At 72.0% G+C, this 51,834-nt stretch carries 46 protein-coding genes and 1 pseudogene (1 of these 47 only partly in view); 26 read left to right on the forward strand and 21 right to left on the reverse strand.

What is annotated here, in order from left to right; all coding sequences use genetic code 11:
* The 3 genes from IE252_RS27330 to IE252_RS27340 all read left to right on the forward strand — a co-directional run.
* On the forward strand, nt 1-1,384 hold the 3' portion of the coding sequence (locus IE252_RS27330; RefSeq protein ID WP_190092102.1) for a dihydrolipoamide acetyltransferase family protein. Its footprint begins 14 nt before the window's first position; the window shows 1,384 of its 1,398 coding nt (coding positions 15-1,398); the start codon falls outside the window, past its left edge; its stop codon occupies nt 1,382-1,384.
* 126 nt (nt 1,385-1,510) lie between these two features.
* The gene (locus tag IE252_RS27335) at nt 1,511-2,194 is read left to right on the forward strand and encodes a GntR family transcriptional regulator (protein ID WP_190092103.1); all 684 of its coding nucleotides are present in this window, start codon (nt 1,511-1,513) and stop codon (nt 2,192-2,194) included.
* Nucleotides 2,191-3,498: an MFS transporter gene (locus IE252_RS27340; RefSeq protein ID WP_190092104.1), complete on the forward strand. Its 1,308-nt coding sequence runs from the start codon at nt 2,191-2,193 to the stop codon at nt 3,496-3,498. The genes IE252_RS27335 and IE252_RS27340 overlap by 4 nt, the downstream gene beginning before the upstream one ends.
* Nucleotides 3,499-3,511: 13 nt before the next feature.
* Here the strand turns inward: IE252_RS27340 and IE252_RS27345 are convergent, their stop codons facing one another.
* A complete protein-coding gene (locus tag IE252_RS27345) occupies nt 3,512-4,336 on the reverse strand; it encodes a maleylpyruvate isomerase family mycothiol-dependent enzyme (protein ID WP_190092105.1) in 825 nt (274 codons plus the stop codon).
* 140 nt (nt 4,337-4,476) lie between these two features.
* Between IE252_RS27345 and IE252_RS27350 the strand changes: the two genes are divergently transcribed.
* Nucleotides 4,477-5,274 carry a carbon-nitrogen family hydrolase gene (locus IE252_RS27350; RefSeq protein WP_190092106.1) on the forward strand — a complete coding sequence of 266 codons (798 nt, stop codon included), beginning with the start codon at nt 4,477-4,479 and terminating at the stop codon, nt 5,272-5,274.
* Nucleotides 5,275-5,327: 53 nt separating this feature from the next.
* Here the strand turns inward: IE252_RS27350 and IE252_RS27355 are convergent, their stop codons facing one another.
* Entirely contained in the window at nt 5,328-5,834 is a 507-nt protein-coding gene (locus IE252_RS27355) for an LURP-one-related/scramblase family protein (protein ID WP_190092107.1), read from the reverse strand.
* Between the two features lie 40 nt (nt 5,835-5,874).
* Here IE252_RS27355 and IE252_RS27360 point away from each other — a divergent pair, with 40 nt between their 5' ends.
* Complete coding sequence (locus tag IE252_RS27360) at nt 5,875-7,683, forward strand: NHL domain-containing thioredoxin family protein (RefSeq protein ID WP_190092108.1); 1,809 nt, start codon at nt 5,875-5,877, stop codon at nt 7,681-7,683.
* Between the two features lie 352 nt (nt 7,684-8,035).
* Here the strand turns inward: IE252_RS27360 and IE252_RS27365 are convergent, their stop codons facing one another.
* Together IE252_RS27365 and IE252_RS27370 are read right to left on the reverse strand one after the other, a co-directional pair.
* Complete coding sequence (locus IE252_RS27365) at nt 8,036-9,322, reverse strand: M18 family aminopeptidase (RefSeq protein ID WP_190092109.1); 1,287 nt, start codon at nt 9,320-9,322, stop codon at nt 8,036-8,038.
* Between the two features lie 99 nt (nt 9,323-9,421).
* Nucleotides 9,422-11,251, reverse strand: coding sequence for an acyl-CoA dehydrogenase (locus IE252_RS27370; protein WP_190092110.1), 1,830 nt, complete (start codon nt 11,249-11,251; stop codon nt 9,422-9,424).
* A gap of 122 nt (nt 11,252-11,373) precedes the next feature.
* Between IE252_RS27370 and IE252_RS27375 the strand changes: the two genes are divergently transcribed.
* The 3 genes and pseudogenes from IE252_RS27375 (at nt 11,374) to IE252_RS27385 (ending at nt 14,105) form a co-directional block, all read left to right on the forward strand.
* Nucleotides 11,374-11,826, forward strand: a complete 453-nt coding sequence (locus tag IE252_RS27375; protein ID WP_067162054.1) for an SseB family protein — start codon at nt 11,374-11,376, stop codon at nt 11,824-11,826.
* A gap of 179 nt (nt 11,827-12,005) precedes the next feature.
* Nucleotides 12,006-12,801 (forward strand): annotated as a pseudogene (locus IE252_RS27380) (pirin family protein).
* A 236-nt stretch (nt 12,802-13,037) separates the two neighbouring features.
* The gene (locus tag IE252_RS27385; protein ID WP_190092111.1) at nt 13,038-14,105 is read left to right on the forward strand and encodes an AI-2E family transporter; all 1,068 of its coding nucleotides are present in this window, start codon (nt 13,038-13,040) and stop codon (nt 14,103-14,105) included.
* On the opposite strand, the gene IE252_RS27390 is transcribed toward IE252_RS27385, so the two are convergent.
* The gene (locus tag IE252_RS27390) at nt 14,069-16,207 is read right to left on the reverse strand and encodes a SpoIIE family protein phosphatase (protein ID WP_190092112.1); all 2,139 of its coding nucleotides are present in this window, start codon (nt 16,205-16,207) and stop codon (nt 14,069-14,071) included. The genes IE252_RS27385 and IE252_RS27390 overlap by 37 nt on opposite strands.
* A 107-nt stretch (nt 16,208-16,314) precedes the next feature.
* On the opposite strand from IE252_RS27390, the gene aspS reads away from it, so the two are divergent.
* The 4 genes from aspS to IE252_RS27410 all read left to right on the forward strand — a co-directional run bounded on the left by aspS (nt 16,315) and on the right by IE252_RS27410 (nt 20,482).
* Nucleotides 16,315-18,093: an aspartate--tRNA ligase gene (gene aspS / locus IE252_RS27395; protein ID WP_190092113.1), complete on the forward strand. Its 1,779-nt coding sequence runs from the start codon at nt 16,315-16,317 to the stop codon at nt 18,091-18,093.
* 229 nt (nt 18,094-18,322) lie between these two features.
* Entirely contained in the window at nt 18,323-18,829 is a 507-nt protein-coding gene (locus tag IE252_RS27400; protein ID WP_190092114.1) for a SigE family RNA polymerase sigma factor, read from the forward strand.
* Nucleotides 18,822-19,637, forward strand: a complete 816-nt coding sequence (locus IE252_RS27405) for a hypothetical protein (protein WP_190092115.1) — start codon at nt 18,822-18,824, stop codon at nt 19,635-19,637. Before IE252_RS27400 ends, IE252_RS27405 begins: the two co-directional genes overlap by 8 nt.
* Nucleotides 19,638-19,678: 41 nt before the next feature.
* Complete coding sequence (locus tag IE252_RS27410; RefSeq protein ID WP_190092116.1) at nt 19,679-20,482, forward strand: L,D-transpeptidase family protein; 804 nt, start codon at nt 19,679-19,681, stop codon at nt 20,480-20,482.
* Nucleotides 20,483-20,778: 296 nt separating this feature from the next.
* Here the strand turns inward: IE252_RS27410 and metG are convergent, their stop codons facing one another.
* Complete coding sequence (metG, locus tag IE252_RS27415; RefSeq protein ID WP_190092117.1) at nt 20,779-22,386, reverse strand: methionine--tRNA ligase; 1,608 nt, start codon at nt 22,384-22,386, stop codon at nt 20,779-20,781.
* A gap of 157 nt (nt 22,387-22,543) precedes the next feature.
* On the opposite strand from metG, the gene IE252_RS27420 reads away from it, so the two are divergent.
* Both IE252_RS27420 and IE252_RS27425 read left to right on the forward strand, forming a co-directional pair.
* Complete coding sequence (locus IE252_RS27420; RefSeq protein ID WP_190092118.1) at nt 22,544-23,197, forward strand: response regulator transcription factor; 654 nt, start codon at nt 22,544-22,546, stop codon at nt 23,195-23,197.
* Nucleotides 23,194-24,306 carry a sensor histidine kinase gene (locus tag IE252_RS27425; RefSeq protein ID WP_229848814.1) on the forward strand — a complete coding sequence of 371 codons (1,113 nt, stop codon included), beginning with the start codon at nt 23,194-23,196 and terminating at the stop codon, nt 24,304-24,306. The genes IE252_RS27420 and IE252_RS27425 overlap by 4 nt, the downstream gene beginning before the upstream one ends.
* 256 nt (nt 24,307-24,562) lie before the next feature.
* On the opposite strand, the gene IE252_RS27430 is transcribed toward IE252_RS27425, so the two are convergent.
* From IE252_RS27430 to IE252_RS27445, 4 genes are all read right to left on the reverse strand, one after another.
* The gene (locus IE252_RS27430; protein ID WP_373298621.1) at nt 24,563-25,720 is read right to left on the reverse strand and encodes a VWA domain-containing protein; all 1,158 of its coding nucleotides are present in this window, start codon (nt 25,718-25,720) and stop codon (nt 24,563-24,565) included.
* Nucleotides 25,721-25,895: 175 nt separating this feature from the next.
* A complete protein-coding gene (locus IE252_RS27435; protein WP_190092120.1) occupies nt 25,896-26,855 on the reverse strand; it encodes a hypothetical protein in 960 nt (319 codons plus the stop codon).
* Between the two features lie 46 nt (nt 26,856-26,901).
* Entirely contained in the window at nt 26,902-28,383 is a 1,482-nt protein-coding gene (locus tag IE252_RS27440; RefSeq protein WP_190092121.1) for an APC family permease, read from the reverse strand.
* A gap of 292 nt (nt 28,384-28,675) precedes the next feature.
* On the reverse strand, nt 28,676-29,638 hold the full coding sequence (locus tag IE252_RS27445) for a LysR family transcriptional regulator (RefSeq protein ID WP_190092122.1): 963 nt from the start codon (nt 29,636-29,638) through the stop codon (nt 28,676-28,678).
* A 172-nt stretch (nt 29,639-29,810) separates the two neighbouring features.
* Between IE252_RS27445 and snpA the strand changes: the two genes are divergently transcribed.
* A complete protein-coding gene (gene snpA, locus IE252_RS27450; RefSeq protein ID WP_190092123.1) occupies nt 29,811-30,476 on the forward strand; it encodes a snapalysin in 666 nt (221 codons plus the stop codon).
* Nucleotides 30,477-30,549: 73 nt separating this feature from the next.
* A complete protein-coding gene (locus IE252_RS27455) occupies nt 30,550-30,771 on the forward strand; it encodes a hypothetical protein (RefSeq protein WP_190092124.1) in 222 nt (73 codons plus the stop codon).
* Between the two features lie 481 nt (nt 30,772-31,252).
* Here the strand turns inward: IE252_RS27455 and IE252_RS27460 are convergent, their stop codons facing one another.
* The 4 genes from IE252_RS27460 to IE252_RS27475 all read right to left on the reverse strand — a co-directional run bounded on the left by IE252_RS27460 (nt 31,253) and on the right by IE252_RS27475 (nt 36,285).
* Nucleotides 31,253-33,223, reverse strand: coding sequence for an FUSC family protein (locus IE252_RS27460; protein ID WP_190092125.1), 1,971 nt, complete (start codon nt 33,221-33,223; stop codon nt 31,253-31,255).
* Nucleotides 33,224-33,397: 174 nt separating this feature from the next.
* Nucleotides 33,398-34,327 (reverse strand): NADP-dependent oxidoreductase, encoded by a 930-nt coding sequence (locus IE252_RS27465; protein ID WP_190092126.1) that lies wholly within the window; start codon nt 34,325-34,327, stop codon nt 33,398-33,400.
* Between the two features lie 103 nt (nt 34,328-34,430).
* Nucleotides 34,431-35,459 (reverse strand): endonuclease/exonuclease/phosphatase family protein, encoded by a 1,029-nt coding sequence (locus IE252_RS27470; protein WP_190092127.1) that lies wholly within the window; start codon nt 35,457-35,459, stop codon nt 34,431-34,433.
* A 70-nt stretch (nt 35,460-35,529) separates the two neighbouring features.
* Entirely contained in the window at nt 35,530-36,285 is a 756-nt protein-coding gene (locus tag IE252_RS27475) for an alpha/beta fold hydrolase (RefSeq protein ID WP_190092128.1), read from the reverse strand.
* Between the two features lie 76 nt (nt 36,286-36,361).
* Here IE252_RS27475 and IE252_RS27480 point away from each other — a divergent pair, with 76 nt between their 5' ends.
* Nucleotides 36,362-37,690, forward strand: a complete 1,329-nt coding sequence (locus tag IE252_RS27480) for an aminotransferase-like domain-containing protein (RefSeq protein ID WP_190092129.1) — start codon at nt 36,362-36,364, stop codon at nt 37,688-37,690.
* Nucleotides 37,691-37,797: 107 nt separating this feature from the next.
* Here the strand turns inward: IE252_RS27480 and IE252_RS27485 are convergent, their stop codons facing one another.
* Nucleotides 37,798-38,103, reverse strand: coding sequence for a hypothetical protein (locus IE252_RS27485; RefSeq protein WP_190092130.1), 306 nt, complete (start codon nt 38,101-38,103; stop codon nt 37,798-37,800).
* A 76-nt stretch (nt 38,104-38,179) separates the two neighbouring features.
* Between IE252_RS27485 and IE252_RS27490 the strand changes: the two genes are divergently transcribed.
* The 3 genes from IE252_RS27490 to trpS all read left to right on the forward strand — a co-directional run bounded on the left by IE252_RS27490 (nt 38,180) and on the right by trpS (nt 40,168).
* The gene (locus tag IE252_RS27490; RefSeq protein WP_190092131.1) at nt 38,180-38,584 is read left to right on the forward strand and encodes a hypothetical protein; all 405 of its coding nucleotides are present in this window, start codon (nt 38,180-38,182) and stop codon (nt 38,582-38,584) included.
* Between the two features lie 252 nt (nt 38,585-38,836).
* A complete protein-coding gene (locus IE252_RS43430) occupies nt 38,837-38,968 on the forward strand; it encodes a DUF6126 family protein (RefSeq protein WP_229848815.1) in 132 nt (43 codons plus the stop codon).
* A 159-nt stretch (nt 38,969-39,127) separates the two neighbouring features.
* Nucleotides 39,128-40,168 (forward strand): tryptophan--tRNA ligase, encoded by a 1,041-nt coding sequence (gene trpS / locus IE252_RS27495; RefSeq protein WP_190092132.1) that lies wholly within the window; start codon nt 39,128-39,130, stop codon nt 40,166-40,168.
* Here trpS and IE252_RS27500 read toward each other — a convergent pair.
* On the reverse strand, nt 40,165-40,551 hold the full coding sequence (locus tag IE252_RS27500) for an ATP-binding protein (RefSeq protein ID WP_190092133.1): 387 nt from the start codon (nt 40,549-40,551) through the stop codon (nt 40,165-40,167). The genes trpS and IE252_RS27500 overlap by 4 nt on opposite strands.
* A gap of 135 nt (nt 40,552-40,686) precedes the next feature.
* Between IE252_RS27500 and IE252_RS27505 the strand changes: the two genes are divergently transcribed.
* Complete coding sequence (locus tag IE252_RS27505; RefSeq protein ID WP_190092134.1) at nt 40,687-41,538, forward strand: helix-turn-helix domain-containing protein; 852 nt, start codon at nt 40,687-40,689, stop codon at nt 41,536-41,538.
* Nucleotides 41,498-41,758 carry a DUF397 domain-containing protein gene (locus IE252_RS27510; RefSeq protein WP_190092135.1) on the forward strand — a complete coding sequence of 87 codons (261 nt, stop codon included), beginning with the start codon at nt 41,498-41,500 and terminating at the stop codon, nt 41,756-41,758. Before IE252_RS27505 ends, IE252_RS27510 begins: the two co-directional genes overlap by 41 nt.
* Before the next feature lie 3 nt (nt 41,759-41,761).
* On the opposite strand, the gene IE252_RS27515 is transcribed toward IE252_RS27510, so the two are convergent.
* Nucleotides 41,762-42,703 carry an esterase/lipase family protein gene (locus IE252_RS27515; RefSeq protein ID WP_229848817.1) on the reverse strand — a complete coding sequence of 314 codons (942 nt, stop codon included), beginning with the start codon at nt 42,701-42,703 and terminating at the stop codon, nt 41,762-41,764.
* A gap of 272 nt (nt 42,704-42,975) precedes the next feature.
* On the opposite strand from IE252_RS27515, the gene IE252_RS27520 reads away from it, so the two are divergent.
* Nucleotides 42,976-44,184 (forward strand): PucR family transcriptional regulator, encoded by a 1,209-nt coding sequence (locus tag IE252_RS27520; RefSeq protein WP_190092137.1) that lies wholly within the window; start codon nt 42,976-42,978, stop codon nt 44,182-44,184.
* Nucleotides 44,185-44,337: 153 nt separating this feature from the next.
* Complete coding sequence (locus IE252_RS27525; RefSeq protein WP_229848819.1) at nt 44,338-45,963, forward strand: DHA2 family efflux MFS transporter permease subunit; 1,626 nt, start codon at nt 44,338-44,340, stop codon at nt 45,961-45,963.
* A gap of 198 nt (nt 45,964-46,161) precedes the next feature.
* On the opposite strand, the gene IE252_RS27530 is transcribed toward IE252_RS27525, so the two are convergent.
* From IE252_RS27530 to IE252_RS27545, 4 genes are all read right to left on the reverse strand, one after another.
* Nucleotides 46,162-46,779: a hypothetical protein gene (locus IE252_RS27530; protein ID WP_373298622.1), complete on the reverse strand. Its 618-nt coding sequence runs from the start codon at nt 46,777-46,779 to the stop codon at nt 46,162-46,164.
* Complete coding sequence (locus IE252_RS27535; RefSeq protein ID WP_190092138.1) at nt 46,776-48,017, reverse strand: MAB_1171c family putative transporter; 1,242 nt, start codon at nt 48,015-48,017, stop codon at nt 46,776-46,778. The genes IE252_RS27530 and IE252_RS27535 overlap by 4 nt, the downstream gene beginning before the upstream one ends.
* 81 nt (nt 48,018-48,098) lie before the next feature.
* The gene (locus tag IE252_RS27540; protein ID WP_190092139.1) at nt 48,099-48,650 is read right to left on the reverse strand and encodes a toxin; all 552 of its coding nucleotides are present in this window, start codon (nt 48,648-48,650) and stop codon (nt 48,099-48,101) included.
* A 123-nt stretch (nt 48,651-48,773) separates the two neighbouring features.
* A complete protein-coding gene (locus IE252_RS27545; protein WP_190092140.1) occupies nt 48,774-49,196 on the reverse strand; it encodes a hypothetical protein in 423 nt (140 codons plus the stop codon).
* A gap of 406 nt (nt 49,197-49,602) precedes the next feature.
* Between IE252_RS27545 and IE252_RS27550 the strand changes: the two genes are divergently transcribed.
* Both IE252_RS27550 and IE252_RS27555 read left to right on the forward strand, forming a co-directional pair.
* Nucleotides 49,603-50,049: a pyrophosphohydrolase domain-containing protein gene (locus IE252_RS27550; RefSeq protein ID WP_190092141.1), complete on the forward strand. Its 447-nt coding sequence runs from the start codon at nt 49,603-49,605 to the stop codon at nt 50,047-50,049.
* A 54-nt stretch (nt 50,050-50,103) separates the two neighbouring features.
* Nucleotides 50,104-51,456, forward strand: a complete 1,353-nt coding sequence (locus tag IE252_RS27555; RefSeq protein ID WP_190092142.1) for a cryptochrome/photolyase family protein — start codon at nt 50,104-50,106, stop codon at nt 51,454-51,456.
* The last annotated feature ends 378 nt before the right edge of the window (nt 51,457-51,834 follow it).

Here is a 51,834-nt window from a genome sequence, read left to right on the forward strand (position 1 = left end):
TGCCCGCTTCCGCGAGTTCAAGATGCCGGATGTCGGCGAGGGGCTCACCGAGGCCGAGATCCTCAAGTGGTACGTCCAGCCCGGTGACACGGTCACCGACGGCCAGGTCGTCTGCGAGGTGGAGACGGCGAAGGCGGCCGTCGAGCTGCCGATCCCGTTCGACGGGGTGGTGCACGAGCTGCGCTTCCCCGAGGGCACGACGGTCGACGTCGGCGAGGTGATCATCTCGGTGGACGTGGCCCCGGGCTCCGGTGAGCCGGCCGCCGAGGCCGCCGCCCCCGCGCAGGCCCCGGTCGCCCAGGCCCCGGTCGCCGAGGCGCCCGCCGAGCCCGAGGAGCCCAAGGGCCGCCAGCCGGTCCTCGTGGGCTACGGCGTCGCGGAGTCCTCCACCAAGCGCCGCCCGCGCAAGGGGGTCTCGGTCCCCGAGCAGGCCGCGGCCGCCGCCGTGCAGGCCGAGCTGAACGGCCACGGCGCCCCGGCGGTGGCCAAGCCGCTGGCGAAGCCGCCGGTCCGCAAGCTGGCCAAGGACCTGGGCATCGACCTGGCGACCGTGGTCCCGACCGGCCCGGACGGCGTCATCACCCGCGAGGACGTCCACGCGGCGGCCGCGCCGGTGGCCGAACCGGCCCCCGTTTCACGTGAAACAACTCCCGCGCCCGTCGCGGCCGTTGTCTCCTCGGACGCGCGCGAGACCCGTATCCCGATCAAGGGCGTACGGAAGGCGACCGCGCAGGCGATGATCGGCTCGGCGTTCACCGCGCCGCACGTCACCGAGTTCGTGACGGTCGACGTCACGCGCACGATGAAGCTGGTCGAGGAGCTCAAGGGCGACAAGGAGATGGCCGGGCTGCGGGTCAACCCGCTCCTGCTCATCGCCAAGGCCCTGCTGGTCGCCATCAAGCGCAACCCCGACGTCAACGCGTCGTGGGACGAGGCGGCGCAGGAGATCGTCCTCAAGCACTATGTGAACCTGGGCATCGCGGCCGCCACCCCGCGCGGTCTGATCGTCCCGAACATCAAGGACGCCCACGACAAGACGCTGCCGCAACTGGCCGCGTCCCTGGGCGACCTGGTGTCGACGGCCCGCGAGGGCAAGACGTCCCCGGCGGCGATGCAGGGCGGCACGGTCACCATCACCAATGTGGGCGTGTTCGGCGTGGACACGGGCACCCCGATCCTGAACCCGGGCGAGTCCGCGATCCTCGCGGTCGGTGCGATCAAGCTCCAGCCGTGGGTCCACAAGGGCAAGGTGAAGCCCCGCCAGGTCACCACGCTGGCGCTCTCCTTCGACCACCGCCTGGTCGACGGCGAGCTGGGCTCCAAGGTGCTGGCCGATGTGGCGGCGATCCTGGAGCAGCCCAAGCGGCTGATCACCTGGGCGTAAGCGCGTGTGAGTGCCCCCGGACGCCGGTGCGTCCGGGGGCACTGCCGTGCGGCGGAACGGGCAAGGGGCGTTCCGGCATCCGGACGCCCCTTTCTGACGTACACCCGTTGTATCTATCCTGTGCGCATGCCCTCCGCTCCCGCCTCCGCCGTCACACCAGCCCCGGCCCCGATCAAGCAGCCGCCCGCCGCCGACCGCGTCTACATGCACGTCAAGCAGGCCGTACTCGACCGGCGGTACGAGGGCGGGACGCTCCTCACCGAGGGCGAGCTGGCCGAGGCCGTCGGGGTGTCGCGCACGCCCGTGCGCGAGGCGCTGCTGAAGCTCGAAGTGGAAGGGCTCATCCGGCTCTACCCCAAGAAGGGCGCCCTCGTCCTGGCCGTCTCCGCGCAGGAGACCGCCGACGTGGTCGAAACCCGGCTCCTGGTCGAGGAGTTCGCCGCCCGCAAGGCGGTCCTCGCGCCGGGGCGGCTGATCGCCCGGCTCGAAGAGCTCCTGGAGGAGCAGAAGGCGAACGCGGCCGCCGGCGACCTCGCCGCCGTCGCCGTCACCGACCGCTGCTTCCACGCCGAGATCGTCCGCAACGCCGGGAACGAGATCCTCTCCCGGCTCTACGACCAGATGCGCGACCGGCAGCTGCGGATGGGCGTCGCCGTGATGCACGCCCAGCCCGACCGGATCGCCAAGAACATCGCCGAGCACGAGGAGATGCTGGAGGCCATCAGGGCCGGGGACGCCGAGCGGGCCGCGCACTGCGTGCGTCAGCACCTGAGCTGGGTCAAGGTCCTGGTCCGGGGTGAGGAACGATGAGTTCCAGCACATCCGGGGCCTCCCTGCCCGGTGATCCTCCGGGAGGGCGCCGCGCCGCCCTCGTCTGGGGCATCGGCGTCGGCGTCTACTTCGTCGCCGTCATCTTCCGCACCAGCCTCGGCGTCGCCGGGCTGGACGCCGCCGACCGCTTCGACGTCAACGCCTCGGCGCTGTCCACCTTCTCCATACTCCAACTGCTCGTCTACGCGGGCATGCAGATACCCGTCGGCCTCATGGTCGACCGCCTCGGCACCAAGAAGGTCCTCACCCTGGGCGTCGTGCTCTTCACGGCCGGGCAGCTCGGCTTCGCCCTCTCGCCCTCGTACGGCACCGCCCTCGCCTCGCGCGCGCTGCTCGGCTGCGGCGACGCGATGACGTTCATCAGCGTCCTGCGGCTCGGCTCGCGCTGGTTCCCCGCCCGGCGCGGCCCGCTGATAGCCCAGGTCGCGGCGCTCTTCGGGATGGCGGGCAACCTCGTCTCCACCGTCGTCATCTCCCGCTCGCTGCACGGCATCGGCTGGACGCGGACGTTCGCGGGCAGCGCGCTCGCCGGAGTGGTCGTCCTGGTCCTGCTGCTCCTGTTCCTGCGCGACCACCCCGAGGGCCACGAGCCCGCGCCCGTCACCCACGCCGGAGCGGCCTACGTACGCCGCCAGATCGCCGAGTCCTGGCGCGAGCCGGGGACCCGGATGGGAATGTGGGTGCACTTCACCACGCAGTTCCCGGCCATGGTGTTCCTGCTGCTGTGGGGGATGCCGTACCTGGTCGAGGCGCAGGGGCACTCGCGGGGGACGGCCGGCGAGCTGCTGACCCTGGTCGTGCTCTCCAACATGGTGGTGGGGTTGGTGTACGGGCAGGTCATCGCCCGCCACCACGCGGCCCGCGCGCCGCTCGCCCTCGGCACGGTCGGGGCGACCGCCGCGCTGTGGGCCGCCGTCGTCGCCTACCCGGCGCCGCACACCCCGATGTGGCTGCTGATCGTCCTGTGCGTGGTGCTGGGCGCCTGCGGCCCGGCCTCGATGATCGGCTTCGACTTCGCCCGCCCGGCCAACCCGCCCCAGCGTCAGGGTACGGCCTCCGGAATCGTCAACATGGGTGGTTTCACGGCCTCGATGACGACGCTGCTCGCGGTGGGCGTGCTGCTCGACGCGACCGGCGACAACTACCGGATCGCGTTCGCCTCGGTGTTCGTCCTCCAGGCGCTGGGCATCACCCAGATCCTGCGGCTGCGCGGTCGCGCGGCGCACCGCGAGCGCGAACGCCTGGTGGCGAGCCGGGTGGAGGCGGTGCACGTACCGGCGTGACAGCGGTACCGGTTTACGGCGTGACCGCGAAGTCCCGCAGGATCGCCGCCGCCAGCTCCTGGTCGCCCTCGGTCTTCACCCGGTCCGCGACGGCGTGCGGGCGCACCCGGCCGCAGGACAGACGGACGAACGTCTCCCAGTCCATGGCGATCGTGGCGAGTGGGCCGAGCGAGGGGGCGCCGTCGACGGTGCCGTGCCCGTCGGCGTCGACCCGTACCGTACGCAGGAACTCGACCGGGCCGTGGATGTCGAAGACGACCGCCGAGTTCGGCGGGGCGCCCGCGTCCTTGGCGACGACTCTCGGCAGGGTGTGCAGCAGGATGTCGCGGGCCACGTACGCGCCCGGCGAGTCGAGGTTGCCCGGCTTGCCCAGCGCCCACCGCAGGTCCTGCTCGTGCACCCACACGTCGAACGCCCGCATCCGCAGCGCCAGTTCCAGGGTCTGCTCGGCGCCGAGCGGGGCGCGGACCATGGTGTCGGGCGCCCGGCTCTCGTTGCGCAGCTGCCGCGCCCGGCGGATGACCGTGTACTCCAGCTCCGAGGTCATCTCCGGCGCGGTGTGGTGCCGGCGCACATCGACCTGCATCTCCATATAGCGCGCGAACTCACTTTGTACGTGGTAGAGATCGCGCGGCAGCGTGTGGATCGGGCGCGGGTCGCCGAGCTGTTCGCACTCCATCCCGATGATGTGCGACACGATGTCGCGCACCGACCAGGCCGGGCACGGTGTGGCGCGGTTCCACTCCCCCTCGACGAGCGGCATCACCAGCTCGGTTATCGCCTCGATGGAGTGGGTCCAGGCGTCGGCGTAGGTCTGGAGGCTGGGATGGACGGTCACGGGACCCCTCGGCGGTTCTGTACGTACGCGGGCTGGGCGCTGTGGCAGTTAAGTTACGCTGCCGAAAGGCACCCCGGCAGTGCTTTCGTGTGACGATCGTAGGCCCGTGTTGACAACTCGAATGCCAGGACGGTGGTAGTGTGCGCGCCTCCCTCATCCAATTCGGTGTAGATCCCCAGGAATCGGTGGATTCCCGCAGACAGCGGGCGGCTTCGCTGGTACGCGAGCAGTCGGGCGCCGACCTCGTGGTGCTGCCGGAGCTGTGGACCGTGGGCGCCTTCGCCTACGAGAGCTTCGCGGCCGAGGCGGAGCGGGCGGCTGACGGACCGACGCATGAGGCCATGTCAAAGGCCGCGCGGGACGCGGGCGTCTGGCTGCACGCGGGCTCGATCCCGGAGTGCGGCGCGGACGGCGGGCTCTACAACACCTCCCTGGTCTTCACGCCCGAGGGCGAACTGGCCGCCACCTACCGGAAGATCCACCGCTTCGGCTTCGACCAGGGCGAGGCGGTGCTGATGAGCGCGGGCGCCGACCTGGTCACGGTGGCGCTGCCGGGGACCACGCTGGGCCTGGCGACCTGTTACGACCTGCGCTTCCCCGAGCTGTTCCGGGGCCTGGTCGACGCGGGCGCCCAGACCCTGGTGATCCCGGCGGGCTGGCCCGCCAGGCGCCTGGCGCACTGGACGCTGCTCGCGAAGGCCCGCGCGGTCGAGAACCAGGCGTACGTCCTGGCCTGCGGCACCGGCGGCAGCCACGCGGGCGTCCCGCAGGCGGGCCACAGCATCGTGGTCGACCCGTGGGGAGAGGTCCTGGCGGAGGCGGGCGAGGACGAGGAGGTCCTCACGGTCGAGCTGGACGAGGAGAAGGTGGCGGCGGTCCGGGAGCAGTTCCCGGCGCTGAAGGACCGGCGGCTGGGGCTGCGGACGCCGGGGGCGTGAGGCTCGCCGGGGGCGGGACCTGAGCTCGGGGAGGTAAGGCGGGGGCCTTTGGGTCAGTCGTCCTCCCCGTCGTGGTCGCGGTCCCGCTCGTCCATCCGGATCACGCACACCACCACCGCGATCAGCAGCGCCGCGTCCGCGTCCTCGCGGACGATGTTCACCGCGTACGTCTCGCGGACGCGGAACCAGCGGCGCGAGACGTGCGCGAGCAGCTCCCCGTCGTACTCGACGGTGAACTCGCGGTCGAGGATCTTGCCGGAGACGTCGAGCTCGGTGCCCTCGACCAGGGCGACGCGGTAGTGGTTGCGCAGCAGCGAGAGCCGTTTGCGGCGGATGGTGGCCAGCGGCCGCTCGTCCCGCTCGATGGTCATCGCGTCCCTGATGCTGAACATCTTCTTGCGCAAAGTGATCAGGACCCGTCCGGTCGGGTCCTTCAGCTCCAGGGTGTCCCGCAGCCGCAGCGCCTTGCCGTCTACGAGGAAGGCGTGGCGGCCGTCCTCGGTCTCGATCCAGTAGTCGTCGCCGATCGCGAAGATCTTGTCGCGCACCAGATATTTCATGGCGGAATGCGTACCCCTGCTTTTGCGGTTGGATGGGGGTATGGCTACACGTGCACGCGTTCGGGCCCCCGAGCTGATCGGCAAGGGCGGCTGGCTGAACACCGGTGATCAGCAGTACACCCTCGCCGACCTGCGGGGGAGGATCGTCATCCTCGATTTCTGGACGTTCTGCTGCATCAACTGTCTGCACGTCCTGGACGAGCTGCGGGAGCTGGAGGAGAAGCACCGCGACACCGTGGTGATCATCGGGGTGCACTCGCCGAAGTTCGTGCACGAGGCCGAGCACCAGGCCGTCGTCGACGCCGTGGAGCGCTACCAGGTGCACCACCCGGTCCTGGACGACCCGGAGCTGGCGACCTGGAAGCAGTACGCGGTACGGGCCTGGCCCACGCTCGTCGTGATCGACCCCGAGGGGTACATCGTCGCCCAGCACGCGGGCGAGGGGCACGCCCACGCCATCGCGAAGCTGGTGGAGGAGCTGGAGGCCGAGCACGAGGCGAAGGGGACGCTGCGGCGCGGCGACGGACCGTACGTGCCGCCGGAGCCGGAGGCGACCGACCTGCGCTTCCCCGGCAAGGCGCTCGTCCTGCCGGGCTCGGGCACCTTCCTGGTCTCCGACTCGACGCGGCACCAGCTGGTGGAGCTGGAGCCGGACGGCGAGACGGTGGTGCGGCGGATCGGCGACGGCGGGTCCGGCGGGTCCGGCGGGTCCGGCGGGTTCAAGGAGCCGCAGGGACTGGCGCTGCTCCCGGACGGCCGGGTGATCGTCGCGGACACGGTCAACCACGCGCTGCGGGTCTTCGACCCGGAGACGGGGGCCGTGGAGCGGGTCGCGGGCACCGGCAAGCAGTGGTGGCAGGGCTCGCCCACCTCCGGCCCCGCCCTTGAGGTGGACCTGTCCTCTCCCTGGGACGTCGCCTGGTGGCAGGGCAAGGTGTGGATCGCCATGGCCGGGGTGCACCAGCTGTGGACGTACGACCCGGAGGCGGGCACGGTCGAGGTCGCGGCCGGGACGACGCAGGAGGGCCTGGTCGACGGCCCGGCCGCCGAGGCGTGGTTCGCGCAGCCGTCGGGCCTCGCGGCCGACGGGGACCGGCTGTGGGTGGCCGACTCGGAGAACTCGGCGCTGCGGTACGTCGCGCGCGACGGTTCGGATTACGTGGTGGGCACGGCGGTCGGGACCGGCCTCTTCGACTTCGGTCACCGGGACGGGGAGGCGGGGCAGGCGCTGCTCCAGCACCCGCTGGGCGTGACGGCCCTGCCGGACGGCTCGGTGGCGGTGTCCGACACGTACAACCACGCGCTGCGCCGCTACGACCCGGCGTCCGGGGAGGTCACCACGCTCGCCACGGACCTGCGCGAGCCGAGCGACGCGGTGCTCGTCGGGGACGACATCGTGGTGGTCGAGTCGGCCCGGCACCGGCTGACGCGGCTGCGGCTGCCGGAGTCGGCGGTACGGGTGGACGCGGTGGCGCACCGTACGCAGCGGGCGGCGACGGAGGTCGCCCCCGGCGCGCTCCGCCTCGACGTGGTCTTCCAGGCCCCGTCCGGGCAGAAGCTGGACACCCGCTACGGGCCGTCGACGCGGCTGATCGTGTCCTCGACGCCGGTGGAGCTGCTGGTGTCCGGGGAGGGTACGGGGACGGACCTGTCCCGCGAGCTCACCTTGAACCCCGAGGTGGCGGAGGGCGTCCTCCACGTCTCGGCGATGGCCGCGTCCTGCGACGACGACCCGGCGAACGAGTACCCGGCGTGCCACGTGCACCAGCAGGACTGGGGGGTCCCGGTCCGCCTGACGCCGGAGGGGGCGACCCGCCTGCCCCTGGTCCTGGCGGGCCTGGACGGTTAGCCCCCACCCCGCCCCTTCCCTAAACCCTCCGGGGGTGGGAGGGGGCGGAGGTGTGTTCCCGGGGGCTGGGCCCCCGGACCCCGGGCGGGGGCTGCGCCCCCTGCACCCCGCTTTCGGGGCTGCGCCCCGGACCCCGCCAGGGGCGGGTGGGCAAGCGCGTTCGTCTGCGGACCGTGCTGGGTTGCTCGCGCAGTTCCCCGCGCCCCTTAAATGCCGCTGCGCGGCAATCCCCTGGAGCGCCCCGAAGGGGCGCATCTAGGGGCGCGGGGAACTGCGCGACCAGCCATCCACGGTCCGCAGCCGAAGCACCCGGCCGCCCGCCCAGGGCTTTGGGGAAGGGGCGGGGTGGGGGCTACCCCTGCAAGAACGACAGCAGCGCGTTCGCCAGCAAGTACGGGTCGTCCGCCCCGCACAGCTCTCGCGCACTGTGCATCGACAGGATCGCCACCCCGATGTCCACCGTCTGGATGCCGTGGCGCGCCGCCGTGATGGGGCCGATCGTCGTCCCGCACGGCATCGCGTTGTTGGACACGAAGTGCTGCCACGGCACCCCCGCCCGCTCGCACGCGGCGGCGAACACCGCCCGCCCCGAACCGTCCGTCGCGTACCGCTGGTTGACGTTCACCTTCAGGATCGGGCCGCCGTTGGCGCGCGGGTGGTGCGTCGGGTCGTGGCGCTCCGCGTAGTTGGGGTGGATGGCGTGGCCGGTGTCCGAGGACAGGCACACCGTGCCCGCGAAGGCGCGCGCCTTGTCCTCGTACGTACCGCCCCGCGCGAACACCGACCGCTCCAGGACCGTGCCGAGCAGCGGCCCGTCCGCCCCCGTGTCCGCCTGCGAGCCGTTCTCCTCGTGGTCGAAGGCGGCGAGGACCGGGATGTACGACAACTCCGAGGACGCCGACGCCGCCAGCGCCGCCGCGCCCGCGTGGACCGAGATCAGGTTGTCCATCCGGGGGCCCGCGAGCAGCTCCTTGTCCCGGCCCAGGTACGACGGCGGCTCGATCGAGTGCACCATCAGGTCCCACCCGGTGACCTCGCCCTCGGCGAGCCCCGCCTCCTGCTCCAGGAAGCGGATGAGGTCGCCCTCCGCGACGTCCCCGAGGCCCCAGATCGGCTGGAGGTGCTTCTGGCGGTCCAGCTTGAGGCCGTCGTTGGCCGAGCGGTCGAGGTGGATCGCCAGCTGGGGGACGCGCAGCAGTGCGCGGTCCACGTTGACCAGGACGTGCGAGCCGTCGCGCAGCGTCAGGCGGCCCGCCAGGCCCAGGTCGCGGTCCAGCCAGGTGTTCAGGAGCGTCCCGCCGTAGACCTCCACGGCGATCTGGCGCCAGCCGTAGGCCCCCGTGTCCGGCAGGGGCTTGACCCGCAGGTTGGGCGAGTCGGTGTGCGCGCCCACGATCCGGAACGGGGTGTGCGCCGCCGCGCCCTCCGGCACGTACCACGCGATGATCGCGCCGCCCCGCAGCACGTACTTCCCGCCCGTGGAGGCGTCCCACGCGTCCGTCTCCCGCACCTGCTGGAAGCCGGCCTTCTCCAGCCGCGCGGCCGCGTTCGCCACCGCGTGGTACGGCGACGGGCTCGCCGCGAGGAAGGACATCAGGTCGTCGGTGTGTCCGCGGTCGAAGCGGGAGGGTGTGCTCATGCGTTCACCTTAACCAGGGGCACCGACAGACAAGGGCCCGCTTCCCCAGAGGGAAGCGGGCCCTACGTCCTGCGGCCTGGAAGGAGGCCGGGGGACGGTCTAGAAGGCCGCCTCGTCCAGCTCCATCAGGGAGTTGTCGACGGTCTCGGCCAGCGCGCGGGCGGTGCCCACGCCCGGCAGGACGTTCGCGGCGAAGAACTTCGCGGCGGCGATCTTGCCGGTGTAGAAGGGGACGTCCTTGGCGGAGGCCGTCGGCAGCTTCTCGGCGGCGACGGCCGCGCTCTTGAGGAGCAGGTAGCCGACGACGACGTCACCGGACGCCATCAGCAGGCGGGTGGTGTTGAGGCCCACCTTGTAGATGTTCTTGACGTCCTCGCCGGTGGCGGTCAGGTCGGTGATCATCGTGCCGACGATCGCCTCCAGGTCCACCGCGGCCTTGGCCAGCGAGTCCAGCGCGCCGCCCAGCTCCTCGTGGCCCGACTGCTCGGCGAGGAACTTCTTGATCTCCTCGGAGAGGAGGTTGAGCGAGGCGCCCTGGTCGCGGACGATCTTCCGGAAGAAGAAGTCCTGGCCCTGGATCGCCGTGGTGCCCTCGTAGAGGGTGTCGATCTTGGCGTCGCGGATGTACTGCTCGATCGGGTACTCCTGCAGGTACCCGGACCCGCCGAAGGTCTGCAGCGACTCGTGCGACAGCTTCTCGTACGACTTCTCCGAGCCGTAGCCCTTCACGATCGGCAGCAGCAGGTCGTTCAGGCCGACGAGGGACTTGGCGTCCTCGCCCGCGGCCTCCTTGACCTGGATCGCGTCCTGGACGGCGGCGGTGTAGAGCACGAGGGAGCGCATGCCCTCGGCGTACGCCTTCTGCGTCATCAGGGAGCGGCGCACGTCGGGGTGGTGGGTGATCGTCACCTTGGGCGCGGTCTTGTCCATGAACTGGGAGAGGTCGCTGCCCTGGACGCGCTCCTTGGCGTACTCGAGGGCGTTGAGGTAACCCGTCGAGAGCGTCGCGATGGCCTTCGTGCCGACCATCATGCGGGCGAACTCGATGATCATGAACATCTGGCGGATGCCGTCGTGCTTGTCGCCGATCAGCCAGCCCTTGGCGGGGTGCTGGTCGCCGAAGGTCATCTCGCACGTGTTGGAGGCCTTGAGGCCCATCTTGTGCTCGACGTTCGTCGCGTACACGCCGTTGCGCTCGCCCAGCTCGCCGGTCTCCCAGTCGAAGTGGAACTTCGGGACCAGGAAGAGCGAGAGGCCCTTGGTGCCGGGGCCGTGGCCCTCGGGGCGGGCGAGGACGTAGTGGAGGATGTTCTCCTCCATGTCGTGCTCACCGGAGGTGATGAAGCGCTTCACGCCCTCGATGTGCCAGGAGCCGTCGGGCTGCTCGACCGCCTTGGTGCGGCCGGCGCCGACGTCCGAACCGGCGTCCGGCTCGGTCAGCACCATCGTGGAGCCCCAGCGCTTCTCGACCGCGATCTCGGCGATCTTCTTCTGCGCCTCGTTGCCCTCCTCGAAGAGGATGCCCGCGAAGGCGGGGCCCGAGGAGTACATCCAGATGGCCGGGTTGGCGCCCAGGAGCAGCTCGGCGTAGGCCCAGATGAGCGAGCGCGGCGAGACGGTGCCGCCGATCTCCTCCGGCAGGCCCAGACGCCAGTACTCGCTGTCCATGAACGCCTTGTAGGAGCTCTTGAAGGACGCCGGGACCGGCGCGGTGTTGGTCTCCGGGTCGAACACCGGCGGGTTGCGGTCGGCGTCCGCGAAGGAGTCGGCCAGCTCGTTCTCGGCGAGACGCGCGATCTCGTCGAGGATCGTCTTGGCGGTGTCGACGTCCATCTCGGCGAACGGGCCGGTGCCGTACAGCTTGTCGCGTCCGAGGACCTCGAAGAGGTTGAACTCGATGTCGCGGAGATTCGACTTGTAGTGCCCCATGGCGACGGCTCCGTAAGCAGGATCGGTTACATCTCTACCAGCAAGTAGCTACGATGATGCTACCCGTCGGTAATAAGACGCAACCCCTCTGGGCCCATATGTGGCGCACTACTCTTGCGCCCATGTACGGCTACGACCAGAACCAGGGTGCTCAAGCGCAGTACGCCCAGCCGCAGCAGCCTTCCTACGGGGAGCAGCCGCTGTACCCCGAGCCGTCGCCGCCCTCGCTCGCGGACGCGGTGCGGGCGTTCACCACGGGCTCGCTCTCGGCCGAGGACTTCCAGCAGATCTTCGCGGGCTCCAAGGTCTACTGCCCGCGCGGGGACAACCCCGGCTTCCTGGCCCTGCACAACACCCAGCAGCCGGTCATCCCGATGTTCACCTCGCTCAAGGAGCTGCGGCGGTACGCGGGCAAGGAGTCCAAGTACTTCGTGATCACCGGCGCGGAGGTCATCGACCTGTTGCCGACCGGGTACGGCTTCGTCCTCGACATGGAGGGCGACCACCGGATGGTGTTCGACGCGAAGGCGGTCGAGCAGATGGTCGACTTCGCGATGCGGCGGATGTACGGCTGAGGCGGCTCGGGCCGGCTGAGCCTCATGTGCGGCCGGTTTCCGGCCGATTTCACGGGGGTGGGCGCCCCCGGAACCCCTGCGGAACGGCTCCGCGACCCCTCCGGGAATGAGTGCGCCTTGCCGACTGTTCACCATTCAACTACTTTGGATGCTGAGCATCCCCCGAGGAGGGCCGTCCCATGCCTGCTGTGACCGTCGAAAACCCGCTCACCCTGCCGCGCGTGGCCGTGCCGGAGGGTGCGGTGCCGCGTCCCGTGCTCGCCGTGAGCACGGCGCCGGCCGGCGTACCTGATCGACGGGACCTTCGTCCACCAGGACAGCAACGGTGGCGGCGGCACGATCATGAACGGCGACACCCAGTGGATGACGGCCGGGTCCGGGCTGCTCCACATCGAGGCGCCGCCGGAGTCGCTGGTCACCTCGGGCGGCCTCTTCCACGGCCTCCAGCTGTGGGTGAACCTGCCGGCGGCGGACAAGATGATGGACCCGCGCTACCAGGACATCCGGGGCGGTCAGGTCCAGCTGCTGACCTCGCCGGACGGGGGTGCGCTGCTGCGGGTGATCGCGGGGTCGCTGGACGGCCATGAGGGTCCCGGCATCACGCACACCCCCATCACGATGATCCACGCGACGATCCGTCCCGGCGCGGAGGTCACTCTGCCCTGGCGGTCGGACTTCAACGGGCTGGCGTACGTGCTGGCCGGGCGGGGGTCGGTGGGGGCGGGTCGTCGGCCCATCCACATGGGGCAGACGGCCGTCTTCGGTGACGGTGGGTCGCTCACTGTCCGGGCGGACGAGAAGCAGGACGGGAACACGCCGGATCTGGAGGTCGTGCTGCTCGGTGGGCGTCCGATCCGCGAGCCGATGGCTCATTACGGCCCGTTCGTGATGAACACGCGCGAGGAGCTGCAGAAGGCGTTCGACGACTTCCAGCAGGGACGGCTGGGAACGATCCCTGCGGTGCACGGCATGTGAGTTCCCCCCACCCCGCCCCTTCTCGAAAGCCCTCTGGCGGGCGGCCGGGAGGGGGCTCCGCCCCGGACCCCGTTCGTCTGCGGACCGTGCTGGGTTGCTCGCGCAGTTCCCCGCGCCCCTAACTACCTAGGGGCGCGGGGAACTGCGCGACCAGCCACAGACGGCCCGCGGACGAACGACACCCAGGCGGGCGCGCCCCACGGGCGCCGTGGCACCCGGCGTGGTGCGCTGGCCCCGTGGACCGCGTCAAGCCACTCCTCCCCGAGCCCGCCCGGCGGCTCGCCGCCTGGTGTGTCGTCGTGCTGCTGACCACCGGCGTCGCCGCCGTCGCCATCTGGCTGTGCGTGGTGTTCAAGACCGCCGTCACCCCCGTACTGCTCGCCCTGCTCGGCACGGCCCTCCTAGGGCCCGTCTTCCGGCAGCTGCTGAAGCTGCGGATGAAGCGGTCCCTCGCGGCGGGACTCACCTGCGTCGCCCTCGTCGCCGTCGTCGGCGGCGCCGGATACGTCGTCGTCAGCGCCCTCATCGACACCGGTGACCAGATCATCGACTCGCTGAGGCAAGCGGGGCAGTGGCTCGCCGACCACTTCGGCGTGGCCGGCGGCGACGGGGTGTCGAGCCTCGCCGACAACGCCAAGAAGCTCCTCGGGAAGTTCGGCGCCACCGCCGCCTCGGGCCTGCTCACCGGCCTCAGCATCGTCGGGTCGCTCATCGCCACGGGTGTTCTTTCTCTTCTCCTGACCTTCTTCTTCCTCAAAGACTCCGATCGCGCCGTCGGGCTCGCCCACTCCCTCGCCCCCCGCGGCTCCGGGCCCACCGTCGAGGCCATGGCCCGCCGCGCCTTCGAGGCCGTCGAGGGGTTCATGCGGGGGACCACGATCATCGCCCTCATCGACGCCCTCTGCATCACCGTCGGCCTTCTCATCCTCCGCGTCCCCGGCGCCATCGGCCTCGGCGCGCTCGTGTTCATCGGCGCCTACATCCCGTACCTCGGCGCCTTCGTCTCCGGCGCCGTCGCCGTCCTCGTGGCGCTCGCCGACCGGGGGATCGGCATCGCGCTCTGGACGCTCGGGGTCGTCCTCGCCGTACAGCAGCTGGAAGGGCACATCCTGCAGCCGATGATCCAGAGCCGGACCGTGCAGATGCATCCCGCGATGGTCATGATCGCCATCACGGCGGGGGCCAGCGTCGCCGGGCTGCTCGGGATGCTGCTCGCCGTGCCCGTCGCCGCCGCCGGCTTCGGCGTCCTCGGCGAGCTGCGGAAGCGTTACGCCGCCGAGGCCCCCCCGTCCGACCCCTCGTAGAGCTCGAACCAGATCGACTTGCCCTCGCCCCTGGGGTCGACCCCCCAGCGGGCCGCCAGCATCTCCATCAGCACCAGGCCCCGCCCGCTGGACGCCATCTCGCCGGGGCGGCGCTTGTGCGGCAGGTCGTCGCTGGCGTCGGCCACCTCCACCCGCAGCCGGCGTGTGCCCGGGGTGCCGGTGGCCTCGGCGACCAGGAGCGCGTCGCCGTCCGTGTGGACCAGGACGTTGGTGACCATCTCGGAGACCATCAGCTCCGCCGCGTCCACCTGCTCGGCGTCCGCCCAGTCGTGCAGCAGCTCGCGCAGCTCGCGGCGGACCCCCGCGATCCGGTGCGGCTCGGTCTGGGCGACGGTCAGGGCGGTGCGGCGGGCCGGGGCGGCCCCGGTCCCCGGGACCGCCCCGCAGCCGCACACGTCGCTGTTGCGGCACAGCAGCAGCACCGCGATGTCGTCCTCGCGACGGTCCGCCAGCGGGCCCACCGTGTGGTGCGAGGAGGGGCCGTGCACCGCCTGGACCAGCGCGTCCGCCAGCTTCTCCAGGCCGTCCCCGGTGTCCTCCTCCAGGACCGGGCGCAGCCGCGTCCAGCCGGAGCCCATGTCGTGGCCGCCGGTCTCGATCAGGCCGTCCGTGCAGATCATCATCGTCTCGCCCGGCTCCAGGACCAGACGGGTGGTGGGGTAGTCCGAGTCCGCCTCGATGCCCAGGGGCAGACCGCCCGCCGTCTGGCGGATCAGCGCCGTGCCCTCGGCCGTGCGGATCACCGGGTCCGGGTGCCCGGCCCGGGCGATGTCGAGCGAGCCGGTCGCCGGGTCGACCTCGATGTAGAGGCAGGTCGCGAAGCGCGGGTGGTCGTCGTCCCCGTCGTAGGACTCCCCGTACGACTCGGTGATCCCGTACAGGAAGCGCGAGGCGCGCGAGAGGACCGCGTCGGGGCGGTGGCCCTCGCTCGCGTACGCCCGCAGGGCGATGCGGAGCTGGCCCATCAGGCCCGCGGCCCGGACGTCGTGGCCCTGGACGTCCCCGATGACCAGGGCGAACCGTCCGGACGGCAGCGGGATCATGTCGTACCAGTCGCCGCCCACCTGGAGCCCGCCGCCGGTCGGCACATAGCGCGCGGCCACCGTCATCCCCGGGATCTCGGGGCCGAGCGTCGGCATCATCGAGCGCTGGAGGCCGAGGGAGAGCTCGCGCTCGGACTCGGCCTCGCCCGCCCGCGCCAGCGCCTGGGCCAGCATGCGGGCCACCGTCGTCAGGACCGAGCGCTCGTCGGGCGTGAACGCCACCGGGTGCTTGAAGGCCGCCATCCAGGTGCCGATGGTCCGCCCGGCCACGATCAGCGGCAGGAACGCCCAGGACTGGCGGTCGAAGCGCTGGGCCAGCGGCCAGGTGGCCGGGTAGCGGCGGCGGTACTCCTCCGGGCTGGGGAGGTAGATGGCCCGGCCGGTCCGTACGACGTCGGCGGCCGGGTAGTCCGTGTCCAGCTGCATGTCCGCGAAGGGGCCGTCGTCGCCCGGGTTGTGCCCGTGGTGGCCGATGATCGACAGCCGGTCGCCCGCCACCCCGAAGACGGCGAGCCCGTCCGGCGAGAAGCCCGGCATGGACAGGGAGGCCGCCACCCGCAGCACCTCGGCCGTGGACCGGGCCTCGGCCAGCGCGCGGCCCGCGTCGAGCAGGAACGCTTCCCGGGAGCGGCGCCAGTCGCCGGTGATGGAGGCGTGCGCGGCGGTGGCGCCCGGCTGCGGCTCCGCGACCTCCTGGAGCGTGCCGACCAGCACGTAGTCCAGGCCGTCCGCGCTCTCCTTGCGCAACGGCTTGGAACGGCTGCGTACGGTACGCAGCACCCGCCCGTTCTCGTCCATGATCCGCATCCGGGCCTCGGCGAGGGTGCCCTCGGCGACCGCCAGGGCCACGATCTGGTCGACCTCGTTCCAGTCGACCGGGTGGAAGCGGGAGCGCACGGCGGCCTCGCTGAGCTCGGCCCGCTCGGGGGGCAGGCCGAGCAGGCGGGCGGCCTCGGCGTCGAGCGTGACCGTTCCGGACGCGTTGTCCCAGCGCCACAGCCCGGTGGCGATCGCAGCCAGGACGTCCTCGGTGCGCATGATCCCCACTCTAGGCAGCCGGATTTATACCGGCGAGAGGTGTTCGGCCCGGCCGGTAACCTGGAGGGACTGTTTCCCGCCTGTCACGCGAAGAACTGGATGAAGAAATGCATCGGTACAGGTCCCACACCTGCGGCGAGCTCCGCGCCTCCGACGTCGGTACCGACGTCCGGCTGAGCGGCTGGCTGCACAATCGCCGAGACCTGGGCGGCATCCTCTTCATCGATCTGCGCGACCACTACGGCATCACGCAGCTCGTCGCCCGCCCCGGCACGGCCGGCGCCGAGGTCCTGGACAAGCTCTCCAAGGAGACCGTCGTCCGGATCGACGGCAAGGTCGTCTCGCGCGGCGCGGAGAACGTGAACGCGGACCTGCCGACCGGCGAGGTCGAGATCGAGGTCGGCGAGGTCGAGGTGCTCGGCGCGGCCGGCCCGCTGCCGTTCACGATCAACGCCGAGGACGGCGTCAACGAGGAGCGGCGCCTGGAGTACCGCTTCCTCGACCTGCGCCGCGAGCGCATGCACCGCAACATCATGCTGCGCTCGGCCGTCATCTCGGCGATGCGCCACAAGATGACCGCGCTCGGCTTCAACGAGATGGCGACCCCGATCCTCGCCGCGACCTCCCCCGAGGGCGCCCGCGACTTCGTCGTCCCGTCCCGGCTGAACCCCGGCAAGTTCTACGCGCTGCCGCAGGCCCCCCAGCAGTTCAAGCAGCTGCTGATGATCTCCGGCTTCGACCGCTACTTCCAGATCGCGCCCTGCTTCCGCGACGAGGACGCCCGCGCGGACCGCTCGCCGGGCGAGTTCTACCAGCTCGACATCGAGATGAGCTTCGTCGAGCAGGAGGACATCTTCCAGCCCGTCGAGAAGCTCATGACCGAGCTGTTCGAGGAGTTCGGCGGCGGCCGCCACGTCACCTCGCCGTTCCCGCGCATCCCGTTCCGCGAGTCGATGCTGAAGTACGGCAACGACAAGCCGGACCTGCGCGCCAAGCTGGAGCTCGTCGACATCACCGACGTCTTCGAGGGCTCCGAGTTCAAGGCGTTCGCGGGCAAGCACGTGCGCGCGCTGCCGGTGCCGGACGTCGCGGGCCAGTCCCGCAAGTTCTTCGACGGCCTCGGTGAGTACGCGGTGGAGCACGGCGCCAAGGGCCTGGCCTGGATCCGCGTCGGCGAGGACGGCGCGTTCGCGGGCCCGATCGCCAAGTTCCTCACCGAGGAGAACGTCAAGGTCCTCACCGAGCGCCTGGGCCTGGGGGCCGGGCACGCCGTGTTCTTCGGCGCGGGCGAGTACGACGAGGTCTCCAAGATCATGGGCGCGGTCCGCGTCGAGGCCGCCAAGCGCGCCGGCCACTTCGAGGAGGGCGTCTTCCGGTTCTGCTGGATCGTCGACTTCCCGATGTACGAGAAGGACGAGGAGACCGGCAAGATCGACTTCTCGCACAACCCCTTCTCGATGCCGCAGGGCGGCCTGGAGGCCCTCCAGACCCAGGACCCGCTGGACGTCCTGGGCTGGCAGTACGACATCGTCTGCAACGGCATCGAGCTGTCCTCCGGCGCGATCCGGAACCACGAGCCCGAGATCATGTTCAAGGCGTTCGAGGTCGCGGGGTACGACCGGGAGACCGTGGAGCGCGAGTTCGGCGGCATGCTCAAGGCGTTCCGCCTCGGCGCCCCGCCGCACGGCGGCATCGCCCCGGGCGTCGACCGCATCGTGATGCTGCTCGCCGACGAGCCCAACATCCGCGAGACCATCGCGTTCCCGCTGAACGGCAACGCGCAGGACCTGATGATGGGCGCGCCCACCGAGCTCGACGAGACGCGCCTGCGCGAGCTGAACATCCAGCTGCGCAAGCCGGTCGCGCCCAAGGGCGCGGAGAAGTAAGCCCGGGGTTCGTCTGCGGGTGAGTGGTGGGTTGCTCGCGCAGTTCCCCGCGCCCCTGAGATGCGCCCCTGCGGGGCGCCCCAGGGGATGGACGAATGCACTCCTCGTACGGCAAAGGGCCCGGATCCCCTGCGGATCCGGGCCCTTCTTCCTGTCCGGGGCAACCCGCCCGGCACCCCACCGCGTTCGACAGGTGTGAGAGTCCGGACAGACAGACGAGGACACGACGATGGCCCCCGACGGACCCGACGGATTCGAGGAGTTCGTCGCCGCCCGGGGCCCCCGGCTGCTGCGGGTGGCCTGGCTGCTGACCGGCGACGCGCACCTGGCGGAGGACCTGCTCCAGACCGCGCTCGCCAAGGTCTGGCCGAAGTGGCACCGGATCGCCGACGACCACCCCGAGGCGTATCTGCGCAAGACGCTGGTGACCACGTACACCTCCTGGTGGCGGCGGCGCTGGCGGGGCGAGGTCCCGCACGGCGAACTCCCGGACGCCGCCGGGCAGTTCGACGCGTACGAGGGCGTGGACCTGGAGCAGTCGCTGGCGGCGGCCGTCCGCGCGCTGCCCGCCCGTCAGCGCGCGGTGGTGGTGCTGCGCTACTTCGAGGACCTGAGCGTCGAGGACGCGGCGGCCGTGCTCGGCTGCGCCCCTGGCACGGTCAAGAGCCAGGCCGCCAAGGCGCTGCGCACCCTGCGGACGCTGCTGCCCGTACTGATCGAGGAGCGCCGTGACTGACGACCGTTTCCCCGGCTCCCTCAGGCCGGACGACGACGAGCAGGCGCTGCGGGTCCTGCTGGAGCGGGCCGTGCCCCGGCTGCCCGTCCCCGCGACCCGGCTGGACAAGGTGCGCGAGCGGCTGGCGCGGCGCAGAAGGCGGCGGGCCGCCGGGGGCGCGGCCGTCGCGGTGGTCTCGCTGGTGGCGGCCGGTGCGCTGCTGCCGGACGCGCTGCGCACCGAGCCGGAGAAGGCGCCCCCGGCCGCGACCCCGCCGCAGGCGGTGACCGAACCGGCCGGGGTGCGGGCCGACTTCCCCGACCTCGGCGGACTGGTGCTGCGGCTGCCCGCGTCCTGGGCCGCGCTGCGGCTGCCCGACGGGCAGAAGACCAGGACGCTGCCGTCGGGCTATGTGGCCGCGCAGCCGCTGAGGTCGTACGAGCAGGCCTGCTCGGAGCAGAAGACGTCCGACGGGTCCGGTGTGCTGTGCGAGCCGGTGGAGCGGCTGGCCCCCGACGGCCTGCTGCTCACGCTGTGGGGCCTGCCGGGCGGCGGCGACAGCGCCGGGGCCCTTCCGTCGGGGACGCCCATGGAACGCGTCCCGGAAGTGCCGGTGGACTGCCGCCGGTTGGGCGCCACCGCCTACTACACGACCAAGCGCGCGACGGCGGATCCCATGACGGTGCTGTACGCCACCCTGTGCGTCAACGGCACCGATGCCGATGCCGACGGGCGGGCCGCCGAGGCGGCCGCGCTCCTGGACAGCGCCACCTACGACCTGGGGGCCTCGGCCACCGCGGCCCCCACCCCCAAGGGGCGCGGCCGGTGACCGCCCCCGCCACCGACCGCTCCGCGACGAGAGGCTCCGCCATGTCCGTTCGTACCGTCCGGGGTGCCTGGGTCGCCCTCACGCTGGCGGCGCTGCTGCTCACCGGGTGCGGCCACGACGGCCAGGGCGTCCGCGACGAGGGCGACGGCCCCGGCACGCTCGCCGACGTGAGCACGGACGTGAGCACCGACTCCGTCAGCGACTCCGGCGGCGGCGCGCACGCCGGCCGGGCCGCGCCCGAACCCGTACGCCCCCGCGAGATAGCCGGCCTCGGCTCCACCACCCGCGCCGGTATCCCCGCCGCCAGCACCCAGGCGCTCGTCGTCACCGGCGAGGGGCCCGACGCCAGCCGGTCCACCGCCGTCCTCTACACCCGCGACCCGGTCAAGGGCTGGCAGCCCGCCGACGGCCCCTGGCCCGCCCGCAACGCGGCGCGCGGCTGGACCCCCGAGCACCACCAGGGCGATCTCCGCTCGCCCGTCGGGGTGTTCGGCCTCACCGACGCGGGCGGCCGCCTCGCCGACCCCGGCACCCGGCTCCCGTACGACCAGGGCTCCGCCTTCACCGCGGGCGGCACCGGCGTCGAGGGCGAGCCGCTCGCCGGGTCCTTCGACTACGTGGTCGCGGTCAACTACAACCGCAAGCCCGGCACCACCCCGCTGGACTGGACCCGGCCGCTGGGCGCCGGGCGCGGCGGCGGGATCTGGCTGCACGTCGACCACGGCGGCCCGACGCACGGCTGTGTGGCGCTGCCGAAGGAACGGATGCGGCAGCTGCTGCGCACCCTGGACCCGGCGCGCACCCCGGTGGTCGTGATGGGGGACGCGGCGGCCCTGGCCCGCTGACCCCCCTGCCCGCCCTCAGTCCTCGTCCCTGGACGGTAAGTCCGGGGACGGGGGTCCGGTGGGGCGGTTCGCGCTCTGGCGGTTCGCCTCACGGACCTTGCGGATGAGCTCTTCCCGGCGTTGGGCCTCTTCCTCGGCCCGCTGCTGATCGGTACTTCTCGGCACGGCGCGCACCCCCTCATGCACGTTCCCCTTCACGTGCAGCGTGCGCGCACAGCACGCGCCCCGCAACCGCGGACGGCATGCGAAGGGCCCGGAACCTGGCTGGTTCCGGGCCCTTCACCCAGGCGTGAGGACTACGCGGGCTTCTCTTCCAGGCGGGGGAAGAGGACCGCGCCCTTCGTCACCGTCGCGCCGACCGGGAGCTGGCCCCAGCGGCCCGCGTCCTGGACCCGCTGGTCCGCCAGCGGCCCGAGGTCGGCGGCCTCGGCGCCGAGCGAGTCCCACAGCTTCTGCGAGGTGTCCGGCATGACCGGGTTCAGCAGCACGGCGACGGCCCGCAGGGACTCGGCGGCCGTGTAGAGGATGGTCGCCAGGCGCGCCCGGCCCTCCTCCGACTCGTCCTTGGCCACCTTCCACGGCTCCTGTTCCGTGATGTAGCCGTTGACCTGCTTCACGAAGTCGAAGACCGCCAGGATGCCGCCCTGGAAGTCCAGCTCCTCGCCGATCTTGCGGTCCGCCTCGGTAACGGCCCTGGTCAGGCCGTCGGCGATGGCCTGCTCGGCCGGGCCGGACGCGGTCGCGGCCGGGAGCGTGCCACCGAAGTACTTGCCGACCATCGCCGCCACGCGCGAGGCGAGGTTGCCGTAGTCGTTGGCGAGCTCCGAGGTGTACCGGGCGGTGAAGTCCTCCCAGGAGAAGGAGCCGTCCTGGCCGAAGGCGATGGCGCGCAGGAAGTACCAGCGGTAGGCGTCCACGCCGAAGTGCGAGGTGAGGTCCTGCGGCTTGATGCCGGTCAGGCTCGACTTGGACATCTTCTCGCCGCCGACCATCAGCCAGCCGTGGCCGAAGACCTGGCCCGGCACGGGCAGTCCGTTGGCCATCAGCATCGCGGGCCAGATCACCGCGTGGAAGCGGAGGATGTCCTTCCCGACCAGGTGCACATTGGCCGGGAACGTCTCCTCGAACTTCTCCTGGTTCGCGCCGTAGCCGACGGCCGTGGCGTAGTTCAGGAGGGCGTCGACCCACACGTAGATGACGTGCTTGTCGTCCCACGGGATCGGGACGCCCCAGTCGAAGGCCGACCGCGAGATCGACAGGTCCTGCAGGCCCTGCTTCACGAAGTTCAGGACCTCGTTGCGGGCCGACTCGGGCTGGATGAAGTCCGGGTTCGCCTCGTAGAACTCAAGGAGCTTCGGGCCGTACTCGGACAGCTTGAAGAAGTAGTTCTCCTCCTTGAGGATCTCCACCGGCTTCTTGTGGATCGGGCACAGCTTGGTGCCGTCCTCCGCCTCCAGGAGGTCCCCGGGGAGCTTGTACTCCTCGCAGCCCACGCAGTACGGGCCCTCGTAGCCGCCCTTGTAGATCTCGCCCTTGTCGTACAGGTCCTGGACGAACTCCTGCACCCGGTCGGTGTGCCGCTTCTCCGTCGTACGGATGAAGTCGTCGTTCGCGATCTCCAGGTGCTCCCAGAGGGGCTTCCAGGCCTCCTCGACGAGCTTGTCGCACCACTCCTGCGGGGTGACCCCGTTCGCGTCGGCCGTGCGCATGATCTTCTGACCGTGCTCGTCCGTGCCGGTGAGGTACCACACCTTCTCGCCGCGCTGACGGTGCCAGCGCGTGAGCACGTCGCCTGCGACGGTCGTGTAGGCGTGGCCCAGGTGAGGAGCGTCGTTGACGTAGTAAATGGGGGTCGAGACGTAAAACGCCTTCGCCCCCTGCTTCTCGGATCCAGTGGCCGCCATGGTCGAAATCCTAACGGCCGCGGGAAGATCCACTCACCCGCATAAACCCGCGGCGGCCGGTGGAGAGGTCCGCGAAACATCCGTTCCCGTACGAAGGACGCATCCTGGGAGGAGAGGGGGCGGGTACGTGAGCGGGGAACGGCAAGGGGAACAGCGCATGCGGGTACTGGTCGCCGAGGACGAGGAGGTCCTCGCGGAGCTGGTCGCGACCGGGCTGCGGCGGGCCGGTTTCGCCGTCGACACGGTCTACAGCGGCGACGCGGCGCTCGCCTACCTGGGGCTGCACGACTACGACGTGGTCGTCCTGGACCGCGATCTGCCACGGGTGCACGGCGACGACGTGGCCCGCCGGCTGGTCGCCTCCGCCGCGCGCACGAGGATCTTGATGCTGACCGCGTCCGCGGCCACGGAGGACCGGGTGGAGGGCCTGGACCTGGGCGCCGACGACTACCTCGGCAAGCCCTTCGACTTCCCCGAGCTGGTCTCGCGGGTGCGGGCGCTGCGGCGGCGCAGCGCCCGGCCGGTGCCGCCGGTCCTGGAGCGGGCCGGGCTGCGGCTCGACACGGTCCGGCGCACGGCGGAGCGCGAGGGGCGTTCGCTCGACCTCTCCCCGAAGGAGTTCACGGTCCTCCAGATCCTGCTGGAGGCGGACGGCGGGACGGTGTCGGCCGAGGAGCTCCTGGAGCGCGCCTGGGACGCCAACGCCGACCCCTTCACCGGCGCGGTCCGCGTCTGCCTCAGCAAACTGCGCGGCAAGCTGGGCGAGCCCGCGCTGATCCGTACGGTCCAGGGCGTCGGGTACGCCCTGTGATCCGCACCCGGGTCGCCCTGGTCTTCGGCGCGGTCTTCCTGGTCCTCGGGGCGGTGCTGCTCGGGGTGGTGAACCTGCTCTCCCGGGCCGGTACGCAGGAGCAGGCGGCCACCATCGCGACCCGCGCCACCACGGTCCAGCCCTTCGAGGCGGCGCGCGGGACGCAGGGGCCGGTGCTCGCGCCGCTGGCCGTACGGCAGGTGAGCGAGGACGTGAGCGACGCGGCCTGGCGGCAGAACGCGGTCTGGTCGTCGATGGCGCTGCTCGGGGTGGCGTTCCTGGCGGTGGCGGTCGGCTGGTACACGGCGGGGCGGCTGCTGCGGCCGGTCCATGTGATGACGGAACGCGCGAAGCGCCTCTCGGCGGACAACCTGCACGAGCGGATCGGCGCGTCCGGGCCCGACGACGAGCTGAAGGAGCTCGGCGACACGATCGACGACCTGCTCGCGCGGCTGGAGAAGGCGTTCGACAGCCAGCGCCGGTTCATCGCCAACGCCTCGCACGAGCTGCGCACCCCGCTGGCGACCCAGCGGGCGGCGATCCAGATCGGCCTGGACGACCCGACCCCGGACGACCTCGCCCGTACGCGCGCGACCCTCCTCGACAACAACCGCCGCAGCGAGGCCCTGATCGAGGGCCTCCTGATGCTGGCCCGCAGCGAGCGGGGCCTGGCGGAGCGGGAGGAGGTGGATCTGGCGGAGGTGGTACGGGAGGAGGCGGCCCGGTACCCGCGCGCGACGGTCACGGGGGTGCGGTCGACGCGGGTCTCCGGCAACCGCGCGCTCCTGGCCCGCCTCGTCGCGAACCTGCTGGCGAACGGGGCGGCGTACCACGGCGGGGTCGAAGTGGCCGTCTCCGAAGGCGGGTTGACGGTGTCCAACCCCGGCGGGGTCGAGGTGCCGGAGGCCGAGGTCCCCGCCCTGTTCGAGCCGTTCCGGCGGGGGGAGGGGCGGGACCGGATGGGGCCGGGGGCGGGCCTGGGCTTGTCGATCGTGCGCTCGATCGCGCAGGCGCACGGGGGGACGGCGGTGGCGGCACCGCTGCCGGGGGGTGGCTTGGCGGTGAAGGTCCATCTGCCCGGCCTTCGTCTGCGGCCCGGCGTGGGCTGAGCGCGCAGTTCCCCGCGCCCCTTAGGTAGTCCGCCGTGGCCGGGGAATCCAGCTCAGCCACAGGCTTTTAGGGGCGCGGGGAACTGCGCGACCAGCCCGCCACGGTCCGCAGACGACCGACGTTTTTAGGGGCGCGGGGAACTGCGCGAGCAACCGACCACCGGCCCGCAGACGAACCCCGGGCCAAAAAGGGGCGCGGGGAACTGCGCGCTCAGCCCCCACCGGCCCGCAGGTGAAGAACCGCCCGCGCGGAGCGCTAACGCCGGGCGAACCCGCCGACCAGCCCCGCGTACAGTGCCGCGTCCGCGAGCTCACGCGGCACCGGCCCCGCATGGAAGAACCCCGCATTCCCCGCATCCGCATCCAACTTCCGCAAGAAGTCGAACGCCTTGCTGTCGTCCTCCCCGAACGCCACGAACTGCCAGAACAGCGGCAGACCCGCCGCATCGGCGAGCGCCTGCCGAGCTGCCACCTTCGCATCGGGCGCCCCGTCGGTCTGGAAGACCACCAGAGCGGGCCCGTCGTACTGGCTCTTCTCGTAGTGCTCCACCACCGCCTCGACGGCGGAGTGGTAGCTGGTCCGCCCCATACGACCCAGCGCCGCATGCGCGTCGTCGACGACGTTCTCGTACGACGTGAGCGAGACCTCGGCCGTACCGTCGAGCTCGGTCGAGAAGAACACCGTGTGGACGGCGGCGTCCTCGTCCAGGTGCGCCGCGAGCGCGAGCGCCTGCTCGGCGAGCTGCTGGGCGCTGCCGTCCTTGTAGTACGGCCGCATCGACCCGGACCGGTCGAGCACGAGGTACACCTTGGCCCGCGCCCCGACCAGCCCGGCCTTGCGCAGCTGTGCCCCGGCGGCCTTGTAGTGCTCTACGAGCCCGGGAGCGCGGGACTTGATACGGGGGAGGGTGACGGCAGAGGTCGCCTTGGCGGCGGGCTGCACGGCCTCGGCCTCAGCCACGACGGGCTCGGGCTCCGCAGCAACAGGCTCCGGCTCCGGCTCGGCCACAACAGCCACCGGCTCGGGCTCAGCCACCACAGCCTCGACCTCGGGTTCGACAGCCTCCACCACCGGCTCGGCCGCCGCAGGCTCCGGCTCCGGCTCCGTCACAACCTCCGGCTCCGCCGGAACCCGCGGCTGCGGGACCTCGGAGGCGGCCGCAGCGGAAGGCGCGTCCTCCGTCGGACGTGCCGGGGACGGGACCGCCGGGCGGGACGGGGTCGCGTCGAACGCCGCCGCGACCAGCTCCTCCGCGGGGGAGAGGTCACGGCGGGCCGGCGCCGGCACGGTCGGGGACGCGACCGGTGCCGACTCCTCGGCGGGGGTCGGCACCGTGGCCGCGGCCGGAGCCGATTCCTCCGCCGGAGCCGCCGTCAGGTCGGCGCTCTCCGCGTCGCGATCGCGTCCGAACACTTTGCGCAGCAAGCTCCGAATGCCCATGGGCGAGGCCTTTCGCATGAGTTGGGTGCGATATGCGTAATCTGGCGTTACGTATCCACGCCGCGTGAGCGGGCCCACGAGCGTGGACACGTAAGGTTAGCGATCCGATCCGGTCAACCTCGGCAGGGGGCGGACGACGCCGTACCGGTTACGTCCCCGACGGCATCCGCCACCGCGCGATCTGCTGCTCCGGATCGCCCGTGTACACCCACGGCACCCGCGCCGCCCGCTCCCCCAGCAGCCCCACCAGCGAACGCGCCTCCAGGCCAAGGCCCGCACAACACGCGGCGTGCGCCAGATAGTTGAGCTCGGCCGCCTCCGCGAGCGGCACCGGGCCGGGTGGGCGCCCGCCGAGCCAGCGGTCGTAGGTGCGGCGCAGCTCGGTCACCGCCAGCTCGCCGCTCCAGTGCTGCCCGAACCCCCGCACCGGCTGCCCCTTGGCGCCCTCGGCGGCGTACCGGTACTCCTCCACCCGGGCGATCTGCACCAGCACCGGCAGCGCCGAGCCCTCGGGAGCCGCGCCCGCCGCGTCCCGGGCGAAGTCGTACATCGTGCCGTGTGTCCCGTGCCAGCGGGCCGAGAAGTAGCGCAGCATCTGGACGTGGCCCTCCACGTGGTACGGGTCGCGGCGGCGCAACTCGTCCCACCAGCCGCGCAGATCGCGCCGCCCCACCCCGCCCTCGTACAGCCGCGCCACCGTGAGCAGCGACGCCCACGGCATCGGGTCGGCGGGGTGCGCGTCGGCCGCGCCGAGGCAGGCCATCACCGCGACGTCCAGCCGGTCCCGGTCAGGGAGGGCCCCGCGACCTGCGGCGATGGCCCGGTTGAAGACCCGGACCACCTCGGTCGCGGCCCGCAGCACGGCCGCGTCCGCGCTGTCCGGCTCGGCGGCCCGCCACGCCTCCACCACGGTGGAGCCCGCGACGGCGGGCGCGAGCAGCCGGATCCGGTGGGTGCGCAGTGGCCAGTTGTCGCCGGTCGCCCGCAGCAGGTCCCGTACGCCCTGCCAGCGCCCGATCACGATGTCGTGCCGGGCGGTGGCGAGCGCGCGGTCACCGAGGTCCGGGCAGAAGCGGACGGCGGAGGACCGGCGGCGGGAAGCGGCCATCAACACCCCTCTCTGGTCGATGGGTATACGGGTCGGGACCGGTCGATCAGAAGTCCGTCGGCAGGGCCGCGCCCGCGTACTCGGGGCGGCCCGGGCCGGAGGAGGCGTACACCTCGTCGACGGCGATGGCCCGGCCCGCGTCGAGCGCGGCGGGCCGGTAGTAGGCGCTGCCGCGCCGCCAGTACCAGAGCATCGGGGCGAGCCCGGCGGCCAGACCGCCCAGGCCGATGGTGATCGCGGCGCCGCTGAGCTGGGTGAGCGAGGCGACGAAGACGCAGAACATGAAGAGCGCGCCGAGCGCGGGCCACAGCCCGCCGAAGACGAAGGAGCCCACCGATTCGGTGAGCGTGCCGCGGTACGCGACGACCGCGGCCAGGCCCGCCAGGCCGTAGTAGAACGTGGTCTGGAGGCCGATCGCGGCGAGCGCGTCGGCCATGATCTCCTCGACCGAGCCCAGCGCGTTGGAGGCGACGAACAGGCCGAGGGCGACCGCGCCGACCACCACGACGGCGACCCAGGGCGTGTTCCAGCGGCGGTGCACGGTGCCGAGCACGGCCGGGAGCGTACGGTCGCGGCCCATCGCGAACAGCGAGCGGGTCACCTGGAGCAGCGTGGTCTCCAGGGTGGCGATCGTGGACAGGACCACGGCGAGCACCATGAGCTTGCCGCCGACGCCGGGCCAGATGGTCTCGCCGAGCACGGCGAGCACGTTGGACTCGTGCTGCTCGATCGCGCCCGGCGTCAGCGTCATGTTGACGGCGACGGTGAAGCCGACGAAGAGCAGGAAGACGACGGCGAGGCCGACGAGCGCGGCGAACCCGGCGGTGCGGCGGCTGTCGCGGGTCTCCTCGCTGAGGTTGCTGGTGACGTCCCAGCCCCAGTAGTAGAACGCGGCGATCAGGGTGCCGGAGGCGAAGCCGCGCAGCCCGTCGAAGTGGCCGAAACCCAGCCACGACCAGTCGAAGGGGGCGGCGCCTCCGTGGTGCAGGAGCGCGCCGACGGCGAAGACCACGAGGATCGCGAGCTCCACGCCGGAGACGATCACCTGGGCGCGGGCGGAGAGCCGGGCGCCGCCGAGCACCACGGCGAGCATCAGCAGGAACCAGCCGGCGCCGGTGGCGGTGGCGAGCGCGGTGTGGCGGGCGAGGTCGGGGTCGACGAGTGCGAGGGTCATCTGCCCGGCGGGCAGCGACCCGGCGACCATGAAGATGGTGGCGGCCACGACGAGCGCCCAGCCGCTCATGAAGCCGAGGAAGGGGTGCAGGGTGCGGGCGACCCAGGAGTAGGCGGCGCCCGCGTTCACGTCGAGGCGCCCGAGCCGTCCGAAGGCGAGGACGATGCCGAGCATGGGTATCGCGCAGTAGAGCAGCGCGGCGGGTCCGGCGAGGCCGACGGCCCCGGTCAGTACGGCGGTGGTGGCGGCCAGGGAGTACGCGGGCGCGCTGCCCGCGACGGCCATGACCACGGTGTCGAACGTGCCGAGGGCGTTGGCGCGGAGCCCTCTGTCGGTGCGGCTTCTGCTGTTCATGGCCGTCCTTTGCTGCGCGACGCGACATATGGCGGTATGTCGGAACTCCGTTCCCGCGGGCGGGCGTTGGAGATCGCGTGCATCGTAATGGCCGCGACGCTTGGATCCAGCCATCCCGGATGCGGTGGTGTGCGCGCGGGCCGGTGGCGGGCTGGTCGCGCAGTTCCCCGCGCCCCTTAGATGCCGCTGCGCGGCAATCCCCGGGCCGGCCCGAAGGGGCGCTTCTAGGGGCGCGGTGAACTGCGCGACCAGCCACCCACCCAGCCGCAGGCGGGGGACCCGGAGAGGGGGCTTAGCCCGGTACGGGGCGCAGGGCCCGGGGGCCCGACAGCCACGTGCGGTAGGGGGCGGACATCCGGGCCGCCTCCCAGTACGCCGCGTCCAGCGCCGAGTGCACCGTCCCGTACAACGCCTCCTCATACGCCCCCGCCCGCGCGGCCAACAGCAGCCGTACCGCCAGCGGATCCCCCCGCAGCGGCCGGATCGCCATGTCCGGGCGCGGCCGGGAGGTCGGCTGGCACGGGGTGACGACCTCACCGGTGGCGACCAGGGACGCGGCGGTGAGGTAATCACCGTGCAGCACCCGCGGATTGAGCCCGGCGGCCGCGAAGACGCGCCGCAGCCCGTCCCACTCACCGTCCACGCTCGGATCGACCATCCACCGGTCGCCTGCCAGGTCGGCGAGGTCCACGACCTCGTCCTCGGCAGCCGGGTGGTCGACGGCGAGCGAGATGAACTGGGGCTCGCGCTCGACCAGTACGCGTAGGTCGAGCCCCTCCGGCACCCGCAGCGGACACCCCTCCACCTGGTGGACGAAGGCCACGTCGAGCTCGCCCGCCGCGACCAGGCCGAGCAGCGCGCCCGCGGAGACGTCGACGTGGAGCTGGGTCTCGGTGCCGGGCAGCCGTTCGCGCAGCCGCCGCAGCCAGCCGGGGATGGCGCGGCTGGCGGTGGAGCCGATACGGAGGCGGGGCCGCCCGTCGATCCCGTCGACGGCCGCGCGCACGTCGGCGACCAGCGCGTCCATCCCGGCGAGCAGGGGGCGGGCGCGGCTGAGGACGGTCCGGCCGAGGGGGGTCGGGCGGCAGCCGGTGCGTTCGCGGGAGAAGAGCAGGCCGCCCAGTGAGTGCTCGATCCGCCGGAGCTGGGTGGTCAGGGCCGGCTGGCTGGTTCCGAGCAGCCGCGCGGCCCTGTGCAGACTGCCGGTGTCGGCGATCGCACAGAGGGCGCGCAGGTGCCTCACGTCGAGCTCCATGGCCCGAGGGTAAAGGGATTGTCATGTCCGCACTAGACGGCCGATTCCCCGCCGATAACGCCGAGTTATCGCCGATTGCCATCATCCCCGCGCGTACCCGGCTCCCCGACACTCGCCCTGGTCCCCGGCAACCCACCGGGGCCACCCCCACGAGAACGACCAGGAGCCCCCCATGAGACACCAGAGGACTGTCGTCGTTTCCACCGCGCTGGGTCTGGCGCTCGCCGGCCTCGGCGCGATCCCCGCGACGGCCGCCCCGTCCGCCACCTCCGCCACCTCCGCCACCTCCGCCTACGTGCACGGTTCGACGTACGCGGGCTCGGCGAAGGAAGCCGCCAACAACAAGGCGTTCTACGACGCCGTGATGAAGTCGGTGGCCAAGAAGCGGGCCGCCAACCCGCTGGCGGCCTCCGTCACCGTCTACTACAGCACCCGCAACGCGCCGAGCTTCCGCTCCCAGATATCGCAGTCCGCGCAGATCTGGAACTCCTCGGTGCAGAACGTCCGCCTCGCCGAGTCCTCCTCCGGCGCGGACTTCTCGTACTACGAGGGCAACGACCCCAACGGCTCGTACGCGTCCACGGACGGGCACGGCAGCGGCTACATCTTCCTCGACTACCAGCAGAACCAGCAGTACTACTCGGTCCGCGTGGTCGCCCACGAGACCGGCCACGTCCTGGGCCTGCCGGACCACTACTCCGGTCCGTGCAGCGAGCTGATGTCCGGCGGCGGCCCGGGCACGTCGTGCCGCAACGCGTACCCGAACAGCACGGAGAAGTCCCGGGTGAACAGCCTGTGGCGGAACGGCCTGGCGACGGCGTTCAAGCCGGCGGCGTAGAGACCCCGCTTCCGACTCGGCGTGCGGGCCGGTGGGGCACCCGGGTGTCGTACCCCTCTGGCAGCATGAGCGCATGCCGAACGTCTCTCCCCGCCGTCCGTGTCCGTCGTGCGGCCGTGCCGTGGCCGTGGTGGCGGGCAAGTACGTGCGCCACGATCCGCGTACGCGCGCGTCGGGCGGCGGGGAGCTGACGCTGTGCCCCGGCTCGAAGCGCCGGGCCCCGGCGGCGGCCCCCCAACGAACCCTGGACGGCTTCGAACTGGCCCCGTTCCCGGGCCAACTCCCCCTGTTCTGAACCTCGCCCAACCGCCCACCCGTGCGGCGGGGTTGGATCGGCCCGGTGTTCGTCTGCGGGCCGGTGGTGGGCTGGTCGCGCAGTTCCCCGCGCCCCTAAGAACGTCGGTCGTCTGCGGGCTGTGGCCGGTTGCTCGCGCAGTTCCCCGCGCCCCTGAGATGCGCCCCTTCGGGCCGCCCCAGGGGATTGCCGCGCAGCGGCATCTTCAGGGGCGCGGGGAACTGCGCGACCAGCCCCCACCGGGCCGCAGACGAAGAACGACGCATTCCGCGAAGCGGGCAGACGCCGACGGCGAGCGACCACCCACGAGAGGCCCGGGCCTCACCGACCCGGCTGAACGGGCGGGCGGGGTGGGGCAGGCCCCGGCCCGCCGCAGGCGGGCGCACCACCCACGGGCGCGGTGGACGCCGACGGTGGTGAGCCGACCGCCAGAGGCCCGGGCCCTACCAACCCCGCCGAAGGGGCGGGCGGGTGGGCCTGGCTAGCGGGGGGACGCGATCGCGCGGGCCGCGCGGACCTCCTGGCGGAGGGGGGCCAGAACGCTGTCCTCCGAGCCAGTCAGAGACGCCCGTACCTCCACGAGCGTGGACGAGGCGCGGAGCCCGTCCGCCAGGGCCCGCAGTTCCCGGGCGACCTCGGCCACTTCAGAGGGCGCCGGCGCCAACGCCCCATGATTCACCCGCACCCGCGCGGCCGTCGCCGCGTCAACGATCCGCTCCACCGCCACCACCAGCGGCCACCACGCCGCCGCCCGCGCCCCCGTCGGCGGCGGCTCGGTCAGCGCCCGCTGGAACTCGGACCGGACCACCGACAGGTCCCGGTAGATCCGACGCCGCCGCCGCACCCGTTCGGCCTGGTCCGGCCCCGCGGAAGCGAACGCGCACTCCACATACCCCGCCGCCTCCCCCACCGCGTCCGCCAGCCGGTCCCCGATCCGCGTGTGCCAGCTCTCCGGCCACAGCAGGTAGCCCGCCACCAGCGAGATCCCGCAGCCGATCAGGCTGTCCCACAGGCGCGGCAGCACCAGCGCGAAGCCCTGGTGGTTCAGGACGTCCGAAAGCAACAGGATCACCGGTGTGATCGCCGCCGTCTGGAAGGCGTACCCCTTCGCCGAGAACGCCGGGATCAGGGCGGCAAGGACCACCATCACCGGCACGTCCCACCACCCCCGCGGCACCTCCGCGAGCACCGCCGCCGCCGTCACCAGCCCCACCGCCGTGCCCAGCGCCCGCAGCACCGCCCGCGAGAACACCGACCCGAAGTCCGGCTTCAGGACGAACGTGACGGTCAGCGCCACCCAGTACGAGCGCGGCACCGCCACCAGCGACACCAGCGCCTGCGCGAGCCCGATGCAGAGCGCGAGCCGCAGCCCGTACCGCCAGGACGCCTGCGAGAACAGCACGTTGCGCGCGCCCCGCCGCAGCCGGATCCGCAGTGCCGCCGGGCGTCCGAGCCGGTCGTCGACGTTGTACGGGTCGGGGTCCGGCTTGTGCACCACCGCCGCCGCGTGCCGCAGCGCCGCGTCCACCGCCCGCTCCGACGGCTTGCCCGGCTCCGGCAGCGCCAGGTCCGGCACCGGTCCCGTCCGCGCCTGTTCGACCGCCGTCGCCAACTCCCGTACGGCAGCGGGGATCTCGGCGGGCAGCGGACGGCCGCGCAGGTGTGCCGCCGGGGCCGCCTCGACCAGCGGGATCACCACGTTCAGCTGCGCGAGCAGCCGGACCAGCGGGCTGCGCCGTCCGTGGTCGCGGGTGCGGCGCGCGAGCACCAGGTCGTACGCCGTGTTGAGCGACTGCGTGACCGCCTGCCGCTTGGCGTCGTACGCCGGTGTGCCCGCCGCTTCGAGCAGCTCGGCCACGGAACGGTAGGTCGCGGCGACGGCCGCCCGCTCCGGGACCCGGTTGCGCAGCGGCCAGCCGAGCAGGGTGAGCAGGAGGACGAACAGGCCGCCGAGGGTGAGCAGCAGCGGCGCCTTCCACCACGGCGACGGCATCGGCAGGCCCGCCCCGACCACGGCGTTCAGCAGGAGCAGCAGGCCGGAGACGGAGGCGACCGCGCCGATGGACGAGATCATTCCGGAGACCAGCGCCACCAGAGTGAGGGCGATGACGGCCAGCCAGCCGTCGCCGTACACCAGGGTGCCCAGCGTGACGCCGATCGCGCCGAAGAGCTGCGGTACGGCGATGTTGAAGACCCGCATGCGGTACGCGTCGGCCGTGTCGCCGATGACGCCCGACAGGGCGCCCATCGACACGAGTGCGCCGTACGTGGGCTGGTCGGTGGCGAAGCCGACGGCGAGGGGGGCCGCGAGGGCGACGCCGGCGCGGGCGACCGCGGGCCACACGATCGGTGTGCTCTGCGGGCGCAGCCCGCTGACCAGCCACTGCGGCGGCGCGAGCCGCACCCGTCCCCGGTCGCCCGGATCCTTGTCCACATCGAGCTGTGCACCCATGGGATCAGTATGCGATCACGGCGAATGAGACCTTTTGGGCGGGTCTCACGAGACAATGGATCTTGCCCGGACTTTGTCTGCGCGACCAGCCCACCACCGGCCCGCAGATGACTGTTCGACCGTCGGAATCTTTATCCACACCCTGTGGACAAAGATTCCCACCGCGCCCACGGCCTACGGCACAAACAACGTCTTCCCCCGAGCCCCACCCACCCGGTTCCTCTCCAACGCCTCCGGCACCTTCTCCAACGGATACTCCGCGTCCACCGGAAGATGCACCTCCCCCGCCACCGCCGCCGCGGCCAACGCGTCCAGCAACGCGCCCGTCGCCGTGAGCCGGAAGTTCACGCCCTTCCCGGGCGGGGCCGCGCCCCGGGTGCTCAGGGCGGCGCCGCCGGGGCGCATCAGGGACGCGTACGCGGCGAAGGACTCCGGGTCGGGCGAGACGAGGTCGACCACCGCGTCCACCCCACCCGGCACCGCCCGCCCGCACGCCTCCCGTACCGACTCCTCCGTGGAGTCGATCGCCAGCACCGCGCCCAGCGCCCGCATCCGCTCCCGTTCGTCGCCCCGCACCACCGCCACGACCCGCAGGTCCCGCGCCGCCGCCAGTTGGGTCAGCGCGCTGCCGACCCCGCCCGCCGCGCCCACCAGGAGCAACGAGTCGCCCGGTTCCAGGGCCACGCCGGTGCGCAGGATCTGGAGCGCGGTCATCCCGGCCGTGGGCAGCGCGGCGGCCGCCCGCAGCGTGAGCCCGTCCGGCACGCCGGCGATCGTCGAGTCGTGCGGCATCGTCACGTACTCGGCGTACGTTCCGGTGCCCACCGGCGGCCGCCCCGCCTGCCCGTACACGGCGTCGCCCACCACGAACCGGTTCTCGCCGGGCCCGACCACGTCCACGCGTCCGGCGAAGTCCAGGCCCAGGACCAGCGGGAAGGCGTGCGGGGCCCGGCCGTCGAGGAGGCCGTCGGCGACCTGCCAGTCGAACGGGTTGAGGGCGGCGTAGTCGATCTTCACCAGGACCTCGCCGGGTCCGGGCGTCGGCTTGGGGACGTGGACGACCTCCGGCGTGGCCCCGAAGGCCTGGACCGCGACAGCGCGCATACGCGTACGACCTCCTGCTCGGCCCCCCTGCCCCGGGCTCCCGGACGGTCCGATCCTCACCCAGGAGAGCCCCGCCCGCACCCCGGGGACGCGTCCGTTCGCCCTAGCCCTCGAACAGTTCGAGGTCCACCATCAGCGCCCGGTGGTCGGTCCCGCGCAAGCCCAGGAACCGCACCGACCGGACCGTGAAGTCGTCGCCGCTGACCAGTACATGGTCGATCTGGGTACGGAACGGCGTGGTGCGGTCGGCGGGCCAGGAGTACGTACGCGACTTGCCCGCGAGCCGGGCGCTGTCGTGCAGCGCGCCCGCCTTCAGGACCGACCGGAAGGCCGCGTGGTCCTGGGTGGCGTTGAAGTCCCCGGCCACGATCACCGCCTCCCCCTTCGCCGCCGCCACGAAGCCCCGCACCCGCCCCAGCTCCCGCCGCCACGCGCCCTCCCGCCCCGGCAGCGGGGGCTCGGGATGGGCGAGTTGGAGGCGTACGTCCCGGCCCGCGACCCGCGCCACCGCACCCGGCATGGCCATCGCGGACGGGATCGTGGGGGCGTCCGTGAGCGGGTACTTGCTGAGGATCGCGGACCCGGCCGAGCCGTCCTCGCGTACGACGTTCCGGTACGGGTAGTCCGCCTTCGCCACCCGCTGCTCCAGCGCGTCCGCGCAGACGAACGCGCACTCCTCGACGAACACGAAGTCCGGCTTCTCGCGGCCGATCGCCGCGATCAAGTCGTCCGTCGCCCAGCCGAATTCGGTGTTGGAGGTGAGGACGCGCAGCTGGCCGAGGGGGCGGCCGTGCGGACGGGTGATCTCGGCGCCGTACGGCTGGGTGTACCAGCCGGTCACCGCCAGCACGACGAGCGCCCACGCCATCCCGAGCCGCCACCGCCCGAACGCGGCCAGGGCGAGCCCGGCGCCGCCCGGCACCAGCAGCCACGGCAGGAAGGCGAGCAGCTGCGGCACGGGCGTCACCCCGTCGGAGTCCGCGGCCCGGCACCCGACGACCGCGCTGACCCCGGCGAGCACGAGTCCGCCCAGGACCGCACTGGCCCGGCGCCACGGGTGACCCCGCTCCCCGGGCGGCCCCGCCGCCGCGTCCGTGGCGGGCCAGGGCGGTGCGGTGCCAAGGGCGTCCAAGGGACCCTCCCGGTCGACGGTTCGGGTTCGACAGGCCGTTCCGTCCCCAAGTATCCGCCGGTGCGGGTGTTCAGCCCGTCAGATGGGCGCGCAGGGCCGCGTTGAACTCGGCGGGCCGCTCCAGATTGGGCAGATGCGCCGCCGACTCCACGACCACGAGCGTGGATTCGGGCACCGCCGCGTGCATCGCCTCGGCGTCCGCGACCGGCGTGTACGTGTCGTCGCGCCCCACCACGACCAGGGTGGGGACGGTGACGGTGGTGAGCAGCTCGCGGTAGTCGGGCCGCTCGGCGCGCCCGCGCAGCGCGGCGGCGGCGCCCTCGGGGTCGGTGGCGGTCATCATCCGGTACACGTGCGCCTTCACCTCCGCGTCCGCGTACGGCGCCACCATCTTCTCCAGCACCTCGTCCGCGTACGGCTTCATGCCCTCCCGTACGAGCCGGTCGGCCATCTCGCGGCGGGCGGTGCGCCCGGCCGGGGTCTCGGCGGCGGGGAAGGTGTCGGCGAGGACGAGCGAGCTGATCCGCTCCGGGAAGAGGCGGTAGCACTCCATGACGATCTGGCCGCCCATGGAGAGCCCGCCGAGCGCGAAGCGCGCGAGGCCGAGCCGGTCGGCGAGCGCGCGGACGTCCTCGGCGAAGTCCGACAGGAGGGTGGTGCCGGGGGTGACGGGCGCGCCGCCGTAGCCGCGCAGATCGGGGACGACGACGCGGTGCGTCCGCGCGAACTCCTCGACCTGGGGGTCCCACATCGTGCGGTCGAAGGGATGGCCGTGGACCAGGAGCAGGGCGTCGCCCGTGCCCCGGTCGGTGTAGGTGGTGGGCATGCCTGGAGGCTAGGCGGGCCCAACTGGTCGGTGCAATAAGATCTTTGCTCTCGGTGCAATGTTCTGGAGGCGCGGAATGGACTACCGGCGGCTGGCGGACGGGGTGGCGAAGGCGATAGCCGACGGGCGGCTGCTCCCCGGCGACCGGCTGCCGCCCCAGCGGACGTTCGCGCGCCGCCATCGGGTGGCGGTCTCGACGGCGATCCGGGCGTACGGGGAGCTGGTGCGGCGGGGGCTGGTGGTGGGGGAGGTCGGGCGCGGCACGTTCGTCCGGGCGGCGCCGCCGCACCCCGGGTCCGTGCTCGCGGAGGACAGCGGCCGCACGCCCGTGAACCTGGAGCTCAACTACCCCGTGGCGGACGGCCAGTCGGAGCTGATGGCACGCGGGCTCACGGCCCTGACCCGCCCGGACGTCCTCCTGGAGGCCACCCGCCCGGCGGCGGCGGACGGCACCCCCGCCGCACGGGCGGCGGCGGCCCGGGTGCTGGCCCGTCCCGGCTGGAGCCCGGCCCCGGACGGCCTGCTGTTCGCGGCCAACGGCCGCGCGGCGATCGCGGCGGCGCTGTCGGCGCTGGTACGGCCCGGGGGCCGGGTCGGGGTGGAGGAGCTGACGTATCCGCTGGTCAAGGCCGTGGCGGAGCGGCTGGGGAGCACGCTGGTGCCGATCGGGACGGACGGGTCGGGCCTGCTGCCGTCGGCGCTCGCGGCGGCGCACCGGCGTACGCCGCTGAGCGCGGTGTACGTACAGCCGACGCTGCACAACCCGCTGTCGCTGACGATGCCGGGCGGGAGGCGGGAGGAACTGGCGGTGGTTCTGCGGGAGTTGGGGTTGGCGGCGGTGGAGGACACGACGTGGGCGTTCCTCGCCGGGCCTGATACTCCCGCGCCGCTGGCGGCGTACGCCCCCGAGCGGACGCTGCTCGTGGACAGCCTGTCGAAGCGGCTGGCGCCGGGCCTGACGGTGGGGTTCCTGAGCGTTCCCGAGGCGTACGGGGAGGGGGTCGCGCGGGCGCTGCGGTCCGGGGCGTGGACGGCGGGCCGGTTCAACCTGGAGGCGGCGGTGCGGTGGGTGGAGGACGGGACGGTGGAGGCGGTGACGGCGGCGAAGCGGGCGGAGGCGGGTGCGCGGCAGGCGCTGGTGACGAGGCACCTGGGGGCTTTCACTGTCCGGGTCGACCCGTGCTCGTACTACTGCTGGTGGGAGCTGCCGTCGCCGTGGCGGGCGGAGACGTTCGTGGCGGCGGCCGCGGCGGAGCTGGGGATCGCGGTGACGCCGGGGTCGGCGTTCGCGGTGGGTACGGGGTCGGCACCGGACGCGGTGAGGGTGGGGTTGGCTTCGCCGTCGCGGGGGGTGCTGGACGCTGCGCTTGAGCGGCTGGCGGGGCTGGCGGTACGGGGTGGGTGAGCCGGGGTCGGGCGGCTGCCCGCTTCACGGAGTGCGTCGCCTTTCGTCTGCGGGCCGGTGGAGGCTGGTCGCGCAGTTCCCCGCGCCCCTGAAGATGCCGCTGTGCGTCATGGTGGGTCCGGTGTCGCCGCCACGGGTGCGGCCTGGCGCGGTGTCTCGTCGGGTGGGGGAGTTCGCCGTACGCGGAGGGTCAGCCAGGTCGTGAGGGCCAGGGCGAGACCGGCGGCGGTGGCGGCCCAGGCGGCGGTGCGCAGGGCGTCGGTGAGGGTGTCGTAGACCGCTGCGGCGGTGGTGGGGTCGGCGTGGGGCGGGAGGTCGGCGAGGGTCAGGACGCGGCCCAGGGCGACCAGTGCGCGCAGCCCGAGCCCGCCCGCGGCGATGCCGAGGCCGGCGGCGGTGACGGAGGAGCGCACGGGTCCAGCCAACCCCGGGTTGCCGGGTGGGGCGCGCGGGTGTGGGCTGTATGGGGGAAGTGGAAGGAGTTGCGCCATGTCCGCACACGCAGCGATGCCGGCGCCGTCACGGCCCGGCCCCCTGTCCGCCCGCCTCGGCCTGCCCGTGGCATTGATCGCCCTGCCGGTGGTCATCGGCGTCTTCTACGGCTTCTGGGCCGCGTCCATCAACCGCCGGGGCGGCGAGGTCACCGGCGGCAACATCGCGCTCGGCCTGGTCTCCGGTGCGGTGATCGCTGCGCTCGGCCTGGGCCTGCTGATGATCCAGGGCCGCTTGCCCCGGGAGCTGCGGGCGCTGGCGTTCGGAACGTTGTTCGGGGCGGGGACGGGGTTCCTGTATGCCCAGTCGGGCGAGAGTGTGTTCGGGGCGTCGATGATGGGGGCGCTGCTGGGTGGGGGCATGGCGGCGGCATCGTTCTACGTGTTCTACACACGCGAGTAGCCCGTGCGGCGGGGTCGGTGAGGCCCGGGCCTCTCGTGCCTGGCCCCCGCTTCGCGGAGTGAGTCGTTCTTCGTCTGCGGCCCGGTGGGGGCTGGTCGCGCAGTTCCCCGCGCCCCTAAATGCGCCCCTTCGGGCCGCCCAGGGGATTGCCGCGCAGCGGCATCTAAGGGGCGCGGGGAACTGCGCGAGCAACCCGCCACCGGCCCGCAGACGAACCCGTACCCTGGACGGACCCCACCCAGAAGAGGACCCGTGGACGAAGACACCGAAAAGGCCAAGGAACGCGGCATCGCCCTCCGCGCCGGGTTCTACATCTTCGGCACCCACCTCTTCGCCGGATTCGTCTGGCTGCTCTTCTACGTCGGCGATCACGCCCACAAGTGACGGAAGTCCCAGCCACACCGGACCCCGCCCCGTTACACTCACCCCCATGACTTCCGCCGTGCACCGTGTCAGCAATCTCCGCTGGTGGCGCTCCTCCTAAGGAGCGGCCACGACACCTGCACGCCAGCGAGGGCCGTTCGAAACGGACGGCCCTTTCGCATGCCCAGCCCTCTGGGGCGTGGCCGTCCCCGACGACCCGCCACCCACCCAGAGAGGCACCCCAAAATGACCCGCATCCTCACCGGCGACCGCCCCACCGGCCCCCTCCACCTCGGGCACTACTTCGGCACCCTCCAGAACCGCGTCCGCCTCCAGGACGACGGCATGGACGTGCTGCTCGTCATCCCGGACTATCAGGTCATCACCGACCGCGACATCGCCGAGGACCTCCTCGGGCACACCCACGGGCTCGTCCTCGACTACCTCGCCGCCGGCATCGACCCCGCCCGCGCCACCGTCTTCACGCACAGCGCCGTCCCCGCCCTCAACCAGCTCCTCCTCCCCTTCCTCAGCCTCGTCTCCGTCGCCGAGCTCGGCCGCAACCCCACCGTCAAGGACGAGATCGCGCACTCGCGCCAATCCGCCGTCAGCGGGCTGATGTTCACGTACCCGGTCCACCAGGCCGCCGACATCCTGTTCTGCAAGGCCGACGTCGTCCCCGTCGGCCAGGACCAGGTCCCCCACCTCGAACTCACCCGTACGATCGCCCGCCGCTTCAACGACCGCTACGGGCCCGTCTTCCCCGAGCCCGAGGCCCTGCTCTCCGCCGCGCCCCTGCTCCTCGGTACGGACGGGACGAAGATGAGCAAGTCCCGCTCCAACTCCGTCCCCCTCTCCGCCACCGCCGACGAGACCGCCGCCCTCATCCGCCGCGCCACCACCGACGCGGACCGCCACATCACGTACGACCCCACCAACCGCCCCGGCGTCTCCGGCCTCGTCCAGCTCGCCGCCCTCTGCCAGGACCGCGACCCGCACGACGTCGCCGCCGACATCGGCGACGGCGGCGCCGCCGTGCTCAAGCGGCACGTCACCGACGCCGTCAACACCTACCTCGCGCCGATGCGGGCCCGCCGCGCGGAGTACGCGCAGGACCTCTCGTACGTACGAGAAGTCCTGCACGAGGGCAACAAACGCGCCAACGCCATCGCCGAGGCCACCCTCGACGAGGTGCGCACCGCCATGGGCGGCTTCCGCTAGCCCCCGCCCCCGCCCCCGCGCCGCACATCGCACTCGAACCACACCGTCTTCCCGCCCCACGTGTGCGGCAGCACCCCCCACCGGTCCGTCACCGCCGCCACGATCATCAACCCCCGCCCGGACTCGGCGAGTTCGTCGATACGGGCGGGGGCCTGCGGCAGCTTCGCGCAGTCGTCCGTCAGCTCGACGCGCACTCCGGACGGCCTGGCCAGTATCAGGACGTGGCAGTGGCGGCCGGGCACATGGCGTACGACGTTGGCCGTCAGCTCGGTCAGCGCGAGTTCGGCCGCGTCCGCGACCGCCGTCATCGACCAGTTGACGAGATACCAGCGCAGGATCCGGCGCAGATGCCGGGCCGAGTGGTCGCCCACGGTGATGTTCATGCCGTAGCGACCCCCAACTTGCGCCTCGTAAGGGTGAGTTGCGTGATTCACGCCACCACAGTGCGGCGATCTGGTTACGGTCGGTAGGGGCAGAAAAATCTGTCCATCGCGTGTGGTTGGGGGTGACCCGTCATCATGGTCAACATCCGAGACCTCGATCCCAGCGCCTCCCCGCTGGACTATTACGGTTCCGAGCTGCGCCGCAAGCGCGAGTCCGCCGGAATGACCCAGGAACAGCTCGGAAGCTGCATCTTCTGCGCCGCGTCGTTGATCGGCCAGATCGAGACGGCCCGGAAGGTCCCGACCCGGGACATCTCCGAGCGCCTGGACGCCGCCCTCCTCACGGAGGGGTTCTTCGGGCGGTTGGTCGGGCTGGTCCTGCGGAGCCAGCTGCCGTCGTGGTTCCAGCAGTACGCCGAGATGGAGGCCAGGGCTGCCTACATCTCCACCTTCCAGGCCCAGTTGGTGTACGGGCTGCTCCAGACCGAGGACTATGCCCGTGCGGTGCTGGGCGTACGGGACGAGGGCGACATCGACGCGCGTGTCGAGGCCCGCATGGAGCGCCAGCGGATCCTGGACCGCGAGACCCCGCCGCTGACCTGGGTGGTCATGAGCGAGGCGGTCCTCCATCAGGAGATCGGCGGCCGCAAGGTCATGCGGGAGCAGCTTGAGCACCTGCTGCACCTGCACAGCCAGCGGGACTGGGTGAAGATGCAGGTCCTGCCCTTCGGGGCTGGTTCGCATGCGGGGCTAATGGGATCCTTCAACATCCTGCGCTTCGAGGACGACCCTGACCTCGTCTACACCGAGGACTTCGTCCAGGGCCACATGACGGCCAACTCGCGCGCTATCAGGGAGGGTTCGCTCCGTTACGATCACTTGCAGGCCGCCGCTCTGTCCGTGGAGGATTCGACGGCACTGATCGCCCGCGTAATGGAGGAACGGTATGGGGACCAACCAGAACCTGACGGACGTCCTGTGGCGTAAGTCGTCCTACAGCGGCGACACGGGCGGCGACTGCGTCGAGTGCGCGCCCCTCGGGGCTGCTGAGTGGCGTACGTCTTCGTACAGCGCCGACACCGGCGGCGAATGCGTCGAAATCGCCACCCAACCCCACCGCATCGCCGTCCGCGACTCCAAGAACCCGGACGGCGGGGCCTTCATCGTCGGCCCCGCCGCCTTCAGTGCCTTCGTGCGCAGCCTCTGAGGGTCAGAGCAGCGGGCCCGTGACCGGCAGCACCAGCTGGCACGGGATCGGGCGGGGGTGTGCCGGGTCGAGCGCGTTCAGTACGTGCGTGAGCGCGATCGGGTCGTAGGAGATCTCCGTGTGGTCCGTGCCGTCCAGGACGCACTGGTCCTGCACCGTGATGTTGGTGACGTTCGGTCCGGCGGGCAGGAACGTATGGGTGTACGGGGTCGTGACCTCGTCGAACTTCGTCGCGATGTTCGTGTAGGTCACGCCCGGCACCGTACCGCCGCCCGCGTTCAGCGCCTTGACGAAGTCCGAGCCGATCTCCTGCTGGACGCAGGCGGGGCAGGCCGGGCCGACGACGAACTCGTTGGCGGGCGCGAGGAGATGGAGCACCCGGCCGAACTCGGTCAGGCCGGACAGCGTGGTGCCCTGGTTCGGCGTGCCCAGGGAGACCAGCTTGCCGACCTTGGCCGCGCCGCCGAGGTTGTTGAGGTAGTACCGCGTGACCAGGCCGCCCTGGGAGTGGGCGACGACGTCGACCTTCGGCGCGCCCGTCGCGGCCCGCACCTTGTCGACGAAGGCGGCCATCGTGGCCGCGCCGTCCTCGATCTTCCCCATGCCCTGGAGCGGTGAAGTGGGCGTCTTTCCGCCGTAGTTGAAGGTGAAGACGCAGTAGCCGTTGTTGGCGAGCAGCGGCGCGGCTCCGCGCCAGTTGAGGTTCATGTTCTCGGCCGTGCCGTGCGCCAGGACCACCGGGGTGGGGTGGTCCGTGGAGCGGCAGGACCAGTCGTTGGCGCCCGGCGGCGCCTCGGTGGGTTTGAGGAGACCGGCGAGGAACCCGATGCTGTAGTGGGTCTCCACCGGGAGGTTCGCGGTCGCGGCGGCCGTGCCGGTATCGGCGGCCTTGGCCGGAACCGTGCTCAGCGCCATGAGCCCCGCGGCGGCGAGTGCGGCACTCACGCAGGCGCGGGAAATTCGGGAGAATCTCATATCCAGTACCGTCCCTTGTTCTGGAATTCGACCAGGCGAAAGTACGGGCGGATTCCGGCTGCGGGCAACGGATCTCAGGCGCAGTCCGTCAGGTCCGCAGAGATATGCCAGAGATTTGTCCACGGGCTGCGGAAACTTGTCACATGCGTGAGCGTATCCCGGTGTGACGGGCGGTAACGTGCCGACAACCTGGCATGTCACGGCCATTGACTGGTGAGTAACAAGCGCCGATAATCGCAGCCATGGCCGGGCCATGGGCAGCTCTGCCGAGCACTCTCGCCGCGGAGCTGCGAAAAGAACAGCGCTCCACTGCGGCTGAAGTCATCCGGCAGATAAGACAGCACGTACCGGAATTCTCCCGACCGCTGGACGGAAATTTCGGATACGGAATACAGCGCGGGGTGGAAACCGCGCTGGCCGAATTCGCGGACCTGGTGGAGGGCGGCGCGGCCCCGGCCGCCGAGCGCGGCGAGGACCGGTGGCGGGTCTACTGGGTGCTGGGGCGCGGCGAGTTCGCGGAGGGCCGCAGCCTGGACGCGCTCCAGGCCGCGTACCGGCTCGGGGCGCGCGTCGCCTGGCGGCGGTACGCGCGGGCGGCGCGGCGGGCCGGGATGGGCGCCGACCAGGTGGTGCTGCTCGCGGAGGCGGTGTTCGCGCACATCGACGAGATCTCGGCCGTCTCGGTGCGCGGCTACGCCGAGGCGCAGGCCGACAAGGCGGGCGCGCTGGGGCGGCGGCGCCACCATCTGCTGGGGCGGATCGTGTCCGGCTCGGACCCGTCCGCACTCGAACAGGCCGCGCTGGCGGCGGGTTGGACGCTGCCGGAGACTGTGGCGTGCGTCGCGCTCGGACCGCCCGCCGAGCGCGACCGCACGCACCGCAGGCTGCCCCCGGCGGTCCTCGCCGATCTGGACGGCCCCGATCCGTATCTGCTGGTCCCGGACCCGGCGACGGCCCTCGGGGACCTGTCCTTCGCCGGGGCGCTCGATGTGCGCGGGGCGGTCATCGGGCCGACCGTGCCGCTCGCCATGGCGGCGGACTCGCTGCGCTGGGCGCGCACGCTGCTCGCCCGGCTCGAACGGCCCGCCGGGATCGTCCGCTGCGAGGAGCGCCTTCCCGAGCTGCTGCTCCTCGGGGACCAGCCGCTGGTGCGGCTCTTCACCGACCGGCGCCTTCGCCCCCTGGACGACCTCACCCCCAAGCAGGCGACCCGGCTCGCCACCACGCTCCTGGTGTGGTTGCAGTCCCATCGGGGCAGTGCTCCCGAGGTGGCGGACCAGCTGGCGCTGCACCCGCAGACCGTACGCCAGCGGCTGCGCCGGATCGAGGAGCTCTTCGGGTCCGCCCTCGACGACCCGGACGCCCGCTTCGAGCTCGAAGTGGCCTTACGTTTCCGGTTGTTGGGTCCGGGGCCCGGCGTGTCCGAGGCGCGCCCGCCCGCGATGCCGTAACGTCGCGCGGTTGCTCCGCGCGACGGACGCTTCGCGCCCAGTGAAGGTAATTTATGCCCGTTTTTCTCCCCCATGTCACTCGCGTGGCGCAACGCCGAACCTCCCCTTAGCGTGAGGAAGGGCCGCGTATCCCCTCGTAAGGAGACGTATGCCATGGGTCGCCACACCAAGGACGCCGTCGAAGAGGGCAGGGCGGAGCGGATAGCCGCCGCTTCGGCACCGGAGGAGAGTGCCGCAGGGGCAACTGGTCCGGACGGGCTGCCACTGCGCGGCGGGGGCGCGGCCACGGCCGCAGCCGCCGCTGCCGGGCGCACCGGCCATCAGGGCGCCGCCCATGAACACCGCTGGCTGGTCCTCGCGGTCATCGGCGTCGCCCAGCTGATGGTGGTGCTGGACGCCACCATCGTGAACATCGCGCTGCCCTCCGCGCAGAGCGATCTCGGCTTCAGCGACGGCAACCGCCAGTGGATCGTCACCGCGTACGCCCTGGCCTTCGGCTCGTTGCTGCTGCTCGGCGGGCGCGTCGCCGACCTCGTGGGCCGCAAGGCGGTCTTCCTGACCGGCCTGATCGGCTTCGCGGTGGCCTCGGCCATCGGCGGCGCGGCGCCCAGCTTCACGGTCCTCGTGATCGCCCGCGCGCTCCAGGGCGTCTTCGGCGCGCTGCTCGCACCGGCCGCGCTGTCCCTGCTCACCACGACGTTCACCGACCCGCGGGAACGCGCCAAGGCCTTCGGGATCTACGGCGCCATCGCGGGCACGGGCGGCGCGGTGGGGCTGCTGCTCGGCGGCCTGCTCACCGAGTACCTCAACTGGCGCTGGTGCCTGTACGTGAACCTCATCTTCGCGGCGATCGCCTTCCTCGGCGCGCTTCGCCTGCTCCACCCGGGAGCCCCGGCCGACCGGCCGAAACTGGACATCCCCGGTACGGTGCTGGTCTCGGCGGGCCTGTTCTGCATCGTGTACGGCTTCTCCAACGCGGAGAAGCACGCGTGGAGTTCGGCGCAGACGTGGGGGTTCCTGGCGGCGGGCGGGGTCCTGCTGATCGCGTTCGTGCTGTGGCAACTGCGGGCCACACATCCGCTCCTGCCCCTACGGGTGGTCCTCGACCGGGACCGAGGAGCGTCCTTCCTCGCGATGTTCATCTCCGGTGCCGGGATGTTCGGCGTGTTCCTGTTCCTCACGTACTACCTGCAACAGGTCCTTCGCTACTCGCCCGTGAAGACCGGGCTCGCCTTCATCCCCATGGTCGTGGTCATGATCGCGTCGTCGGTGATCGCCCAGAACAACGTCGTCCCCAAGGTCGGCGCGAAGCCGATCGTGCCGTTGGGGATGGGGCTGGGGGCGGCGGGGCTGGTGTGGATGACGGCGCTGGATGTCGACAGCACGTATGCGGCGCATGTGCTGCCGCCGCTGCTCGTGCTGGGCGCGGGCATGGGCCTGATCTTCGCCCCGGCGATGAATTTGGCCACGGCCGGGGTTGCTGCGCATGACGCGGGTGTGGCGTCGGCGATGGTCAATACGAGTCAGCAGGTGGGTGGTTCTGTTGGCACGTCGCTCCTGAACACGCTGGCGACGAGTGCGGCGAGCAGCTATCTGGTGGGCAAGCAGGCCACGCCGCAGGTCTTGGCGAAGGCCCAACTGCACAGTTACGCGACGGCGTACTGGTGGTCGGCGGGATTCTTCGCGTTGGGGCTGCTGGTGACGGTGATCCTGTACCGGAAGGGGCCGCCGCATCCGCACCCGACGGAGGGCGGGGACGCGGGCCCGATCCACATGTGAGAGCCCCCACCCCACCCCTTCCCGAAACTCTCCGAGGGATGTCGTTCGTCCGCGGACCGTGGCGGGCTGGTCGCGCAGTTCCCCGCGCCCCTAAAAGCGGATTGCCGCGGAGCGGCATCTAAGGGGCGCGGGGAACTGCGCGACCGGTTGGGGACGGCCCGCAGACGGAGAACAAGCCACCGCGCAGCGGGACCGGTCTCAGACGAACAGGAATGCCGACGCCGTCGCCGCGCCCAGCGTCGCCCCCGCCACCGTCTGCCCCACCGTGTGGTAGCTCAGGGCGACACGGGACCAGCACACCGCCGCCGTCAGGGCGTACAGGAGCAGCCAAAGCGGCTCGTGCTGGGTTGCCGCGAGGAGTGCCGGAACCGCCGACGCCACCGACGCGTCCACCGAGATCTTCCAGACCGTGTTCACCGCGAGCAGCCCGACCGTCATCACCCACAACCCCAGCATCGCCGCGAGAATGCCGACAGGCGCGTCCCCGAGGACCATGACCAGGGAGCCCGTGCCGATCGAGCCGAGGATGACGAAGAAGATCGGCGCCCGCTTCGTACGGTCGACGACATGGCGGTCGCCCCACGTCCCGCGCCCCCGCTCCCACTCGATGTACCCCGCCGGGATCAGCCCCGCGCACAGCGCGCCGAGGAACCCCCACAGCAGCCCGGTCCAGTCGCCCGCCGCCGCGACCCCGATGCCGAGCATGCCGACCAGGAGGCAGTTGCGGGGCTGGAGGACGTTGGTGACGGCGAGGGCGACGGGACGGCGGGCGGGGTCGTCGAGCCCGGACGTGCGGCTTTCGATCGTGCGGGTCACGCGGAGGTCTCCCGGGCTCGGGTCGACGCCAGGACCTCGCGGGCCCGGTCGTACGGAATCGTCTTGTACGCGGCAGCCACCCGCACCAGCCAGGCGACCTCGCCGTCCTGGTCCGTGGCGTGCTGCGGCTCGATGACGGCGGCCCGCCCCGCCACCGCCCCGTCCGCCTTCGCGGCGAGCGCGGCCTTGATCCAGTGCGCATCGGCGAGCGGGCCCGCGGCTTCGGGTCCGGCCGCCCGCTTCGCCGCCTCCAGCAGCTCGTCCGGCACGTAATGCCGCAGCTTCTCCACCGCGTCCGCGATGTCCGCGGCCCACCGGTCGATCCGCAGGTCGGCCGGGGTGTCGAAGCGCGTCAGCTCCCGCAGCAGCGGCGCCGGCGGCTCGAACGGCTGGTCCGGGAAGGCCGTCATCAGCTCGTACCAGAGCGGGTGCAGCCGCGCCTGCGCCCGCCACAGCCGCACCCGGCGCCACCCCTTGCTGAACGCGGGGATGGACGCGCCGAGCGCGAAGAACGCGAACAGCACGATCTGCGAGGCCTCGGTGACCTCGTCGAAGTGCAGCGCGAACGACTTGCTCGGCTGGTCGACCACGCTCACCCACAGGAACAGCGTCCGGCTGAGCGTGTAGGCCACGCCGATGAACATGGCGAACGTCATCATGCCGAGCCCGAGGCGCAGATGCCGCACCCGCGCGTTCCCGGTGGCCAGCGCCCACTGGTACGCGCAGACGGCCGAGGACGCGCCCAAGTACAGGTAGAACACGCTCATGTAGAGCGTCGCGCCCCACTGCCCCGCGTGGTCCGAGACGAACCGGTCGGAGGGGACGGCACGGTCCACGACCGTGAAGAACAGCACCGTCAGCAGGACCAGCGTGGCCGCGGACGCCTTGGCGGCGACCCGCTGCACGGTCCGCGCGAACCGCACGTGCCCAGGGATCGCGCCCTCGTCCGGGAAGTGGCCGTAGATCGCCACGATGTAGCTGAGGATCGCCAGGATGGCGATGGTGGCGGTGTAGTGCTTGATGAGGACGGCGAGGTCGGTGACCTCACTGTCGTTCAGTGTGATCCGTACGAACTTGGTCTTGGTCCACAGGGCGACGGCGAACCCGGCGTAACAGCCCCACAGGGCGCGTCGGCGCCTGTCCTCCTCGTCGCCCCACAGGGCGGCGGGCATGCGCCACAGGGCGACGGCGGTCATCAGCGCGGCTATGAGATAGCCGGCGAGGTCGAGCGGAGTCATCGGGGGGATTCCTCGGGGCAGGAACGGGGACGGGTTTTCGGCGGCCTTGGGTGGAGGCCGCGGGATTCGGTCTCTGCGGATTCAGTCTCTGCGGAACGGGTTGAGGCCCCGGCGGCGGTGGGCGACCGGCCGGGAGAGCGAGTTGGCGAGCCGTCCGACCATGTCGTCGCTGGTCACGTCCCTGGCCATCCGGGGGATGAGGGAGGCCCCGAACTCGGCCACGCGCTCGTCGTGGGTGTCGTACTGCGCGCGCGCCTGCACGGTGGCGCCGGAGCCGACGACGCGCTGGATGAGCGAGGGGTCGAACATCGGCAGCAGCGCCCCCAGCTGGTCGGCGTCCAGGCTGGTGCCGTGGTCGAACCACTCGTGGCACAGCTCGTGGAGGATGACGTGCTGGGTCTGGTAGTCGGTGGGGCGCTTGCGGTAGAGGACGAAGCTGGTGTTCCCGGCCTTGAGCCGGAGCCCGCAGGCGGCGTTGACCCGCGCCAGCCGGTCGGGCAGCTCCCGCAGCACGAGGGTGCGGCCGCGGGCCGCCTCCATGTTCGCGACCAGGCCCTCGATGCTGAACGGGGCGGGGATCGGCAGGTCGGCGAGCCCGGCCTCGCACTCCCTCCGCAGCTCGCGCATGGACATGGAAGCCTCTGGGTCCCTCGGGGCGTAGTCACGCGTGCGTGCGTATGGACATGCGATCGATCGGCGCATCTTAACGAACGCGGGTGAATACGGGGGGTGCGGCGAGACGAGCCCGGGCCGCCGCTACGACTCGGAGCGGCTGTCGCTGTCCTTCTTCTCTTCGAGAAGGGACAGGGCGAACTGGAGGAGCTCGGCGGAGAGCCCGTCGTCGTCGAGCCCGCGCCCCGCGATGCCGCTGATCTCGCCCGTACGCCGCTTGGCGAGGAACTGGAGTCCGGCCACGACGTCGTCGACGACCTCGGACTCCTCCTTGAAGAACCGCCAGTCGACCCCGAAGCCGAGCCCGAGCGCCTTGAGGATGTCCTCGGAGGGGTGGGTGACCTTGCCCGCGAGGATGTTGGAGAAGTAGCTGTGGGAGAGGTGCCCGCCGCGCTCCTTCACCAGGTCGGAGAACGCGCGCCCCGAGACGTTCTCGCCGGGAAAGGTCTTCTCGACCATGTAGGCGACCTTCTGCTGAAGCGTGGTCAGCTCAGGAGTGTCTTCCATCGGATCCCCCACCCCGTCTGGTCAGAACTGGGCTTGCACAGATACTCTACGCCACTGTTAACTCGAAAAAACACGGGCAGGGGGCCACGAGGGGAGTCCCTTGCCCGTGTGAAGGCCCCGCTGTGCCCGAAACCGGGCAGAGCGGGTGTTTCGGCATGCCTGTACATAGATGTAGCCCTTCGCGACGGGGGATGCACGAAGGGCTACCCATACATTATGACACCGAGTCAGGCGCCAGGAACAGTCGCCCCGCCGATAGCGCATGCGTACGTGTGTACGCAGCCGCCCACCTCCGGTGCCGGATCGCGCCGATAGCAGATGCACAGCCGCCCGGTCGCGGCGAGGGTGCAACGGGCGTACGGGCCAGGTGGGTTGGGCATGGCCCGGGAAACGTAAACTGGGGCGAATGAGTACCCCCGCACAGGAGACGACAGCGCGGCAGAGCGGCCCGGCGTCCCCTGCCCGTCTGGTCCGGGAATTCCACACCACCTTCGGCCTGGACGCCCGGACGACCCCCACGGAGATCCCCCCGGACGTGGCCGCCCACCGCCGCGACCTGCTGGTCGAGGAGGCGGCCGAGGCGGCGGAGGTCGCGGTCGAGGGCCCGCTCGACCACCTGGCCCACGAGCTGGCGGACGTCGTGTACGTGGCGTACGGCACGGCCCTGGTCCACGGCATCGACCTGGACGCGGTCATCGCGGAGATCCACCGGGCCAACATGACCAAACTGGGCTCCGACGGCCGTCCGCTGCTGCGCGCCGACGGCAAGGTCCTCAAGGGGGAGAACTACCGCAAGCCGGATGTCTCGGCGGTGCTGCGCGAGCAGGGCTGGGAGGCCGGGGACAGGGCCTGAGCCCACCGGCCGCGCGTCCCCGCCACGGGGGCGGACCTCCCGGAGGATGGGCGGATGACCGTCTCCGTGGCGCTGTTCACCGCCGATCTGCGGCTGCACGACAACCCCGTGCTGCACGCGGCCGTACGCGAGGCCGAGCGGGTCGTGCCGCTGTTCGTGTACGACGACGGGGTGCGCGCGGCGGGCTTCGACGCGCCCAACCGGCGGGCCTTCCTCGCGGACTGCCTCGCCGATCTGGACGCCGGGCTGCGGGCGCGCGGCGGACGCCTCGTGGTGCGCTCCGGCGACGTGGTGGAGCGGGTGCGCGCCGTGGTGGCCGAGACGGGCGCGGAGCGGGTGCACGTGGCGGGCGGGCCGAGCCGGTACGCCGTGCGGCGCGAGGCGGCGCTGCGGGAGGCGCTGGGGCGCGCCCTGGTGGTGCACGACGCGGTGGTGACGGCGCTCGCCCCCGGCGCGGTGACCCCGGCGGGCGCCGACCACTACGCCGTGTTCACCCCGTACTTCCGGCGCTGGAGCGCGACGGGCGTACGGGAAGTGGTGCCGGTCCCTCGCCAGGTGCGGGTCCCCGAGGTTGACTCCGAGCCGCTGCGGCCGCGCGCCGAGGTCACCGGGACCTCGCCGGGCCTGGCCGAGGGCGGCGAGACGGCGGGCCGCGAGCGGCTGCGGGCCTGGCTGAGGGACGGGATCGCCGGGTACGAGTCGGGCCACGACGACCTCGCCGGCGACGCCACCTCCCGGCTGTCGCCCTTCCTCCACTTCGGCGCCCTGTCGGCGGCCGAACTGGTGCACCTGGCCCGGCGCGAGGGCTCCCCGGGCGCCGACGCGTTCGTACGGCAGCTGGCCTGGCGCGACTTCCACCACCAGGTCCTCGCGGCCCGCCCCGACGCGGCGAGCGCCGACTACCGCGACCGGGGCGACCGCTGGCGCCACGACGAACGCGAGCTCGCCGCCTGGCGGGCGGGCCGCACCGGCTACCCCCTGGTCGACGCGGCGATGCGACAGCTCGCCCACGAGGGCTGGATGCACAACCGGGGCCGGATGCTGGCGGCGAGCTTCCTCACCAAGACGCTCTACGCCGACTGGCGACTGGGCGCCCGCCACTTCCTCGACCTGCTGGTCGACGGGGACATCGCCAACAACCAGTTGAACTGGCAATGGGTGGCCGGAACAGGGAACGACACCCGCCCGAACCGCATCCTCAATCCTGTGACCCAGGGCAAACGCCTGGACCGGCGCGGCACGTACGTACGCCGCTGGGTCCCGGAACTGGCGGAGGTGCCGGACCGCTTCCTCCACGAACCGTGGAAGCTCCCCACCGCGGAACTGTCCGCCACCGGGTACCCCGGGCCGGTGGTGGAGCTGGGGGAGGGGCGGGAGCGGTTCGAGCGGGGGCGGGGCACGGCATAAGCCGCGTCCGGGGCAAAGGGATAAAAGATCTTGGGAATTAATTCCAAGATCAGGTAAAACATCCCGCCGAGGAAACGTGCGACAACCACGGAATGAGAATCTTGTGAGAATTCTGTGGATTGTCATATCATTCGCGAGCGCGCCGACGCCTCCCTGACCAGTGGGCTGTCCGGCCGCGGATTCACTGGACCCAGGGGGAACACCTTCATGCCCGATACGGCTCGCCATGCGCTCATACCCTCGCCTCGCACCGAGCCGAGAGCGCCTGCCGAAACGACCCGTCACGGGCGGCTGTACGCACTGGACGGCCTGCGGCTGCTCGCCGCGCTGACCGTGGTGCTCTACCACTACATGGCGCGCGGCGGCGGCTGGCACGGC

The sequence above is a fragment of the Streptomyces melanogenes genome, assembly GCF_014649795.1.
GTDB classification, from domain to species: Bacteria; Actinomycetota; Actinomycetes; order Streptomycetales; family Streptomycetaceae; genus Streptomyces; species Streptomyces noboritoensis.

Excerpts from the sequence above, each read along its gene's own strand:
- IE252_RS27420 (WP_190092118.1), top strand. The coding sequence starts at position 22,544 with ATGCGGGTACTGGTCGCCGAGGACGAGGAGGTCCTCGCGGAGCTGGTC.
- IE252_RS27460 (WP_190092125.1), bottom strand. The coding sequence starts at position 33,223 with ATGGGTGCACAGCTCGATGTGGACAAGGATCCGGGCGACCGGGGACGG.
- IE252_RS27445 (WP_190092122.1), bottom strand. The coding sequence starts at position 29,638 with ATGGAGCTCGACGTGAGGCACCTGCGCGCCCTCTGTGCGATCGCCGAC.
- snpA (WP_190092123.1), top strand. The coding sequence starts at position 29,811 with ATGAGACACCAGAGGACTGTCGTCGTTTCCACCGCGCTGGGTCTGGCG.
- IE252_RS27505 (WP_190092134.1), top strand. The coding sequence starts at position 40,687 with ATGGTCAACATCCGAGACCTCGATCCCAGCGCCTCCCCGCTGGACTAT.
- IE252_RS27340 (WP_190092104.1), top strand. The coding sequence starts at position 2,191 with ATGAGTTCCAGCACATCCGGGGCCTCCCTGCCCGGTGATCCTCCGGGA.
- IE252_RS27455 (WP_190092124.1), top strand. The coding sequence starts at position 30,550 with ATGCCGAACGTCTCTCCCCGCCGTCCGTGTCCGTCGTGCGGCCGTGCC.
- metG (WP_190092117.1), bottom strand. The coding sequence starts at position 22,386 with ATGGCGGCCACTGGATCCGAGAAGCAGGGGGCGAAGGCGTTTTACGTC.
- IE252_RS27375 (WP_067162054.1), top strand. The coding sequence starts at position 11,374 with ATGTACGGCTACGACCAGAACCAGGGTGCTCAAGCGCAGTACGCCCAG.
- trpS (WP_190092132.1), top strand. The coding sequence starts at position 39,128 with ATGCCCAGCCCTCTGGGGCGTGGCCGTCCCCGACGACCCGCCACCCAC.
- aspS (WP_190092113.1), top strand. The coding sequence starts at position 16,315 with ATGCATCGGTACAGGTCCCACACCTGCGGCGAGCTCCGCGCCTCCGAC.
- IE252_RS27365 (WP_190092109.1), bottom strand. The coding sequence starts at position 9,322 with ATGAGCACACCCTCCCGCTTCGACCGCGGACACACCGACGACCTGATG.
- IE252_RS27355 (WP_190092107.1), bottom strand. The coding sequence starts at position 5,834 with ATGAAATATCTGGTGCGCGACAAGATCTTCGCGATCGGCGACGACTAC.
- IE252_RS27410 (WP_190092116.1), top strand. The coding sequence starts at position 19,679 with ATGTCCGTTCGTACCGTCCGGGGTGCCTGGGTCGCCCTCACGCTGGCG.
- IE252_RS27550 (WP_190092141.1), top strand. The coding sequence starts at position 49,603 with ATGAGTACCCCCGCACAGGAGACGACAGCGCGGCAGAGCGGCCCGGCG.
- IE252_RS27555 (WP_190092142.1), top strand. The coding sequence starts at position 50,104 with ATGACCGTCTCCGTGGCGCTGTTCACCGCCGATCTGCGGCTGCACGAC.
- IE252_RS27520 (WP_190092137.1), top strand. The coding sequence starts at position 42,976 with ATGGCCGGGCCATGGGCAGCTCTGCCGAGCACTCTCGCCGCGGAGCTG.
- IE252_RS27535 (WP_190092138.1), bottom strand. The coding sequence starts at position 48,017 with ATGACTCCGCTCGACCTCGCCGGCTATCTCATAGCCGCGCTGATGACC.
- IE252_RS27480 (WP_190092129.1), top strand. The coding sequence starts at position 36,362 with ATGGACTACCGGCGGCTGGCGGACGGGGTGGCGAAGGCGATAGCCGAC.
- IE252_RS27390 (WP_190092112.1), bottom strand. The coding sequence starts at position 16,207 with ATGCGCACCGAGGACGTCCTGGCTGCGATCGCCACCGGGCTGTGGCGC.
- IE252_RS27540 (WP_190092139.1), bottom strand. The coding sequence starts at position 48,650 with ATGTCCATGCGCGAGCTGCGGAGGGAGTGCGAGGCCGGGCTCGCCGAC.
- IE252_RS27465 (WP_190092126.1), bottom strand. The coding sequence starts at position 34,327 with ATGCGCGCTGTCGCGGTCCAGGCCTTCGGGGCCACGCCGGAGGTCGTC.
- IE252_RS27525 (WP_229848819.1), top strand. The coding sequence starts at position 44,338 with ATGGGTCGCCACACCAAGGACGCCGTCGAAGAGGGCAGGGCGGAGCGG.
- IE252_RS27475 (WP_190092128.1), bottom strand. The coding sequence starts at position 36,285 with ATGCCCACCACCTACACCGACCGGGGCACGGGCGACGCCCTGCTCCTG.
- IE252_RS27490 (WP_190092131.1), top strand. The coding sequence starts at position 38,180 with ATGTCCGCACACGCAGCGATGCCGGCGCCGTCACGGCCCGGCCCCCTG.
- IE252_RS27545 (WP_190092140.1), bottom strand. The coding sequence starts at position 49,196 with ATGGAAGACACTCCTGAGCTGACCACGCTTCAGCAGAAGGTCGCCTAC.
- IE252_RS27435 (WP_190092120.1), bottom strand. The coding sequence starts at position 26,855 with ATGGCCGCTTCCCGCCGCCGGTCCTCCGCCGTCCGCTTCTGCCCGGAC.
- IE252_RS27500 (WP_190092133.1), bottom strand. The coding sequence starts at position 40,551 with ATGAACATCACCGTGGGCGACCACTCGGCCCGGCATCTGCGCCGGATC.
- IE252_RS27370 (WP_190092110.1), bottom strand. The coding sequence starts at position 11,251 with ATGGGGCACTACAAGTCGAATCTCCGCGACATCGAGTTCAACCTCTTC.
- IE252_RS27400 (WP_190092114.1), top strand. The coding sequence starts at position 18,323 with ATGGCCCCCGACGGACCCGACGGATTCGAGGAGTTCGTCGCCGCCCGG.
- IE252_RS27335 (WP_190092103.1), top strand. The coding sequence starts at position 1,511 with ATGCCCTCCGCTCCCGCCTCCGCCGTCACACCAGCCCCGGCCCCGATC.
- IE252_RS27510 (WP_190092135.1), top strand. The coding sequence starts at position 41,498 with ATGGGGACCAACCAGAACCTGACGGACGTCCTGTGGCGTAAGTCGTCC.
- IE252_RS27440 (WP_190092121.1), bottom strand. The coding sequence starts at position 28,383 with ATGAACAGCAGAAGCCGCACCGACAGAGGGCTCCGCGCCAACGCCCTC.
- IE252_RS27360 (WP_190092108.1), top strand. The coding sequence starts at position 5,875 with ATGGCTACACGTGCACGCGTTCGGGCCCCCGAGCTGATCGGCAAGGGC.